This window comes from Vibrio sp. 1180_3 (assembly GCF_029478545.1).
GTDB classification, from domain to species: domain Bacteria; phylum Pseudomonadota; class Gammaproteobacteria; order Enterobacterales; family Vibrionaceae; genus Vibrio; species Vibrio aestuarianus.
In genome coordinates this window covers 173015-230685 of sequence record NZ_SJFM01000003.1, presented here as the reverse complement: position 1 = coordinate 230685, position 57671 = coordinate 173015, and the positions used below count along the sequence as shown (strand labels likewise).

Below are 57671 nucleotides of genomic sequence, written 5' to 3'. Positions count from 1 at the left end.
TCTTGCGCTCTAACTTATCCAGTGATTCTGGTTTTGAGTCAATCTGCATGCGTATACTTGATGCAGCCTCATCAATCAAGTCGATCGCTTTGTCCGGTAATTGTCGATCAGAAACATAACGGTGCGATAAACTCGCCGCGGCAACAATTGCAGGGTCAGTAATTTCAACATGATGATGAAGTTCATAACGTTCTTTTAGGCCACGTAAAATAGCGACGGTATCTTCTACGCTCGGCTCATCAACCAATACTTTTTGGAAGCGGCGCTCAAGGGCAGGGTCTTTCTCTATATATTGACGGTACTCATCTAAAGTTGTTGCGCCAACACAATGCAGTTCTCCACGGGCCAATGCAGGTTTGAGCATATTACCAGCATCCATTGAACCTTCGCCTTTCCCTGCACCAACCATCGTATGTAGTTCATCAATAAACAAAATGACGTTGCCTTCTTCCTTAGCTAACTCATTAAGTACTGATTTTAAGCGCTCTTCAAATTCACCACGATATTTAGCACCCGCTACCAAAGCGCCCATGTCTAACGACAAAACACGTCTACCACGTAGACCTTCAGGTACTTCGTTGTTGATGATGCGTTGTGCTAACCCTTCAACAATGGCGGTTTTACCCACCCCCGGTTCACCGATAATGACTGGGTTGTTTTTAGTTCTGCGTTGCAGTACCTGGATAGTACGACGAATTTCGTCATCACGGCCAATAACAGGATCAAGCTTACCCTGCTCCGCTCGCTCTGTAAGATCGATAGTAAACTTTTCTAAAGCTTGTCTTAGCTCTTCAGCATTTGGGTCATTAACTTTCTGCCCCCCGCGGATCTGCTCTATTGCATCCGATAATTTCTTTTCGGTTAAACCTAATTCTTTTAGCAGTTTCCCAAGCGCACCTTTATCTTCTAGCGCCGCTAACAAAAATACTTCAGATGAGATGTACGAATCTTGGCGTTTTTGGGCCAACTTGTCACACAAGTTAAACATAGTGCCCATAGCACTCGACAATTGCACATCACCACCAATACCACTGACTTTAGGTAAGCGATCTAAAATTTCACCTAACTTTGAGCGAAGATGCATCACATCAATACTTAGCATCGTCAGTAGTGGACGAATCGGGCTACCATTTTGGTCAAGCAGCGCCACCATCAAATGAACGGGCTCTATATATTGATGATCACGGCCTAATGCCAATGATTGCGCATCAGAAATTGCAATTTGAAATTTGCTTGTAAATCGATCTAAACGCATACCAATATTCCTCATTCTATTGTTGAGAGACCAATCTTATGTAGCTAAAGATGGATACGAGGCATGGTTTTTTCAAGGGGGGAGGTGTGGGAAGATTTTCTAATTTAAATAGCTATTCAATCCAAATAAAGGATGCTTGGCGTCCGGTAATACCATCTCGTCGATAAGAATAGAAACGTGCAGGATCTTGATAAGTGCAAAGACCACTGTCAAATACTTGCTCAACTCCGCATTGATTCAGCCTTAATATTGCCAGTTGAGACATATTCGCTAGCCACTTTCCATCTCCTTTTGCAGAAAATGCATGAAAAGCCTTAACGTCTACATCAACGAAAGCTTGATAGACATCATGACCCACTTCAAAAGCGAGTGGTCCAATTGCAGGCCCGAGCCAAGCTATCACATCACCAGAAAATTGCGCCACTGCATTTTCAATAATGCCGTTGGCGAGTCCGCGCCAACCCGCATGTACAGCAGACACTTGAGTTCCTGCAGTATTAGTCAATAAAACGGGTAAGCAATCAGCGGTCATTGCTGAACAGACAACATTGGGGTGTTGAGTGAAAAGACCATCGGCATCCAAAATATCATTCGTGGATGAGCTCACTTCAATGACGTGAGTGGAATGAGTTTGGTTTAACCAAATAGGCATCGCAGGTAATTGAGCTTGTTGTAGAAGCCAATTACGATTGCGCTCGACTAATGATGAGTCATCCCCAACATGAGTTCCTAAATTGAGCCCCTCGTAAGGAGCAAGTGAAAAACCACCGATTCTTGTCGAAGAGAAGGCCTTCACATTTTTAGGAGCATTCCAATTAGGGATGACCATTTCCATTAATATTCTTCTTTTTTATTCAGCTTGGTGTCCACTCGAAGTGCTTCAGCCATTTCGACCATATCGTCTGGAACAGGCGCATGAAACTCAAGCTCCTCGCCGGTAACTGGATGATTAAATCTAAGCATCACGGCATGCAATGCTTGACGATCAAAACCGCGAATCATTTCAGCCAGTTCTTCCGTTGCCCCTTTTGGAATACGAGCTCGGCCGCCGTAAGCTGTATCCCCTAAAAGTGGATGCTGTAAGTAAGACATATGCACGCGAATTTGGTGTGTACGACCAGTTTCAAGACGGAGACGAATACGCGTATGCTCGCGGAAATGTTCAGCGACACGGTAATGAGTTACCGCCGGCTTACCTAAAGGGCTAACGGCCATTAAGGTTCGTTTAGTTGAATGGCGACCAATTGGCTTATCAATCATGCCACCAGCCGTCATCGTTCCGATTGCAATCGCTTCATACTCACGAGTGATATTGCGCTTTTGTAGCGCTCGCACCAAATGAGTTTGAGCGGGTACCGTTTTAGCTACCACCATTAACCCGGTAGTATCTTTGTCCAAACGGTGCACAATACCTGCACGTGGAACTTCCGCAATAGCTGGATAATGGAACAATAGTGCGTTAAGCACTGTGCCATCGGGTGTTCCGGCACCAGGATGAACGACAAAATCTCGTGGTTTATTGATGACAATAATATCATCATCTTCATAAACAATGTCTAAAGGAATGTCTTGCGCTTCCCAACGCTCTTCATCTTCAAGTTCGGCTTGAACGGTAATGATTTCGCCACCCATGACTTTAGTTCGCGGTTTGGTAATCACTTCACCATTAACCTGAACCTTGCCATCTAAAAGCCACTCTTTTAGACGTGAGCGTGAGAAATCAGCGAATAATTCAGCGACAGCTTGGTCTAAACGTTGACCTAACTGGCTATCTTTTACTGTATTTGTTAATTCAATCTGCTGAGCCATATAGAACTTTTTTAAAAACCGTGAGACTAATAGCGTCTAGTATGGATAAAATATGGCTTTATTGTATCTGTTACTGGTAAGAAAGTAACGAAACGATTTATAAAGCGATTACGCACTCAATTAAGAAGCACTAATTCAAGGAACCGACTCCTGTCATGAAACACCACACTTTATCAGGCTTACTCGCACTATCACTGTTATTTGGCTGTTCAAGCAGCGAAGATATTGTCCCTGATGTGCCGCCTTCTGAATTGTATTCAGATGCACAAATTTCACTGCAAAGTGGCAATTGGCTTACTGCAATAGAAAAACTTGAAGCGTTAGATTCACGCTATCCATTCGGAGCTTACTCCGAACAAGTGCAACTTGATCTTATCTATGCCTATTATAAAAACGATGATCTTGCTTTAGGATTAGCTACGATTGAACGCTTTACACGTTTAAACCCAACCCACGAAAAAATGGACTGGGTACTTTATATGCGTGGCTTAACGCACATGGCTCAAGACCGTAACTTCATGCATGACCTTTTTAATGTTGATCGTTCAGATCGTGATCCTGAACCGGTAAAAGCAGCCTTTGTTGATTTCAAAAAATTACTGCAACGCTATCCAACGAGCCCATATGCAGAAGATGCACATAAACGTTTATTTGCTCTCAAAAATCGTTTAGCCGAATATGATCTTGCGACCGCTGATTTCTATCTACGTCGAGAAGCATGGATAGCGGCGATTAATCGTACTCAGGAGTTACAAAAAACTTACCCTGATACGGAAGCTGCGAGAAAATCCTTGCGTATTCAACTTGAAGCCTACAAACAGCTAAAACTTGATGACGCAATAGAAAGAACAGAAAAATTGATTGCACTCAACCCAGAGTAACCCTTTCGCAGCACTGATCAAATTCAACCATTAACAAACGATATTGACACATGGTTTGTTAATGGTTTTTTGCTATCAGCGGTTAAATATGAGAGAGCAAGAAAAACACAGAAGAAAATGAGTAGACGCCACCGTAGGTATGAATACAAAACCTGAGTGGCATTGGACGCAACTTACCCTACCTGCTTAGCAAATAAACAACACGTTTATTAAGCCGTAAAAAGGCCCTAAAAATGGAGAAGTTTTTAGCTTGCGATACCATTCAATCTATCGTAACCAATATGAATCTCAAGCTTTTCCTTGCCCTCTTGATACCACTTTTTGCGTGAGATCACGTTTAAACCCAACATTAGAAAACCCTCACCATAAGGTGATGTAGATCACATTTATTTCTTATCGAATAGGTAATCTGGAGTTAACCCATGAGGGATGACACAGAGGAAAAAATCTATGAAAGTAAATATCACTGGTAAAAATATCGACATCACCTCTGCAATCCGCGATCACATTGAGAGCAAATTTAAGAAGTTAGAAAAATGGCAAGTGGACATTATTGGCTGCCAAGCTAGCTTTAGTGAAGAACCAGGCAAACAGAAAAAATTTGAAGCGATAATTACGGTACCCAAAGGACAACTCGTCGCTTCCGCAGTACATGAAGATCTTTATACAGCTGTTAATGAGGTAGAACAAAAACTAGAACGTCAACTCAATAAACTGCGCCACAAACCAGAAGCTCGTCGTACAGAGAAACCGGAAGTGGAAGAAGAAATCGAATAAAGATTAAAAGGATTGAAAATAGCGCCCGTTAGGCGCTATTTTTTTGCTTGACGCCCTATAGCTGCTTGCTTATTGTGTTCTCACATTTAAAACGAAACCTGATTTTATGCACTTAACTTCGCTGTTCTTTTTTGACTTCTTTTTTCTCCAATAATATTTGGAGGCATGGTCGTTGACAGAAGATAAGTCAAAAACGAACAGAAAGCCTCCCACCGGGAGGCTTTTTTACAAGGATTATTCTATGACAGAAAAACAATATTCACTCGATGAGATCCGCATACGTCTCAACGAACTCGATGACCAACTACTGAGTTTGCTCTCTGAACGTCGTAAGTTCAGCATCGAAGTAGCAAAGAGCAAAATTGAAACCGCAAAGCCAGTACGAGATGCAGTACGTGAACAGCAACTTTTGGTCAAACTGATAAATAATGGCAAAGAAAAATATAATTTGGATGCACAATACATCACGAAATTATTCCACACTATTATTGAAGACTCAGTGCTTCTACAACAATCCTATTTACAGAATTTAGCAAACCCTCAACTCAGCCGTAAACCACTAGCCCGCGTCGCATTTCTAGGCGCAAAAGGCTCCTATTCACACCTTGCAACACGTGAGTATTTCAGCAGAAAAAACACTGAACTGATTGAACTCAATTGTGAGCATTTCAGAGAAGTAACCAAGACCGTAGAATCGGGGCATGCCGATTACGGTGTTCTTCCTATTGAAAATACCAGCTCGGGTTCAATCAATGAAGTCTATGATCTTCTACAACACACAACGCTATATATTGTCGGTGAATTAACATTACCAATTGAACATTGCCTAGTCGCTACTTCTGATCTGAAATTAGAAGATCTCAAAGTACTCTACTCTCACCCTCAACCTCACCAGCAGTGCAGTGAGTTTTTAAGCCGTCTAAAAGGCGTTAAACTGGAGTCTTGTGCTAGTACGGCTGATGCTATGCAAAAAGTCCAAGAACTGAATCGAAACGATGTAGCTGCAATTGGCAATGCTTCTAGTGGCAAACTTTATGGTCTGCAAGCAATCAAAGGCAATATCGCCAATCAAACAGAAAACCATACTCGTTTTATTATCGTTGCTAGAAAGCCGGTAGAAGTCTCGACTCAAATTCCAGCTAAAACTACCTTGATAATGTCTACCTCTCAACAAGCAGGTTCATTAGTTGAAACCTTACTGGTTCTGCAACGATATGGTATCAATATGACTAAGTTGGAATCGCGCCCAATCATGGGTAATCCTTGGGAAGAAATGTTTTATGTTGATCTCGAATCACACTTAGATTCAGTCGAAATGCAGCAATCAATCAATGAATTGATGAAAATAACCAAGCACTTAAAAGTACTTGGTTGCTACCCAAGTGAAAACGTTAAACCGACCCAAGTAAAACTACAATAATCGTCACTTAGTCAAAATTTTGTCATAAGTCTGCTGACAGCTAGCAACAAAGCTCATATAATGCGCGCGTTTTAGTATTATTTATCGCTATTGTATAGGGCTGTCAGCGCACTTTGAATTACGGATAGTTTCCGCAAGTCTTGTGACTCTCATTGTGATCGATGCTCTTCCTCAGACAAATAAGGTTCATCCACTTATATCATGACGAAAGCTCATCTAGGCGCTTTAATGCTTTGTGGTTTTAGCATTTCAATGCCAATACTAAGTTCAGAACTCAATATTTATCTGTGGGAGGATACTATCTCCCCTCAGATTATTTCTGAGTGGAGCGAAAATACTGAAACCAACATTCACCTATATCATTTTGATAATGATGATGAACGCAGCCTGTTAATGGTAAAAAGCCTCCAGCTTCCTTTTGATATTGTCGTACTCGATAATGTGTCTGCACTTATATATTCTCGCCTGAAAACGTTTGAAGATTTAAGTGACCTTGAAAATAGAAAATATAATGACAACAAATGGAACCAAGCTTGTGGCTCTCACGCTATTCCTTATTTTTGGGGAACAGTAGGAATAGCCTATAAGAAAAGTAAAGTCACAGAAGCCCCCACAAAATGGACTGATTTTCTCGATATGCCCGATACACTTAAAGGTCATGTCGGTATGTTGACCGATACGGTCGAAACTCTATTGCCTGCACTGTATAGCCAATCACAATCGCCAATCACTGATGACCAAACTGCACTTAAAAATGCGTATCAGGCAATGCTATCCGTTAATCCCAATATTTTGACCTATGAATATGTGTTGAGTTACGTACGAAGCCATCCTGATAGCGATAATTTACACATGGCACTCGCTTATAGTGGTGATCAATACTCACTAAATAAGTACTTTGGAGGAGACGATTGGGATTTCGTCACACCCAATGGTAAACCTTATATTTGGGTAGACTGCTTAGCCATAAATAGTAATTCCAAAAATAAGCAGCAAGCAAAAGCATTCTTAAATTACCTAATGCTTCCAGAAACTGCCGCAACGAATGCAAAAGATATTAAAGCTGCGACACCGAACTTAAGTGCATTAAAATTGATGCCTAATAGCTATCAAAATGATGCATCATTATTCCCAGATCCGACCTTGCTAGAACAAGGCATCATTGATAGTGAATTGATACCGACCAACATCAGTTTAAGAGCAAAAATCATTAACAGTATTTTGGAACAACATGAAGCTCAACAATAGAATCCTGTTACTGATCGCCCCAGTTATCCTTTTGAGTGCAGCGGCGTCGAGTTACATTATTTACTCTAGCCAAAAAGACGCCTTGCTAAAACGTGAGGAAAGCTATCTACAGCTAAGTATGGAAAAACTCGCAGGGTTGTTTCGCCAGACTCACTCTCTTGTAAATAGTTACGCCTACACACTAACAAAAAGTGACATTATTCGTCATTATGTAGCACATGAAAAAAACCCCTATAGAGAATTAGAATTAGTCGATAATTTTCAGCAAACGTTAGATATTCTTCAATCTCGAGAAGGACGTTTTGTTGCGTTATCTATTTTAGATGGCAGCAAAAATGTACTCTATTATGCTGAAAATAGTATTGACCCGTTCGCAACTATTGACAAAAAAGTACTTAACTATGTGCAAGATACTTTTAATCATACCCAAAAAATATCTGATATTAGCTATATCACTAACTCTAGCGGTGAAGGTATTCTAGTTCGCTATGATGTGCTCGATAAAAAAACGCTAGCTGCACCTCTAAGCTATAACCGAGATCAAATATTTTTTGTCGTTGTCTTCGCTGCACTAGAACAATTTGATCAACTCAGAAAACAAATTGAATTTGATAATCAAAGTACTATTTTCTTCTCTGAAAATTCCAATATAGATAAAATTGGACTGACACAAACCGTTGAATTGAAACCCGGATTGTATGCAACCTTAGATCCAGCCCAGTTTCTTATTAACAATAAACTCAATATTATTTTAAAACGTTTGGCCTTATCATTTGGCACATCAGCATTTGTCACTGTTTTTTTACTGCTATTTTTGCTGTATCGCCATGTCATCAAACCAATATCCCAATTAGATAAACAATTAAAAGAAGTAGAGAATAAGCAGCGTGACAACATTGAGACGCTCGACACCAAAGATGAAATAGGTCGCCTTTCTTCTCGCTTCTACGATATGTATCAAGAGCTTGATACCACTTATAAGAAAACCAAGGCGTTAGCTGAATATGATCACCTAACGAAACTTGCAAACCGCCACCACTTTAAACAATCCGTCGAGCGAGTGCTCTCTAATGCACGATATAACGACAATATTTGGGTGCTGTATATTGATCTTGATAATTTTAAATACGTAAATGATAAATATGGTCATCAGGTCGGTGACACCTTGCTCGTCAATTTTGCCCAGCATGTTCGTTCATTAAGTCACTTCTTCTACACTCAATACCAAGTCAAAAATTTGGCTGCTCGCCTTTCTGGTGATGAATTTTCGATATTTATTTCAGCTCCTAGCTCCTTTAGCCAAGGAGCCACAGAGTTTGCGACTCAGTTATTAGCTCCTATCCAAAATCAAAGTAATTCTCCGCTAGGCAATTTCCCTATCACAGCGAGTATTGGCATAGCCACTTATCCCTTTGATGGAAATACCCTTGAGAAACTACTGTTGAATGCTGACACAGCCATGTATCAAGCAAAAAATGCGGGCAAAAACCAAATTGCTTACTATTCACCCGATCTCGATAAAGGCGTTCAGCGTAGAGCAAATATTGAACAAGCATTACGGTTGGGCGATTTTGAACGAGAATTTAGCCTTGTTTATCAACCCTATTTAAATCGCAATGGCAACACGATTGCGGGGGTAGAAGTTTTACTTCGCTGGGAATCTAAGCAATTAGGGCTAGTGTCGCCAAAAGAGTTTATTCCTATCGCCGAACAAACAGGGCTATTTGGTAGCATTGACAGATGGGTTATTCGCAGCGCTTTCAAGGAGTTTCACGCATTACAAGCCATTAGTGAACATCCAGTGCAAGTGTCAATAAACCTTTCATCAGCAGAACTGAACACATTGCAATTAGCACATTACATTCACAAACATGCACAAGAAAATGCGATTCCCCCACATTTGATTGATTTTGAAATCACAGAAACTTTTGCCACCAACTCTAAAGGGTTTCCTCTACTCCATGAACTTTCTCATTTAGGATATGGGCTCGCGATAGATGATTTTGGTTCTGGTTACACCTCGATCACACAGCTTGTGCAATATCCGGTACAAAAAATTAAATTTGACCGACTATTTTTGGATACACTCATTGCAACCAATAATCAAAAGGTCATTAAGCCACTGATCGACTTATGCCACTCTCAATCGATGCTGGTGACTGCTGAAGGTATTGAAAATCAAGAGATGCATCACTGGCTTGCCGGCTATCATTGTGATTATATGCAAGGGTATTATTTTGCAAAACCTATGACCTTGAATGCCCTCGCTTCATGGTATAAACAACAAAAAGAACTAAGCCTAACTTATGAAAAACGTGACCATTGCCTCTCTTAACCCGGCAAAAATTAACGCGGTACGCAGTGCATTTGAAAGTGTATTTCCACAACAACAATTTGCCTTTACTGGTGTCAGCGTTCCAAGCGGTGTTGCTGATCAACCAATGAGTAATGATGAAACTCATCTAGGCGCGCTTAATCGTGTCCAACATGCTAAAGAAATTTACCCTGGCGCTGATTATTACGTCGGGTTAGAAGCGGGCATAGAAGGGAATGTGACCTTTGCTTGGATGATCATCGAATCGGACACTCATCGTGGGGAATCTCGCTCAGCAAGTTTGATGTTACCGCCTATCGTCTTAGAAAAATTGGCCACCGCCAATGAGCTGGGAGATGTGATGGATGAGGTATTTGCGACGGAAAATATCAAACAAAAAGGAGGAGCGATTAGCCTGTTGACACAAAATCAACTCACTCGCAGCTCTGTCTATCAGCAAGCGCTGATTTTGGCCTTAATCCCGTTTACTAACCCAAGCCATTTTCCTGCAAACTTATCAGTGTAACGCTAGCCAAGCTAGCGTTACACTGAGCTCAGCCGTTTTATTTCAACAATAAAGCGGCGAGTTGGGACTTTTCTTGATCTGATTTGGTTTTCAGCTCATTAGAACCTCGCGTGATCGTCGCAATCCCTACCCCTAACATTTGGCTAATTTGCCGCTGTGATAATTCACCCTTAAATAACTCACATAAAATATTGGCTCTCGCGACCAACGATTCTCGCTCATCCGGTGTCATCATCATCGTAAGTAGCATTTCATGCTGATCTTGCTCAGCGGCATGCTTGACCAATGTCATTAGCTGTTGCCAGTCTGTGTACTCTGGTTGTTGCGACATATTTGTACTCGCTAGGTGATACGTAAGGCTATTGTAGAACTTTCATCTACTATTGGAATCAATATTTTGCATCGATTTCGTTTGCGTTAAGAAATTGACCTTCAACCCCCATCAAATCTCGGTAATAGGTCTCAAACATTAAAATGTTTTGCACATAGCCCCGAGTTTCTTTAAACGGAATAGCTTCAATAAAGGCGTAGGCATCTAACTTGCCTTGGGTCTTCTCTCGCCATTGATTGACCCGACTAGGGCCTGCATTATAAGCAGCAAAAGCAAAAATTCGGTTGTTATCGTATTGCTCTAACAGCCCCTTCAAATAATGGCTTCCGATCTCAATATTCTTACCCACTTGATATAATTCATCTTCACCATTGTAGGTTAGCTGGTACTTTTTAGCGGTATAGCTTGCTGTCCTCGGCATTATTTGCATAATGCCGCGAGCACCTACTGGAGATTGAGCTTCAACATCCATGCCACTTTCTTGGCGAGCTAAAGACATCAACATGATCGGGTCTATGCCATGCTTTTGCCCATAAAAATTAAACCACCATTGATGAGCTAATGGAAAACGCAGTTGGGTGTTATCCCACATTTTTGCAGCAATTGAAGCAGTAACCGTTAAGTGGTGCCAATTTTGAGAGGCCGCATAAGCCGCTAACATCTCTTTTTCTGGCTCCGATACACGCTCAAGCAACCATCGCCATTCGCTTTTTGCTGCGGTAATCTTATCGCGATCAATCAATTCTTGAATTCGCGTTAAGGTGGTTTGATGTGGCTTTAATAGAGTAACGTTTAGCTCGATAGATGAAGTGGGATAGTTAATCGATTGTTTAACCACAGTGGCTGCAGCCACACTGTAAAAATTGCGCTGCCCAGTAATAGATTGCAAACGCTGCATCCCCTTGCTGGTATTTCCTAGCTCGATTTCAGCTCTTGCAAGCCAATACTGCCAACGAATGCTAGATTGCTTCTTCGCTGGTAATTGTTCAATCCAATACTGTAAACCACGCCAGTCTGCCGCTTGTAATGCCAGACGAATTCGCAGCTCTTTCAGAGTGTTATTTGAGCTTTGCTCAATAACGTTATCTCGCCATGTCATTAATAGCTCATCTTCGCTATCCAATAATCGTCTGGCGATGTAGTCAGCCAGTTTCTGACTCGGCTCTTCACTTAAAACTTTGCCTTCAAGTAAGCTTTGATAAACACTTTGCGCTAAAGCAGCATCTTTACGGGCCAGTTTTTCTAACGAAAATTGAACTAGACGCTGGTGAAAATCATCATTCACATTGTGTTTAGCAAAAGTTATCACTTGGTCAGGATTCGCGTACAGATCGAGCATGGATTGCGCGATTGCCTGTGACTTAGCGAGCTTCAGTTTTTTCTGGAGATATTTCATCAGCGTTAGATTTCGTTTATCAAACGCTAGTAGCATACGCTTGAGCACCCAATCATCCGTCAAGCCACCCTGTTGTTCCCAAGCACTAAATAAAGGTTCGCAAGCATCTGCAATACTGTTACCACTCAACCAAAGTTGCTCGGCTCCTTTAAAAGCAACATCTCGATGTCCAGTTTGGTAATGAGCATTGTAATAATGGCAACGATACAATTCGTCATTGGGTTCGTATTTTTGAAACGCTAATAAGGTAGACCATTTTTCTTTGGCTGCTAAAGCATCCAAATAAGGAGCACGAATACGATAAGAAAAAGGAAAAGTCGCATGCGAATCAATAAAGACCTGCACGGCCAGTGGCGGTTTATCGCCAAGATCAACCAGAAATGATCGATAATCTACATAGGGCGTTAATGGATAAGCTGCGATCTTTTTTCTGAGTTTTTTAAATTCATCAACCTTGTTTTCATCAAGCAACTGTTGGGCTTGATCATAGAGCTCTCGCTGGCTATTCAAATCCAGTGTTGAGCCAGAAAACGCTGTGCCGCTCATCAATGAAGTCAAAGCTATCATTGATGAAAAAAGACAATGCGGCTTAAAAAAATGCATAAGCGTCATGTGCTCTCATCCTATCTAAAGCGAGGGGGAATTCACTTCCATTACGCTTATTCTAGATAGAAAAGTAAAGCATCCATATGTAAATAATATTAAATTCATAAAACTGCGACATATGCATAAAGTAACTTAATGCTTATTGGTTAAAGCATATCCAAATCTAGATAACTTGAAGACGCAAGTACATCAGAGAGCCACTGACAACCACCACAAAAAAACAAAGCTATAGAAAGGTATTATTTCCACTTTAAAAACTGGCTAGCTAGTAACAAATAAGGTCACTTTGGTATAAAATAGCTACTTTATTCTGTTACTAAGATTAGGAACAATCGGCAATGGCTGAATACGTATATACCATGTCGCGGGTAAGTAAAATTGTCCCGCCTAAGCGTCAAATTCTCAAAGACATCTCTCTCAGCTTTTTTCCAGGTGCCAAAATTGGTGTTTTAGGTCTTAATGGTTCGGGTAAATCCACCCTACTGCGTATCATGGCCGGCATTGATACTGATATTGATGGTGAAGCTCGTCCACAACCGGGGCTAAAAGTTGGCTACCTTCCTCAAGAACCTGTACTGGATGAATCAAAAACTGTACGTGAAGTGGTTGAAGAAGCCGTTGCAGACGTCGCTGGTGCGCTAACTCGTCTTGATGCAGTTTATGCCGCTTATGCTGAACCTGATGCTGACTTTGATGCGCTAGCAAAAGAGCAAGGCGAGTTAGAAGCCTTGATTCAAGCCAAAGATGGCCACAACCTTGAAAACGCCCTGGAGCGTGCTGCTAATGCATTGCGTTTGCCTGAATGGGATGCAAAAGTTGCAGTTCTATCGGGTGGTGAACGTCGCCGGGTGGCAATTTGTCGTTTGTTGCTTGAAAAACCAGACATGCTGCTACTTGACGAACCAACCAACCACTTGGATGCAGAGTCAGTAGCATGGCTTGAACATTTCCTAGTTGATTATTCAGGAACCGTTGTGGCTATCACCCACGACCGTTACTTCCTTGATAATGCGGCAGGTTGGATTCTAGAACTTGACCGTGGTGAAGGTATTCCATGGCAAGGAAACTACACGTCTTGGCTAGAGCAGAAAGATGAGCGTTTGAAGCAAGAGTCATCGCAAGAAAGTGCTCGTCAAAAAACGATTGAGAAAGAACTTGAGTGGGTACGTAAAAACCCGAAAGGTCGTCAAGCAAAATCCAAAGCACGTATGGCTCGATTTGAAGAGCTAAACACGACAGATCACCAAAAACGTAATGAAACCAACGAACTTTTCATTCCGCCGGGTGAGCGCTTGGGTGATAAAGTGCTGGAAGTTACGAACCTGACTAAATCTTTTGGTGATCGCGTTCTGATTGATAACTTATCATTCAGCATGCCTAAAGGTGCCATCGTCGGCATCATTGGTGCCAACGGCGCTGGTAAATCGACTTTATTTAAGATGCTAAGCGGTGTCGAGCAACCTGACTCGGGGACGATTGAGCTAGGTGACACGGTTAAATTGGCTTCAGTTGATCAGTTCCGCGATAGCATGAACGACAAAAACACCGTCTTCCAAGAGATTTCTGAAGGCGCTGACATCATTAAGATCAACAACTTTGAGATCCCAGCTCGTGCCTACTGCTCACGCTTTAACTTCAAAGGTGTCGATCAACAAAAAGTGATTGGTGAACTCTCAGGTGGTGAGCGTAACCGTGTACACTTAGCAAAACTGCTTAAAGCAGGTGGTAACGTACTGTTACTCGATGAACCAACCAATGACCTTGATGTTGAAACACTACGAGCACTAGAAGAAGCCTTGCTAGAGTTCCCAGGTTGCGCAATGGTTATCTCGCACGACCGTTGGTTCTTGGACCGTATCGCTACGCACATTCTTGATTACCGTGATGAAGGCCAAGTTAATTTCTACGAAGGCAACTACAGTGAGTATACCGATTGGTTAAAACAAACCTTAGGTGCTCAAGCGGCAGAACCACACCGTATTAAATATAAGCGTATTGCTAAGTAATCTATTTACTCTTTTGAGGCCGCTGTTGAGCGGCCTTATTTTTATGGGTAGTAAATACTCTCTCACTTTCTTAAAAAGTCGCGCAAATTCATCTTTAAGAAGGTTCATGACTCAAACGTTATTGATGAAAAATGATGCGAGGTTTGCAAAGGTGAGGAGTTGATTCGCGACACCATCGCTAATTCGGTCTAAACTCACTAGATAATGATTGATCACTAATATAGAGCCGATACTGTAATAGTAAAGGCTCAACAAAGAGAGTGTAACATGATTGAAAGACGCCGCTTTTCACGCATTATCTACCAGATGCCAGCCAGTGTGGTACAAGGTTCCCATCACATCGCCACCACCATTCAAGATTTGTCTCTTCATGGGTTATTACTCTCAAGTCCAAAGAGCGATATACTCAACATCAACGAAACCGCTCAAGTCGAATTTACCCTACCTGAAAGTGATATAACCATTAGCTTAGTCGCTAATTTAATCAGCATTAATAACAACGTTATTCGCGCGATCATTGATCATATTGATATCGACAGCATTGCTCACTTAAGACGCTTGGTTGAGTTGAATGTAGGGGATGATGCCTTGCTCCACCGCGAGCTCGAATACTTATCAGATTTAGGGGATATTGATGCGGAGTAAAAGCGTCGTTTCCATTTTTATCAATGGAAACGACTTTGCTCAATAATGGGGGGGTTTTTAGCTTTCAAGCAATTGATAAACTGAGTTCAGCCTATCCACTTAAGCTCGGTGAATCGCATCATTGGCTTGCTTGAGTAAGTTTTGGCTTTCTAGCATAAATTGTTGTGAGTAATCGCCAAACCATTCACTAACTTTAGAAAAGTTTTCAACAAATGCCTGTTTATCATGGCCATCCAACACCTTCATTGCTTCTCCAAAGCACTGATGGAAACGTTTAATCATCTCGACATTCTCTTCTGACGACAAAATAATGTCCCCATACAGATTCGGATCTTGACCAAACAAACGCCCGACCATCGCTAATTCCAATCGATAAATTGGCGAGCTCAATTGGAGCAGTTTTTGGATGTTGGGATTTTCCTTTGAAAGATGTAACCCATAAACAAATGAAGTGAAGTGACGTAGCGCTTGGATTAATGTCATACCGTGATCATGCTCAGCCGCATCGATCTGGCATAGGCTTGCCCCCCAAATAGAGAACTGCTTCAGAAGCCATTGGTAGTTCACTTCTCCACGACCATCACAATAAACAATCACTTGTTTCGCTAGGCTAGGAACATCAGGTCCAAACATAGGATGTAAGCCAACAACAGGGCCTTGGTGAACCGACATCATGGCTTGCAACGGTTTGGATTTGATCGAAGTAAGATCACACAAGATGCAGTCTGGCGGTAAGTTGCCCAGTTTTTCGATCACACCAACAGTCAAGTGAATAGGAACAGTAACTACGACCAAACCAGCATTGTGCAACATGTCATCAGCTTTATGCCAATCTTGACTGCCGAGTACTTTAACTTGGTAACCGGATAGTTTGAACATACGACCAAATAAACCACCTAGCTGTCCATTACCACCAATGATCACCACCGAACGCAGTTCAGGATTTAAACACTTAAAGCCTGAATCTTTTTCACTGGCATAGGACTCACGCATGGTGCGACGCAAAATATCTTCGATTAACTGAGGGGGGACGCCTTTTTTCTCGGCTTCGGCGCGGCGAGAAGCAAGCATTGCTGCTTCTCTATCTGGCGCATAGATAGGCAAACCGTGCAGGCTTTTCACTTCCCCCACTTTCTCGACTAAAGCTAAACGACGAGCCAATAACTCCACCATTTGTTTATCAACAGCATCAATTTGATCACGTAATTCGTTAAGTTCAACAGCCATGGTACTTCCTTCTACTGACCTTTTAGTCGATTTTCTAAGAACGGAACGAGCTCTAGATGAGCATGGCGTAATAGTGCCTCAGTTGATTGCCAATTGATACACGCATCCGTAATCGAAACACCATAAGCCATTTCACTGAGAGGTAAATCAGATGATTGGCTGCCTTCATTGATATGGCTCTCAATCATCAAACCAATAATAGATTGATTACCCTCACGAATTTGATGAATAACATCTTCCGCAACTAAAGGTTGACGACGGTAATCTTTACGGGAATTAGCATGGCTGCAATCAACCATTAGGGAAGCGTCGAGCTTATGTTTCGCCATCTCTTGTTCACATTCCGCAACAGAGACCGAGTCGTAGTTCGTCTGTTTACCACCACGTAAAATAACGTGTCCATTGGGATTACCCTGAGTAGTAAGCAAAGCCACTTGCCCTTCAGTGCTGATCCCCATAAAACGGTGACTAGAGGAAGCCGCTTGCATCGCATTTATTGCGGTCGCTAAATTACCATCAGTGCCATTTTTAAAGCCAATCGGCATCGATAGACCGCTGGCCATTTCACGGTGAGTTTGTGATTCAGTGGTACGAGCACCAATTGCAGCCCAGCTAAAAGTGTCAGCTAGGTATTGAGGGCTGATCGGGTCAAGTGCTTCAGTCGCAAGCGGGATCTCCATTTCGGCTAGTTCCACTAACAACTGACGCCCGACATGCAAACCATGTTCAATATCAAAACTGCCATCGAGATGTGGATCGTTAATTAACCCTTTCCAACCAACTGTAGTACGTGGTTTTTCGAAATAAACACGCATCACAATGTAAAGCTGATCACTCAACTGTTCAGAAAGGGCTTTTAAGCGCTTGGCGTAATCTTTCGCAGCATCTATATCGTGGATAGAACAAGGGCCACATACCACTAACAATCGATGATCTTTTTTATGAATGATATTGGCGATGGTTTGACGAGAATGCTGAATAAACTGACGAGCTTTATCACTCAGCGGTAACTTTGCTTTTAGTTCATCGGGCGTGATCAACACTTGCTCATCACTGATATTAATATTACTTAGTTCACTTTTCTGCATCTCATCACCTGTATTCTTTTATTTACACAAAAATAAATTTGCGCTTAAAAACCGATAAAGGACAAATTATCAGGCTTAAAAAACATTGCAAGTGTAAATTATAAAAAACATTTAATGTAAATTTAATTTTACACTTATTTTTATCGTGCTTTAAGACAAAAAGTATAAGATGACGCGTGTTTTATTCCGTCTATCTCCCCTAAAATGTCCATTATTACCACTTACTGAGTCAGACTTACTAGGATTTACCATGGATTTAATCCTTTCACTGCTGCAACAGATGTGCGTTTACCTAGTGCTGGCTTACATGCTGAGTAAAACGCCGATTTTTCTACCGCTGCTGAGCATTTCAAACCGGATTAGCCATAAAATCAGCATCTATGTGCTATTTTCGCTGTTTTGCATCATGGGAACCTACTTTGGTTTACAAATCAATGACGCTATAGCCAATACACGCGCGATTGGCGCAGTGATGGGCGGTTTATTTGGTGGTCCTGTGGTTGGCTTTGCTGTCGGTTTTACAGGAGGTATGCATCGTTATACTTTAGGTGGTTTCACCGATGTCGCCTGCGCGATTTCAACAACAGCAGAAGGGCTGATTGGTGGCTTGCTGCACACTTACTTGCTACGTAAAGGCAAAGGACGCTTACTGTTTAGTCCTAGCATTGTGTTCGCTGTTACCCTATTTGCCGAAATTGTGCAGATGCTACTCATTTTGTTAGTCGCCAAACCTTTTAATGAAGCTTATGCATTAGTCTCGACTATTGCAGCCCCCATGATCATCGCCAATTCAGTTGGCGCTGCGCTGTTTATGAGCATTCTGCAAGATAGGAAAACCATTTTTGAAGAGTACTCAGCCACATTTTCTCGGCGTGCTCTCAACATTGCCGAACGCTCTGTCGGAGTGTTAGCCAACGGCTTTAACCCACAAAATGCAGGCAAAGTGGCACGCATTGTTTACGAACTCACCAACGTCGGTGCAGTATCCATTACTGACCGAGAAAAGATTCTCGCTTTCGTTGGTATTGGGGATGATCACCATAAACCAAATACGCCTATCTCCTCCCAGAGCACACTCGATGCGATCACTAGAAATAGTATTATTTACCTTGATGGTAAAGATTCACCTTATCAATGTTCTTTGTCGAAGAGCTGCAAACTTGGGTCAGCACTCATTATTCCATTACGAGCAGGAGATCGAGTAATTGGAACCATAAAGCTGTACGAACCGAAGCGGAAGTTGTTTTCAACCATTAACATGTCAATGGCTGAGGGAATCGCTCAGTTGCTATCAAGCCAGATCTTATATGGTGAATATCAACAAAAACAAATACTACTTTCGCGGGCTGAAATAAAACTATTACATGCTCAAGTGAACCCTCACTTCCTATTTAATGCTCTAAATACCATCAGTGCAGTCATTCGCCGAGATCCCAATAAAGCACGAGATTTGATTCAGCATTTATCACATTTCTTTCGCAGCAATCTCAAACAAAATATTGAAACAGTCACACTCAAAGAAGAAATTGCTCACGTCAAAGCTTACTTAACCATAGAGCAAGCTCGCTTTGCTGATCGTTTAGAAGTTGAAATTGAAATTGAAGATTCATTACTTGAACGCAATGTTCCTAGCTTTACGCTACAGCCGTTGGTAGAAAATGCCATTAAACACGGCACATCAAATTTATTAGCTGGAGGGAAAGTCCGTATTTTTAGCCAACAACAAGCTGAAGGGTATCGAATCGTGGTTGAGGATAATGCAGGCAGTTACCAGGCACCACGCGAAGACTACGATGGACTGGGCATGCAAATCGTCGATAAACGATTAACCAATAAATTTGGACCGCAATCTACACTTAAAACAGAAGTATTAGCAAATCAATACACACGAATGAGCTTTCTCATTCCTTATAAAGGATCTTATTAAGGTAATCACATGCTTACGGTACTGGTCATTGATGATGAGTTATTCGCTCGGGAAGAGCTAATTGAACTACTAGAAGAAACAGGACAAATTGACGTTATTGGTCAGGCAAGCAATGCCATTGAAGGGCTAAAGAAAATTAATCAATTAAAACCCGATGTGGTTTTTCTTGATATTCAAATGCCACAAATAACAGGTATTGAATTACTGGGTATGCTTGACCCAGAAACCATGCCAAATGTTGTATTTGTGACCGCTTATGATCAATATGCGATCCAAGCTTTTGAAGATAACGCTTTTGATTACCTACTCAAACCTGTAGATACCGAACGTTTGAAAAAGACTATCCAACGTTTAGTGCGCAGTGATAAGAAAAAAAACGATGCTTCCATCTTAGCACCAACCAGCCTAGACCAAGTACCATGCATCGGCCTAAATCGGATTGTGATCCTTGCTACCAAAGATGTTGAGTTTGCTTACAGCGATATCAGTGGTGTACATGTGCAAACGGCTCAACAGCGAGCCACCAGCCAATTAACGCTCAAAGTTTTAGAAGAAAAAACGCCCTTGGTGCGCTGTCATCGCCAATATTTAATTAACACCAAAGCCATTAAAGAGATCAAGTTGTTAGAAAATGGGTTGGCAACCATCGTCACTCGGAGCGAACATCAGGTGCCCGTTAGCCGCCGTTATCTCAAAAGTTTGAAAGAAGTGTTGGGCTTTCATTAAACCACTGGCCAAAACGCCACAACGATAGAGAGTGTGGCGTTTTATGAATTTCTAACCCAGCATGCGCTTGATCGCTTCCGAGGCTTGTTTCCACTGAGTCGAGCTGTGTAACTGCGATAACGTAAATGACTCGCGCTTAAGCAAACCCTCTGCGGCGGGGACGTTTAATATCGGTAAATTGTCCAAGACTTCAACCTGAGCATCGCGTTGGTTACACACTAAAAGCATGTCGCACCCCGCCACCAATGATTGATGAGCCCGCTCTGCTGGTCCGCCCATGACAGACGCCCCTTCCATAGTAAGATCATCAGAGAAAACCAGCCCTTTAAACCCTAATTGCTGACGTAAAATCTGTTTTAACCAGTACTGTGATCCACTTGCTGGCTGCGCATCATACTGAGGGTAAATAACATGTGCGGGCATCATCGCATCTAATAATCCCGCTTCAATTTGAGCTTTAAAAATCGCCATATCGACATCAAAAATAGTGTCTCGCTGGTCATAAGGCGTTTCTAAATGTGAATCGGCAATAACACCACCGTGTCCTGGGAAATGCTTTCCAGTCGTTGCCATACCAATCTCTTTCATTCCCTGCATATAAGCGGAGCTATAACGAATGATGGTATTGACATCATGGCCAAATGCGCGACTCCCAATAGCTTTACACTCATGGCCTTTATCCAGTACTGGCGCAAAACTGAGATCGATATCATGGGCGATCAATTCCGCAGCCATCAGCCAACCACCTTGTCGAGCAAGCGCTTCACCATTGCTGTGCTGCGCATAATCTTGTGCGGCAGGGATCAGCGAAAAGCCCTCTCGAAAACGCTGAACACGACCACCTTCTTGATCAACACCAATCAAAATGGGACGTTTTGCCGCTTGGCGAATGGCTTTATTAAGAGCCAAAAGTTGCTGGTTATCATGGTAATTACGAGCAAATAAGATCACGCCACCTACCGTTGGGTGCTCAAGAATATCTTTGTCTTCAGCGCTCAGTTCACAACCAGCCACATCTAGCCATAACGGTCCCATGCTTACTCCAATAATTTGGTTAAATAGTTAATTTGACGAGATTATTCGCTTTGAATTTCTATTACAATGCTTTTGTTTGAGCCAACAGCAATGGAAATAGGAGCAGCCAATGACAACTTGTGAACGTTACATCGGTGTCATGTCAGGTACTAGCATGGATGGGGTCGATACCGCCTTAGTCGAAATTAATGATCAGCACATCCGCTTACTAGCTCATGATGATTTCCCGATGCCTGATGCGTTAAAACAGCGGTTACTTGAAATCTGCATCGGCCAGCCAACCAATTTAAAAATGATCGGGGAACTTGACCACCAGCTCGGCCATCTCTTTGCCGAAGCAGTCCATGCGCTATTGGATAAATCCGGCTATCAAGCAAGTGATATTCGAGCGATTGGTTGTCATGGCCAAACCGTGTTCCATCAACCGACTGGTGATTACCCATTTACCATGCAAATCGGTGATGCCAACATCATTAGTACTCAAACGGGTATTGATACCGTTGCCGATTTTCGCCGCAAAGACATGGCGCTCGGTGGACAAGGTGCCCCACTAGTTCCGGCTTTCCACGATACTATTTTCAAATCGACAGACTCAACGGTTGTGGTACTCAACATCGGTGGTATTGCTAATATTTCAGTACTTCGACCGCAGCAAAAAGTACTCGGTTATGATACAGGCCCTGGCAATATGTTGATGGATGCGTGGTGTTTCGAACACACAGGACGTTCGTTTGATCTTGATGGTGCTTGGGCAAGAACAGGACAACTAAATCAACCACTGCTAACCCTTTTATGCCAAGAGCCTTATCTTGCCTTGAGCGCGCCTAAAAGTACCGGAAGAGAGCTATTTAATCGGCCATGGTTACAACAAAAAATCGCGGGGTTATCTGTAGCGGCGCAGGACGTTCAACGTACCTTATGCGAATACACGGCACTAACCATTGCCACTGAAGTGAATCAATACCAATTCGGTCCACATCCAGAACTCTTATTGTGTGGTGGCGGAGCTCGCAACCCCTTGCTTGTTGAATGCTTACAAACCCATCTACCTAGCTGGCGTATTGCACCAACCAGCAGCAAAGGCGTGGATAGTGACTACATGGAAGCGATGGCGTTTGCTTGGCTCGCTCAACGAAGAATGCACAACCTGCCAAGTAATTTACCTGAAGTTACCGGCGCACACGGCCTCGCTTCGCTTGGGGTAATTTATTCTGCTCATTAATCAGTAAGGAATGTTATGACCAACGATGCGCTTATTGCTGCACTTTCTCATCTGGTGTCTGATGCTGGCAACCCAGAAACAAGGGATATCGACCAGCTACCTACTTCAAAAATTGCTGAAAGTAGTAATCAGAAGTTACTCGCCCGAGCAGTACGAATTGTAATGCAAGCAACAGATTGCGAAAGAGCAGAAGCAGAGGCGCTTTTAGAACAAACTCACAACAATACAAAAGTCGCCATTTTGATGAGCCTAACTGAGCTGAACTATCAGCAGGCAATGGAAAAGTTGGCTGAATCCGACGCTTTTTTACGTCGTTCGATGGAAAAAGGTGAGAGCCACTAGTGGCTCTCGTTGATTTTAATCAAAGAGACAATAGTTTCACCCTCTACAGGTTCAAATACCTGTGTATCGTGGTACATCTGAATTCGACCTTTTAGATTCACAACAAACAAAGGCAGCACAAAACTTTCTTTATGTCGCTGTAGATAATCTTGATAAGTAAAGTTTCCGCTCAGTTTGGTATGTTTAACTTCCGCACCTTGGTTGATCAAACTGGCCAGTTTTTTGTAGCTCACGTCACCATTAAACAATGACAAACCATGATATTCCTGAGCCACTTTATGCTTATCGCTACTGCTGCTATTAAGGTGATCGTTCAGACAAAAAACCCGCTTTTCACCAAAATCACTGAGAAAATGCATGCACGCCATAATATTGAAATGCTTATCTGGTGTGAGTGCGACCACATGTCCAATACCGATCAAATCCAAATATTCATCGGCATGGCTGGAGATGGGGTTACCATAATAATTAGCAAGCCCAGCCATTCGAGCTTGACTAATATAGTCCCAGTTTGAATCCGTCAATACGACTCGACAATCGTACTTCGCAAACGCTTTTCCAAGCTCTCTTGCTACATCATTCGCACCAATAACCAAAAAGCCTCGCGGGGCAGGTTCTGCAACTTGCAAAGCTATGGCGATAGGACGTGCTGTCGCACTTTGCAAGATAACGGTACCAATAATGACCATAAACGTTAATGGCACCAGTAGCGTCGCACCCTCTACACCTGCCGACGTCAGTTTTATTGCAAACAGTGACGAAATTGAGGCAGCGACAATTCCTCGCGGAGCAACCCAAGCTAAAAATGTCTTCTCTTTCAGCGATAACGAGCTGCGAGCCGTGGCTATAAAAATGGACAAAGGGCGAGAAACTAACTGCATCAACACAAACAATAATAGAGCGCTCCAACCCAATGCTTGGAAATCTGCAATCTCTATACGTGCCGCCAAAAGAATAAAGAGGCCAGTGATCAGCAAAATAGTCAGGTTCTCTTTAAAGTGCAAGATGTGCTGAATATTGACATTTTTAGCATTAGCGAGCCACATCCCCATAACCGTCACTGTCAGCAAACCAGATTCTGATTCAATAGCGTTAGATGCTGAGAAGACCCCAAGCACCACAGCTAATACAGCGAAAGGTTGTAAATATTCAGGCAACATGCCTCGCCTTAATACCACCGCGACGGCTTGTCCCGCGGCTGCGCCTATTGCTAAACCCACGGCGAGAATTAAAGCAAAGACATACAAGCTATGCACTTCACTGCTAGAAACAATAAATTCATACACCATCACCACAAACAACGCGCCCAGAGGATCGATCAGTATCCCTTCCCAACGTAATATATTGGAAAGCCGAACATTTGGCCTAACAGTACGCAATAGCGGGACAATAACGGTAGGTCCAGTAACAACCGTTAAGCTACCAAACAGTAATGCCAACGACCAATCAAAGCCCAGCAGGTAATGTGTAACCGCGCTGGTTACTCCCCATGAAACAAGCGCACCGAGCGAGACGATGCTCCACACAGTATGATTCACACCGCGAATTTCTTTAAAGTTAAGCGTTAAACTACCTTCAAACAAAATAACAGCAACAGCAAGAGAGATAAGAGGAAATAGCAATTCACCGAGTAAAGCTTGAGGCTGCAACCACCCCGTTAAGGGACCAACAACTAGCCCTGCGATCAATAGAAATAAAATAGCTGGCAGTCGCAAGCGCCATGCCAGCCATTGACACGCTAAACCAAGAACGCCAATAGCCGCAATGGCCAAAGCGATAAACTCTTCATGCATATACTTTCTCTAAAAAAGAGTGTTGTAGTGGTGATACTTTAAATGGGCAAACTAGTTTGTGAATTCATTCCAACCGCGTTGCCATTCCATACGAAATTTCTGCGCATCATCAGTGCCTTCACACACCCCTTCATAAAATTGGCCAGACAACCCCATTTGATAGGCAAAATTAGGATTGCAATACTCTTTAACACCTTGCGTATAACCTAACTCGTAATCCGCTTGTTTGACCGAGCCTAGTTCTGATAACAATTTATAACTGCGTTGGCTGTGACCTGCCACACCGTCTTGATAACCAATTTGCTGCCAGTTGCCTTGCTGAGCAAGCTCAGCCTCAGAGGCAACACAACCCGTTAAAGCCATTACAACCAACACTACATTTAACTTTTTCATTATTTTCCTTAATTTATGCTTTTTATTCAGCCTAGCAGTTAACGTAAAAAATGACGACTCATTGCCACATCGTCGCACAAAATGCCACTAATTGAAGGACAACACCAATCTATTATCAAGTGAGGGGATGATAAATACTGAAAACCACTTATTGAGTAAAATAACCATTAAAGTGGCTATATTGCCACTGACCTGAAAAGGGAAGGTTTATTGTTAATGGAGCCTTTATTATCGACAGTGAGCTTAATTCATTAATAAAGGACAATTGCTATGATGTGGTTTCTAACCTGTGTCGCAGCGCTACTTGCTGGATATTTCATCTACGGTGCTTTCGTAGAAAAAGTATTTGGAATTAACGAAAACCGTAAAACCCCTGCCCATACAAAATCAGATGGCGTCGACTATGTTCCGATGTCGACCAAAAAAGTTTACTTAGTACAACTGTTGAACATCGCTGGTGTCGGCCCTATTTTTGGCCCGATCATGGGCGCATTATACGGCCCTGCGGCTATGCTGTGGATTGTTGTTGGCTGTATCTTTGCGGGTGCGGTACATGACTACTTCTCTGGAATGTTATCCATCCGCAACGGTGGTGCTTCTGTACCAACCATTACAGGTCGTTACCTAGGCAATGGCGCAAAACACTTTATGAACATCTTTGCCATTGTTCTACTTTTACTGGTCGGTGTTGTTTTCGTATCTGCTCCTGCCGGCATGATCACTAATCTTATCAATGAACAAACTAGCCTAACAGTTAGCATGACTTCTATGGTTGTGATCATTTTCGCTTACTACATTCTGGCGACGATTGTACCAGTTGATAAAATCATTGGTCGCTTCTACCCACTGTTCGGTGCACTACTGATCTTTATGTCAGTTGGATTAATGACCGCAATTGCACTATCTAGCGAACATACGGTAATGGGTGGCTTTGAGATGAGCGACATGTTCACCAACATGAACCCGAATGATCTTCCACTTTGGCCTGCACTGTTTATCACTATTGCTTGTGGTGCTATTTCAGGTTTCCACGCAACGCAATCACCCTTGATGGCTCGCTGTATGGAAAACGAGAAGAATGGGCGCTTTGTGTTCTACGGTGCCATGATTGGCGAAGGCATTATCGCGCTTATTTGGTGTGCTATTGCCCTATCCTTCTTTGGTTCTTTAGACGCATTATCTGAAGCGGTGAAAAATGGCGGCCCAGGCAACGTAGTCTACAGTGCATCATTTGGCTTACTTGGCGTATTCGGTGGCATCATTGCTTTCCTAGGAGTGGTCATTCTGCCAATCACCTCTGGCGATACCGCTTTCCGTTCAAGTCGCTTAATTCTTGCTGAATACTTTAACATGGAGCAAAAAACGCTGCGTAACCGCCTGATGATGGCATTGCCTCTGTTTGTTCTTGGTGGGGTATTGACTCAAGTAGATTTCGGCATTATTTGGCGCTATTTCGGTTTTGCCAACCAAACCACTGCCGTGATGATGCTTTGGACAGCTTCAGCCTATCTATTACGCCATAATAAACTGCACTGGATTGCAACTGTTCCAGCCATGTTTATGACAACCGTCTGTGCAACTTTCATTTTAAGTAACAGCACATTAGGTTTTGGTTTACCAATGCAAATCTCAACCATTGCAGGGATTCTATTCACTCTAGCCGTTACCGGATATGTGATTAAAATTTCAAAAGGTAAAGGTGATAGCGACTTAGCCGATGATGAAGAACAAGCTAAAGCCGTAACAAAAACCGCGTAATACATACTGTATTACACAAATAGAAAAGGGGTTCCGTTGCTGGAACCCCTTTTCTCAATCAAGACAAAAATTAATCGCTGGTTTTATTCAATTTGTTTAATTTGCAGCTCTTTCGGTACTTCAAAAAACATATTTTCTTCACGTCCTAAAACCTCTTCAACACTCTTTGCACCAAGATCTTTAATTCTTTGCAGAATTTGGTCGACTAACTCTTCAGGTGCAGAGGCTCCGGCTGTTACGCCAACTTTTTGCTTTCCATCAAACCATTTAGGGTCAATGTCTTCAGGGCAATCGGTCAAATAACCTGGTGTCCCAAGTTTTTCCGCCAGCTCTTTCAAACGAGTGGAGTTAGATGAATTTTTCGATCCAACCACAACCACTATATCCACCTCTTGAGCAAGCTGACGTACTGCATCTTGACGATTTTGCGTTGCGTAACAAATGTCATCTTTACGAGGACCTTGGATATCAGGAAAGACTTCACGCAGCTTATCAATGACATCGGCCGTTTCATCAACAGACAAGGTTGTTTGGCTAACATAGTGCAAATGGCTTGGGTCTTTTACTAGCGCCTTAAGTGCATCGACATCTTGTGGGGTTTCCACCAAATACATGCCACCTTCTTGGCTAGCGTATTGCCCCATGGTGCCTTCAACTTCAGGGTGTCCAGCGTGACCAATCAGTACCACTTCCATACTTCTGCGACTTGCACGAGCCACTTCCATATGCACTTTAGTAACCAAAGGGCAAGTTGCATCAAAAACAGTTAAAGCGCGCTCTTGAGCTTCCTTTCTCACCGCTTGTGACACACCATGAGCCGAAAAAATGACGATATTGTCATCGGGTACTTCGTGTAAATCTTCAACAAAAATCGCACCACGTTGCTTTAGCCCCTCAACAACAAAACGGTTGTGAACCACTTCATGTCTAACATAAATAGGTGGTTGATATAACTCAAGTGCTCTCTCAACAATGCTGATTGCACGATCAACACCGGCACAAAAACCACGAGGGTTTGCTAACAATATTTTCATTTCATTGCTCATTGAATGGGTTATCACTGGTAACGAATACTAATCACAGTAAATAAGTGTTCAGAAATAGCGTAGGAAAAATGCTTGATAACAAGGCGGAATTTTTCGATAAGTAGCAATTCTACAATCAAAAACTCTAACGCCGTTATCGAGTGTTTCAACAAGCTAGAATGACCCGTTGTTTACTACGATTGGTATAATTATTCTACAGACAAGATTTCAACATCAAAAATGACATCTTGCCCAGCCAGTGGGTGGTTAAAATCAACCGTCACAGAGTCACCCGCAATCGCCGTAATAATACCGGGAATTTCCATCCCATCGCGGCCGCTGAATGCCATGATGGTGCCTACTTCAACTTCGGCATCACCAACAAATTTAGCGCGATCCATGTAGTGAATATTGTCTGGATTTGGCAGACCAAATGCGTCTTCCGCACTAAGCTCAATTGACTTTGATTCGCCAGCACTAAGGTTAAATAAGCACTGTTCAAAGTTTTCACTCAAACTGCCATCACCAATCACTAATTTAGCTGGTTTCCCCATGTTATGAGTACTATCAGCGACAGAGCCATCTTTTAATTTAATGGTGAAATGTAGGGTCACCGCACTATCTTGCTTTATCGTCGTCACGTTACGTCTCTTATTATTGATGGAAGAAATCAGCGTCATACTCAAGTATCGAATACACTAAGATACGCTCATTCCATACCGATATTATTTTAGATACGAAGAGTAAACAAAAAGCGCCACCTGAATCAACAGACAGCGCTTAGGGTTATTCAATTTTCTGTCGATACTTACTTTGCATCGTCTTTTTTACGAAAACCATCCAAGATGATCATCGCTGCACCAATACAAATAGTACTGTCTGCTATGTTAAATGCCGGCCAATGATAATTACCCCAGAAAAAATCAAGATAATCAACAACAAAACCGTGCACCACGCGGTCAAAGACGTTACCGATTGCACCACCAATAATCATCGCATATGCAATGTTGTTCCACTTTTCTCGCGCTGGCAGTTTACTCATCCAGAACGTCAGTAAAGCGGTAACTACAAAGGCAATACCTGTAAACAGCCAACGTTGCCAACCAGCTTGATCACTTAAAAAACTAAATGCAGCGCCGTAATTATGCACATACAACAGGTTAAAAAACGGTAGAACCTCAATGCGATTCTCCCAGCCATAACCCATGTTTTCCATCACCAGCAATTTAACGCCAACGTCAACGGTAAACACCAGCAGCGCTAGCCATAGCCAGCGCACACCCGATTGTTTTAATGTAAGCGTCTGCTCTGTCATATTGAATCCCAATATTATTAAGCGAACTTACGCACTTCGCCTTCACCATCAAGGTTTGACACGCAGCGACCACAAATAGTTTCGTGACCAACAATAGTGCCAACATCCGGAGTGTGATGCCAACAACGATCACACTTTTCAGCTTCTGTTGCGTTAACTTGAACAAACAAACCTTCGATATCAGCCGCATGAGCCGCTGCTGTTTTTTCACTAACAGGCTTAACTTCAGCTTTTGAAGTCAGCAGCACAAAGCGCAGCTCATCTTCCAATTTGTTGATTTTTGCCGCCAGTGCATCGTCAGCATAAAGTGTCACTTCAGCTTGCAATGCACCACCGATGATTTTCTCTTTACGAGCATCTTCAAGTAATTTGTTTACTGCACCACGAATACTTTGGATTTCAGCCCAAAATTCGTTGTTCAACTCTTCGCCTTCAGCAAGGTCAAACAGACCTTGATACCATTCACCCGTGAAAACAAACTTATCACGTGCACCAGGCATTTCATTCCAGATTTCATCTGCGGTGAATGACATGATTGGCGCCATCCAACGAACCAAAGCTTCTACAATGTAGTAAAGCGCTGTTTGGCAGCTACGTTGAGCATGACCACCCAATTTCGCTGTGTATTGACGGTCTTTAATGACATCAAGGTAGAATGAACCCATTTCGATAGAGCAGAAGTGCATTAAGCGCTGAGTCACACCATGCGTATTATACTCTTCGTAAGCTTTTACGATTTCTTGTTGAGCTGCAAATGCACGACCAACAGCCCAGCGATCGAGCGCTACCATTTCTTCTGCTGGAACCAAATCTGTTTCTGGGTTGAAACCGTTCAAGTTCGCTAGGAAGAAACGTGCTGTGTTACGGATACGACGATAGGCATCCGCAGAGCGTTTTAGGATTTCATCAGAAACCGCAACTTCACCAGTGTAATCAGTAGAAGCAACCCATAGACGCAAAATATCAGCGCCCAACTTATTAGTCACATCTTTTGGTGAAACCACGTTACCAATAGATTTTGACATCTTACGGCCGTTGCCATCAACCACGAAACCATGAGTTAACACTTGCTTGTATGGCGCTTCATCTTTCATCGCAATCGATGAAATTAACGACGATTGGAACCAACCACGGTGTTGGTCAGAGCCTTCGAGGTACAAATCAGCAGAATGACCGTTGAACTCTTCGCGAGAATCGACCACCGAGTAGTGAGTCACACCAGAGTCAAACCATACGTCTAAGGTATCTAGCACTTTTTCATATTTAGCTGCATCTTCTGCGCCCATAAGATCAGCGGCATCGAGATCCCACCATGCTTGAATACCTTTCTCTTCTACCAACTTCGCTACTTTTTCGATAAGCGCTGGGCTATCTGGATGTAGTTCTGCGGTTTCTTTATGTACAAACAGAGCGATAGGTACGCCCCAAGTACGTTGGCGAGAAATACACCATTCAGGGCGACCTTCAATCATACCTTCAATGCGGCTTTGACCCCATTCTGGCATCCATTGAACACCTTTGATTGACTCAAGTGCTTTTGCACGCAAGCCAGCTTGATCCATTGAGATGAACCATTGCGGTGTTGCACGGAAGATGATTGGCGTTTTGTGTCTCCAACAATGTGGGTAGCTGTGCTCATAAGCGTGATGATGCAACAACGCCCCTTTCTCTTTTAAAACCTCTAAAACAGACTCGTTGGCTTTAAATACATGTTGACCTGCAAATAGCTCAGTGTCTGGCAAATAAACACCATTAGAACCAACAGGGTTTGCTACTTCAAGGTTATACTGTTTACCAACAATAAAGTCTTCTTGACCGTGGCCTGGTGCCGTGTGAACCACACCTGTACCTGAATCGGTAGTAACGTGATCACCAAGGATCGCAGGAACTGTAAAGTTATAAAATGGGTGATTGAACTGAATAAGTTCAAGATCTGCACCTTTGGCAAATCCAAGGTTATGGAAATGCTCAATACCAGCACGGTCCATTACACTTTTCGCGAGTTCAGAAGCAACGATAAGACGCTGTTGCTGCTGTTCACCTTTCGCTTCAACTTGGATCAATACGTATTCGAGATCATCACGCAGACACACAGCGCGGTTCGCTGGCAGTGTCCAAGGTGTTGTCGTCCAAATAACAATAGAAATATCACCCTGACCAGCATGATCATTTGCTAACGTGAATTTTTCTAGCAAAGCGGATTCATCAGCGGCAGTAAATTTTACATCGATAGAAGGCGATACTTTATCTTTGTATTCAACTTCCGCTTCAGCCAATGCCGAACCACAGTCCGTACACCAGTGAACAGGTTTGAAACCTTTAAATAAGTGCCCGTTGTCAGCAATTTTACCTAATGCGCGGATGATATTCGCTTCTGTGTCGAAATCCATGGTGCGGTACGGTTTGTCCCACTCACCCATGATTCCTAGTCGCTTGAAGCTTTCTTTCTGACCTTCAACTTGACCGGCCGCATACTTACGACATTCGTCCCGAAATTCAGAAGCAGAAATTTTCTGACCAGGTTTCCCCTTCTTCTTTTCGACCATTAATTCAATCGGCAGACCATGACAGTCCCAGCCAGGAACATATGGCGCATCAAAACCAGAAAGGGTTTTTGATTTAATAATAATGTCTTTAAGAATCTTATTTAGTGCGTGACCAATGTGAATATCGCCATTCGCATAAGGAGGGCCGTCGTGCAGTACGAAAGATTTTTTACCTTTCTTAGCTTTACGGATTTCACCGTAAAGATCTTCTTTGTACCAACGCTCAAGCATTTCTGGCTCACGATTTGCCAGATTGCCACGCATTGGAAACCCTGTTTCAGGTAAGTTCAGGGTATCTTTATAATCACTCATCGATTCTTAATTCCGTTATATTGGGCGAAGTTAGACATTATTTAATCGGTGGAATAATCCGATTAATTCTTTAGCTGATGCAACCACACCCTTGCAGCATCAGCATCCAATTCAATTTGTTGCTTTAACGCTTCGAACGATTCAAATTTCTTTTCATCTCGAAGCTTATGTAAAAGTGCCACTTCTAACTGTTTACCATATAAATTGGCATGAAAGTCAAATAAGTGCACTTCAAGTTGCTGACGAACCCCATTGACTGTCGGCCTTTGACCAATATTGGCGACACCGCCAATTGGCTGCTCACCAAGACCAAAAGCCTTAACGACATAAACACCAGAGACTGGTGAAACGCAACGTTTTAATGGAATATTCGCTGTGGGAAAACCAATGGTTCTTCCCAACTTTCGGCCATGAGAAACACGGCCGCTGATACTATAATCTCGACCCAGCATTTGAGCGGCCGATTTAAGATCATCACCTGCTAGAGCATCTCGGATAGCAGTACTGCTCACACGAAATTGCTGTAAACAAAAACTTTGGGTACTGACAACTTCAAAGCCAAATTTAAGTCCGGCTTGTTGCAGCATCGCAAAATTTCCCTGACGGTTTTTACCAAAGCAAAAATCGTCACCAACCACCAGAAACTTAACACCCAACTGAGCAACCAACAAGTCACGAATAAAGACTTCCGCATCCAAGTTAGCAAAATGATGGTTAAAATTCACACACAATAAGCGATCAATAGACAATTTACCCAATTGTACAAACTTGTCACGTAGTCGTGTTAACCGAGCGGGGGCATTTTGCTTAGCAAATAATTCCAACGGTTGAGGTTCAAACGTCATTACCACCGAGGGAAAACCTAATAGCTGAGCTTTTTCAGATACTTGGTTCAACACTTGCTGATGCCCTAAATGAACACCATCAAAGTTGCCGATGGTTAATACACAACCATTATGCTGTGATTTAATATTATGAATGCCGCGGATCAATTCCATTGGAAAATGCTTAAAACCTATAATTCTCGATTAACAAGGTGCGAAACCGACGGATTATATACTAATCATCGTTAATCTGTCGCCGCTTTTAAATCTTTTGGCCTTATGCCAAGTACGAATAGACTGACCAAGTAACTCATGGCGCCCATGATAATTAACATCATTAATGTCATAGCTCGTTGGGTTAAATCCCACTCTAACCATTGGCTCATTTCATCAAGTTGCCAAATAATTACCGCCACCATTGCCGCACCAGCTATCACTAAACGGATAATAAAACTGATCGTTTTCATCGTCACTTGGTAAACACCCTGCTGGTGCAATCCTCGGTATAGCAGTGCCATATTGATAAAAGCAGAGAGCGAAGTCGCTAACGCTAAGCCAACATAGCTTAAATGCCATGCTAACATCGCATTAAATACCATGTTCGACACCATAGCGATAATGCCATACCGCACTGGTGTTTTCGTATCTTGACGCGAGTAATAGCCCGGCGCGAGTACTTTGATCAACATAAAACTAATCAAGCCCAAACCAAATGCATATAGCGATAGCGCCGTTTGATTGACATCATTTGGCGAGAATTCACCCCGCATAAACAGCACCATCAGCATTGGCTTAGCCAGTACGATCAACCCAAGCATGGCAGGGATACCAAGTAAACAGACCATGCGCACCCCCCAATCCATCGTTTGAGAAAAGCCTTCACGGTGTGAATCAACATGCTTACGCGACAACGCAGGTAAAATCACCGTTGCAATAGCAATACCGAAAAGACCTAACGGGAACTCAAGTAAGCGGTCAGAATAGTAAAGCCAACTAATTGAGCCTGTCTGTAAAAAGCTGGCAATGAAAGTATCAAGCAATAAGTTGATTTGGCTGACCGACACACCAAACAGCGCAGGTAGCATTAAGGTGCGAATTTTTACGACACCGGGTTCATTCCATCCCCATTTTGGTCGTACAAATAAACCCGCTTTAACCAAAAATGGAATTTGGAATAGAAACTGAACCAGGCCACCAAGAAAAACACCGATCGCCAATCCGATTTCAGGCTGCTGCAATTGCGGTGAAATAAACCAAGCAGAACCGATGATCATTACGTTCAAAAAAACAGGTGTAAAAGACGAAACTGCAAATTTACCTAGCGTATTAAGGATCGCCCCAGACAAGGCAACAAAGGTAATAAACCACAAATATGGGAAAGTAATTTTGAGCAGCAGGCTAGCTAACTCAAATTTATGAGCATCAGGTCCATCATTTAGCCAATCTAGAAACCACCCTGCGCCAAACAATGCCGTCACTGCGCCAGAACATAGGATGCCCACTAAGGTCACTAGAGTGACGATAACTCCTAGCGTTCCTGATGCTTTGGCAATCAATTCGCGGGTCTTATTGATATCACCAGAGGCATGATACTCCGTTAATACCGGAACAAAAGCTTGCGAGAATGCGCCCTCGGCAAACAATCGACGTAAAAAATTAGGAATTTTATTAGCAAAGAAAAATACATCGGCACTCGCACCAGCCCCCATTAAATTCGCAACAACCACATCACGAACTAGGCCCAACACACGAGAAATCAACGTCATAGCACTGACAATCATGCCAGATTTAAGTAGGCGTTTGCTCACTGTTACCTCGGAAAACACACCAAAACATCATTATCCTTCACCAGACATAAGGAATGTCAGCGAGAGAGCAGATAAGTATTAGCATTGGAAAAAAAATACTGTTAGAATCCACGCATCTTAACCGCGATGACCTTCCTATACCAAAATTTGTTTGGCCTAGAACGGTTTTTGCACAAATCATTTGACAATTGAGAGCAAATGCGGGATATTCCCGGCCCTTAAATTGTCACCGAACTAAGTTTTTGGGAGTTAGACCCTTGGCAAATAGTAAATCTGCTAAGAAGCGCGCTATCCAAGCTGAGAAACGTCGTCAGCACAATGCTAGCCGTCGTTCTATGATGCGCACTTACATGAAGAAAACCATCGCAGCTATCGCAGCTGGCGATAAAGAAGCTGCAACTGCTGCATTTGCTGCAGTTACACCAATCCTAGACCGTATGGCGACTAAAGGCCTTGTTCACAAGAACAAAGCTGCACGTCATAAGTCTCGTTTCGCAGCAGCAATCAAAGCTCTATAATTTAGACTTGATTCCAAGCGAATAAAAACCGGCTAACGCCGGTTTTTTTATATCTGTACAAAATACACCGCCCAAAAATAAAGCATTTACTCTAAAATAAACATAAAAAAATCCGAACAATGCCAATGCATCGTATCGGATTCGGCCATTATTTATTTAATAGTTACTTACAATATAAACCGTGTAATAGTTCAATCATTGCTTTAACCTCGTCACTACTCAATGTGTAGTAGACTGTCTGTGCTTCTTTTCTCGTGTCAACAAGACCATCTCTTCGGAGCCAAGCTAAATGTTGAGAAAGAGCAGATTGACTCAGCTCTAATTTGCCACACAGTTCACCAACAGATAATTCTTGATTATGTAGTAGGCACAAAATCTGTAAACGTCTTTCATTAGCCATGGCTTTTAACAACACAACGGCTTTGGCGGAATTTTTTTCCATTTCTTGTAGGTTCATGAGTAAGCCCCCTTGGAACAACTTCTTACATCAAACACATCACAAGTTTGCATATCTCCAAACCTAACAGGCTATTGGTTACATAGGTGAGGCAAGCGCTCACTATATAGTATTAGTTTTTATTCCGCTTACGACTGCGATCATTCAATTAAAATTTTCATAAAAGCAATAGAGGCGTCTAACCCGTTTAGTTTGGTATTGCTTGGCAAGCGATAACTAATAGTTTTGGTGGATGGTGTGATAGTAATCTATTTATCATCAGTAATAAAATGGTCATGCAAACAATTTACTAAAATCTGCGTCACAAACATTTTTCACCGCTGGATGTTGTATCATCCTTTCGGCAAAAATAACGTAGTACTCTTCTTTCAAATCATCAATTTGGCCAATTAATTGCAGCGGAAGATCATCACCAACTTCATTCATATACAGTGAAGGCGCGAGGAAAATAGCATCATGGTGATAACGAGCAAAAGCTTTCATTAGTGCGACATCATCAAATTCACCAAGAATATTCGGCTGCAAGCCTTGACGATCAAACCACTGTAGAACATTGCGCCCCATCGCGGTTCGGCTACCGGGGATCAATAGCTTTCTTTGCTCTAAAATCGCAGGAAAAGAGGCATCACCTAAATGACCAGAGCAGAAAAAACTCATGGGGCTTTCTCCCAGCTTCTTACTAAACAGCCCAGGGCTTTGACTTGAATTAACCGGACAATCCGAGAGGATCATATCCAGCTTATGTTGTGAAAGTTGCTCTAGTAACATTTCATGAGTCGACTCAAAACAGCGTAAGTGGATACTATTATCCTCCGGCACTGTCGTTAGTAATATCTTACTCACTAAACGTTTAGATAACGCATCTGCAACGCCAACATCAAATAATAAATTAGAACGTTGGCTATAATTTACAATATCGAGCATTTCATAGCTCAAGCCAAACATCCGATCGGCATACTTAAACACCAACTGGCCTAACTCGGTTGGTTCAATGCTTCTTCCATTACGCTTAGTAAGCTTGCCATCCATACGCTCTTCAAATGCTTTTATTTGCCCGGTTACCGTTTGAGGTGTAAGGAACAAAGCCTCTGCTGCTTTAGTTACTGAGCCTTGTTTGCATACCATCCAAAAATAGTAAAGATGATTGTAATTGAGGTGAGACATGACTAGGTACTCGATACGATTAATGCAGCGTTTATATCAAACTCAGCATTGATGTTCAATAAACTCGAAAAAACCGAAATGTAAATACAATTAGTTATAGTATAACCGATTAATTTCAATTTTAAGATGACAATAACGCAATCAACATACTGAAAAAAATTACTATTTATGATACTAATCACACACGTTTACAACTCTAAATAAAGCAATATTTTCAATTGGTTAGATCAATAAAACATCATCAAAACACAAGCTACTGCCGATATAAGTATTAAAATAATCAATATCAATATTTCTGTCATATTAATGAAATATTTCCACTCTACTATCGCTTTCAGATTCAACAACAGACCGCATGATGTAATAAATAGGTCAATGGAGAAAATGATGATTAACCAAGCGACTACTACTGCCGCACCGATTTCGAGTACCACTCGTTGGTTGCGTTGGGCGAACTTGGCATTCATGCTTTACTTACTGTTACTTGCCGTAGCAATGGTGGGTAGTGGCTTCAAATGGGCAACAGGAGATCAAGCAAAGGTTCTTTTTGAATTTGCTTCGCATCCAATCGCGGGGTTGATGATAGGCTTAGTTGCAACAGCGCTGATTCAATCTTCAAGCACAGTAACCTCTATAATTGTCGGTCTTGTGGCTGGTGGCTTGCCTGTCGAGACAGCCATTCCAATGGTCATGGGTGCAAACATTGGTACGACAGTGACTAACACACTTGTTAGCCTTGGCCATGTTCGCTGCCAACAAGAATTCAAACGTGCTTTTGCTAGCGCAACCATTCATGACTTCTTTAACCTATTAGCCGTACTCATTTTCCTACCGTTAGAAATGATGTTTGGTATTTTAGAGAAAATTTCACACTGGTTAGTTTCACCGTTACTGGCAACTGGTGATATGAGCATGAAAGGCCTTGACTTCATAAAGCCAATAACAAAACCAGTCGTCAGCGGCTTACAATCTCAGCTATCTGTGTTTGGTGACACCATTGGTGGTATCGCACTTATTGTACTTGGTATCGCAACGATCTTTGTTGCTATCACTGCCATGGGCAAACTAATGAAAAGCTTAATGGTCGGTCGAGCTAAAGAATTGCTAAAGAATGCGATCGGCCGTGGGCCACTACACGGTATTCTTTCAGGTTCAATTGTAACCGTATTAGTGCAATCTTCATCCACAACAACAAGCCTAATGGTACCTTTAGTCGGAACTGGTGTACTAAAAGTTCGTGATGTATACCCATTCACGTTAGGTGCAAATATTGGTACTTGTATTACAGCGCTACTCGCGGCTACTGCGGTATCTGGTGAGTTCGCCGTGTTTGCCTTACAAATTGCACTGGTACACTTAACCTTTAATATTCTGGCCACCGTAGTAATTTACGGTATTCCATTCTTACGTGAGCTGCCGATTAAAGGCGCTGAAAAAATCGCGGAGATGGCAACTAAGAATAAAGCAGTTGTGGCGGGTTACTTAATTTCGGTCTTCATCGTTATGCCTGGATCAATACTGGCACTGACCGCTTAAACGAAAAATTGGTGAAGTAAAAAATCCCCGCAACGCTATCCGCTGCGGGGATTTTTTTATTTATTAGCTGAAATGATTACACAGAGAACGGATATTGTATCGCTTCATGGCATTGGTACCCTTCCACCCAGAAATCATCCAATGTCACCCACGTTTCTAAGTCTCGCAATGAAGTGATTTTTGGGTTGATATGAAACTGGGCAGGAGTAAGTGGTTCACGCTTCAACTGAACATCACGCATTAACTCTAGTTGATCTTCGTAAATGTGAGCATTCACTATTTTGTGATATGCCACCCCCGCCTTTTTCCCCGTAATTTGCGCCATAATCGCAAGAAAAACGTAGACCTGTACCATATTGAAGTTCAAACCTAAAGGAACATCACAAGAGCGTTGAGTACTGTTGAGATACAGAGTATCGCCTAGAAGTGAAAAATGGTGGCTATACATGCAAGGACGCAAACACCCCATATGAAACTCACCAGGGTTGTAAAAATTGAGAATTTCGCCCCGGTCATCAACACCACGAGTTAAGTCATCAACAATTTTACGCAGTTGATCCACATGCCCGCCATCAGGTTTTGCCCATGCTCGACCTTGAACTCCATACACTCGACCCATATCGTCTTGCCCTTTGCGGTATGGGTTGTTCAACCAGGCTTCGTTAAGGTTTGCATTTGCATCCCAAGTTTTGGTACCCAATTTACGGAAATCCTCAGCGTTATCATAGCCACGAATATAACCAAGCAGCTCTGCAACCGCCGCTTTCCAAAAACTTTTGCGGGTTGTCACCAAAGGAAAGTGATTATTGCCAACATCATAAGTAAGATCTGCATTAACCACCGTTAAACACCGCTTTCCGGTACGCTCATTTTCAATCCAAATTCCGTCGTCTACGATTCGACGACAAAGATCTAAATACTGTTTCACTCTAATTCCTTACTTAGCGATTGCATCTTTGTAGTGGCCACGCTTGTAAGCCCAAACCATCATCAACACTCCCAGAATCACCATAGGCAGAGATAGAATTTGCCCCATGGATATAAACCCACCAAATAAACCTAATTGCGCGTCCGGCTCACGTACATATTCAACAAGAAAGCGAAATGTACCATATCCAGCTAAAAATAGTCCGGAAACCGACCCTAGTGGCCGTGGCCTCTTGATAAACCAGTTAAGGATAAAGAATAAGACAATCCCTTCTAGGGCCATTTCATACAACTGAGATGGGTGACGTGGCACTGGCCCACCATTTGGGAAGACTATCGCCCAAGGCACATCCGTAACTCTGCCCCACAATTCACTGTTCATAAAATTACCTAATCGCCCCATACCAAGCCCAAATGGCACTAATGGTGCAATAAAATCAGCAACCCCAAAGAAAGTGCGACCATTTTTCTTCGCATACCAGAACATCGCACTAATCACACCTAATAGACCACCGTGAAAAGACATACCTCCTGTCCAAACTTTAAAAAGATAAAGTGGATCATCGAGGAACAATTCAAAGTTATAGAAAAGTACGTAGCCAATACGACCACCGACAACTACTCCTAGAAAACCAGCAAAAAGAAGATCAGAGACTTGTTCTCGAGTCCAGCCGCTGTTTGGTTTGTCCGCGCGACGATTCGCTAACCACATAGCAAACACAAAACCGACTAAATACATCAAGCCATACCAACGAATGGAGATTGGCCCAATGGCAATTAAAACGGGGTCAATATTAGGAAATTGAATAAAACCCTGAGACATAAATGCGCTCTCTTATTAAGCAAGTAATAGATAAATGATGACTGATTACAGCAGCATGGTTACCGCTATGCACATAAGGAAAATGGAGAATATTTTTTTCAAGACCACTGTAGGCAATTGACTCGCATAACGGGCACCTATTCTGGTCGTAAAAATAGAGGTTGAGGCAATAGCGACCAATGCTGGCAAATAAACATACCCCAGACTGTACTGAGGAAGATTTTCAACTTGGTAACCATGTAAGATAAAACCTATCATCCCAGAGATAGCAATAACACAGCCACACACCGAAGACGAACCAACCGCTTTACGCATTTCAACACCATGGCGGTTTAAAAATGGCACAGATAAAGACCCCCCACCAATACCAGCCAAGCTAGATACAACACCAATACCACCACCGCATAACATTGTCACCCACGCATTAGGCATGCTACGTGAGGTGGTCGCTTTGATCGATAGAAACATTTGTATCGCGAGGAAAAAAACAATCACACCAAACACTTTAGGAAGATATTGAGTCGGAATAAGTTCAGCGACAATTGAGCCCAGAAAACCACCAACAATGACACCAGGCATCAACCATTTCACGACAAACATATCTACGTTGCCCAGTTTAAGATGGTTTAGGGCGGATGATCCTGAAGTAACAATGATGGTCGCGAGTGATGTAGCCAAAGCAAGGTGCATGCTCAATTCAGGAGCAATGCCCGCTATAGGAAGCAAAAACAACAGCGCAGGAACAACAATTAACCCACCACCGATGCCGAGTAACCCAGCCATAAAACCAACAACAGAGCCCAACAACAAGAGCAAAGACAACAACTCAAAATTCACATCGGTTCCTATTTTTTACCAGCACGGATAAAGCCAGCAAAACCTTTATTTTCAAAATATGAATGCATCATATTATAGATATCATTACCATAAGGTTGCATCAGCGCTTTGTCAGCAAGTGCTTTTAAATGTTTAGATTGAGAATGACGTACCAGATACTTCACTTTAGCCACATTAGACGTATTCATACTTAGCGTCTCATACCCCAAACCAATCAGCAGTAGCGATCCAATAGGATCCCCAGCCAACTCACCACACACACAAACAGGAATATTATGTAGCTTACAGGTATCATGAATTTGCTTCAGTGCTAGCACAACTGCGGGATGCATCGATTCATAGACATCAGCAACATGGGCATTGTTCCGATCCACAGCTAATAAATATTGTGTTAAATCATTGGTTCCAACCGAGACAAAATCGATCTTCTTCGCGATTAGTGGGAGTAGATAGATCATCGATGGCACTTCAATCATAATGCCAATTTGTGGCATTACAATTCGCTCATCAACAGCAGAGACTTCTCGGTACGCCTGATGGATAAGGTGCAGTGCATCATCTAGCTCTTTTGCTCCCGAGACCATGGGTAACAAAATACTTAAGTTTTGATGATCAATACTGGCGCGCATCATCGCGCGCAGTTGAATTAAGAAAATATCGGGATGATCTAAAGTAAAACGAATACCGCGCCACCCTAAAAATGGGTTGTCTTCTTCGATCGGCAAGTATGGTAATGGTTTATCGCCACCGATATCTAAGGTTCGCATCACGACTCGTTTATCAGGGTACGCATTAAGAACACTACGATACTGTTGCAACTGTTCATCTTCAGAAGGAAAACGATGCTGCAATAAAAAGGAGATTTCGGTTCGATATAAGCCGACACCATCAACACCTTGATTAATAGCAATATTGGTGTCGGCGCTCAACCCTGAATTAAGCAATAATTCAATGCGCTGGCCATCTAAGGTCACAGGTGCTTCGGCAATGGTTTCATTCACCATTTTGGAAAGCTCTGTTTCTTCATCCGCTAAAGCACGATATTCAGCTAACAGTTGTCGATTAGGCGCAATGAATATTTTGCCACTATAGCCATCAACGATCCCTTGCTTACCATTAATCTCTTTAAGATTAAGCGATACTCCCATCACGGCAGGAATACCCAGTGCACGTGACAGAATCGCCGCATGCGAGTTAGCCGCCCCTTCGATAGAAACCACTGCGAGAAGTTTATCTTTGGGAATGGAAGCTAAAATTGAGGCGGTTAGTTCTCGTACCACCAAAATAATTGGCTTATCCAACTGCTGTTGATCATGTTCACTATTATGCAAAAAGAATAACAGACGCTGCCCAAGCTCACGAATATCTTGCGCCCTTTCGCGCAAGTACACGTCCGACATTCTGGCAAATCGGTTTGAATAGGTCTCGACCACTTGTCTTAACGCCCAATCGGCGCGATCACCTTTTTGGATCTGACCTTTAAGGTCACTGCGTAACATCGGATCGTTTAATAAGTGGGTAAAAAGATCAAAGATAGCTAAAGCATCTTTATTGATTTCGCTATCTAATTTTTTTCTCAGCCGACGAAAATCACTAAGCGCATTTTCAATCGCTAGTAAAAGCCATTCTTGTTCACGGTCAATATCTAACGTAGAAGCCGGATAAACCTCAGATAACTGAGGTTGAGTGTTATCCCACCAAAACTCGCCAATCGCGACACCAGAAGACGCAGCAACACCCGTCGTTGCTAATTGATTCTTTGAAAGTAACCACTGCCCTTGTGTTTGGGCATGAGCAATAATAACCGCCACTTGGGCGGCCAGAGTCACAATAAAGGACTCTTCCATTTCACTAAATAAACGGGGAGATTTTTGCTGGACCACCAGCACGCCAAGTACTCGCTTACGGTGGATAATCGGCGTGCCAAGAAAGCTGTGATAAACCTCTTCACCCAACTCTTTGACATATTTGAAATTAGGATGCTTCGACGCTTCAGCAAGGTTGATTAGCTCAGCTGAGCGCTTAACTAAACCAACCAACCCCTCATCAAAACCGAGATGAATTTTATCGCCTTTGAATTTTAAGCCTTGTGTGGCCATCAATTCTAAGCGCTGCTTTTCTTCATTAGCAAGATAGACAGTGCAACACTCTGTACTCATTGCATTGCACGTTTGCTTAACCAAAATATCCAACGCTTGATAAACGTTTTCTAGCTTAGATACTTGTTCAACTATTTCCCTTAGCTGAGAGAGCATGTCTATCCTCTTCGGTTTTTGCGTTTACCTTTACGTTCTTTAAATGGCATCGCAACTGATGCAAACTCTTTCATCGCCCGGCGATAAACATCGCGCTTAAAAGAAACCACTTGTCTAACTGGATACCAAAAACTTACCCAGCGCCAACCATCAAATTCAGGGGTATTTCCACGTTGCATGTTGATTCTTGATTCATCACATTCCATACGCAGAAGGAACCATTTCTGTTTTTGTCCGATACAAACCGGTTGTGAATCCCAGCGAACTAAGCGTTTGGGTAATTTGTATCTTAACCAATGACGACTTGTTGCTATGATTTTCACATCTTTCTTGGTGAGACCAACCTCTTCATAAAGCTCTCGAAACATGGCTTGTTCAGCAGTTTCGTCTTCATCAATTCCACCTTGTGGAAATTGCCAAGAATGTTGTCCGTATCGTTTCGCCCAGAATACCTGACCATGGTTGTTACAAATCACAATACCAACATTGAGTCGGTAACCATCGCCATCGATCACTGGCCAACCTCTAATAAAATCTTAATTGCTTTGATTTTTCCACATATCCCCAATCGGAGCAAACTTACTAGTGTGATTAACACGAGATTTATGTGCTCCCAACAGACGATTGGATAACTTTTAATCTAAAATAAACTTATCAACAAAATAATGAGAGCACTGCCACATTTATTCACGTTTTCTGTGAGTAACTATGTGAAGAATATCGTTCCAAAGCATAAAAACCGCATAATTCACGATCCAGACCATTAAAAATCAACATACGAAACAAAAGCAATAACAAACAAAAACAACAGGTTAAAATCAAAAAAAACGATACAAGCCTGCTTATGAAACGTATAAATTTTGATCTTCTAGCAAGGTGCTCAAAGATCCACCACTTTATTCGTTATCCACACAACAAAACGGAAATTATAGAGATGAGCGTAATTAATGGTCATATCCCCCTTCTAAAACCCCTGTAAATACATACATATCTACCAACTGTATAATATTTTTGAGGTCAACATGTGGATAACTCACTTTTCGATGATCTTTTAGACAAAAGATCCAAACACGACACAACACTACATTACCTGTTAGATTTGCTACAATCCGACTTTTACAAGCCCAACTATCATGAAACCAGCACCTAAAACCGAACATGAACTGCTGCTTAGGGCGCAAGATATCGCTGGGCTAAGCTTTCGTGAGCTGGCCGAAGAAGCTCAGATGCCGATTCCTCCTAACCTTAAGAAAGACAAGGGCTGGGTTGGACAACTGTTAGAGTGGCATTTAGGGGCTACTGCAGGCAGTAAACCTCAGCAAGACTTCGAACAACTTGGCATTGAACTAAAAAGTATTCCAATAGGTTACTCAGGCAAACCGCTTGAAACAACGTTTGTTTGCGTCGCTCCCTTAACCGGTGTTCAAGGATTAACATGGGAACAAAGTCATGTACGCAACAAGCTATCACGAGTTTTGTGGGTTCCTATCGAAGGAGAAAGAGAAATTCCACTTGCCGAACGCCACGTTGGATCGCCACTACTTTGGAGCCCTTCAGTAGAAGAAGAGCAACAGCTCAAAAATGACTGGGAAGAGTTAATGGAATTTATTGTGCTAGGCAATGTAGAACAGATCACTGCAAGGCATGGTGAAGTGTTACAGCTACGCCCTAAAGCGGCTAATAGCCGAGCATTAACCGAAGCCTATGGCGCTAATGGCAAACCCATTAGAACCTTGCCTCGTGGCTTTTATTTAAGAACTCAATTTACTGCTACAATTCTTGAGCGATATTTTGTTTAAGCAAGTAAAGTCAGTGGTTGTAAAATAGTTAACAGTTTGATCTCTAGTCACAAATTTCATTTCCGTTTATCAATATTCTTCGCTTATAGTGAAAAAACATCACGCACTCATCCGCGATATTCAGCAAGGAAGGATTATGCAATATACCAAACTGCCGCATTCAACACTGGAAGTGAGTAAAATCTGTTTAGGCACAATGACTTTTGGTGAGCAAAACAGTCAACAAGAAGCCTTTCAACAACTCGATTACGCATTTGAACGAGGGGTTAATTTCATTGATACCGCAGAGATGTACCCCGTTCCTCCAACCGGAAAAACTCAAGGATTAACCGAGAGTTACATTGGTAATTGGCTTGAAAAATCAGGTAAACGAGAAAAAATCGTATTAGCGACAAAAGTAGCAGGACCTCGTAATGTTCCTTACATTCGCGACAACATGTCACTCGACCGACGTAATGTCCACCTTGCTATTGATGACAGTCTTAGTCGTCTAAAAACGGACTATGTCGACCTATACCAACTGCATTGGCCACAGCGTCAAACTAATATGTTTGGCCAGCTCAACTATCCTTATCCAGATGAGCAAGAAGAAGTGACGCTTATCGAGACACTTGAAGCACTAAATGACTTGGTTAAAGTGGGTAAAGTACGGTATGTAGGAGTGTCTAATGATACCCCTTGGGGAGTAATGACTCTGTTAAAATTGGCTGAAAAGCACGATTTGACACGAATAGTCTCAATCCAAAACCCCTACAACCTCCTAAACAGAAGCTTTGAAGTGGGGCTATCAGAAATCAGTCACTTTGAAGGGGTTAAGCTGTTAGCCTATTCACCATTAGCTTTTGGTTGTTTGAGTGGCAAGTATCTCAACGGTGCTCGCCCGCAAGGAGCTCGTTGTAGTTTGCATGAACGTTTCTCTCGTTACTTTACTGCACAGGGAATGAAAGCCACCCAAGCCTATGTCGAACTTGCCAATCAATATGGCATAGACCCGGCCCAAATGGCTCTCGCATTTGTCAACCAACGTCCATTTGTCGCTGCCAATATTATTGGAGCGACAAACTTGGAGCAATTGAAAAGTAACATAGATAGTTTAGATGTCGTGTTAGATGAAGAACTGCTTCTTAAGATTCAAGAAATTGGGACGACTTACTCCAATCCTTGTCCATAAATAACGTCGGGGCTGGTGAAGCAACCAGCCCCTATTGATTACGTCGGTATTCGCGCACTTAAAACTCGACGTAGATGACGCACACGACGCTCGGCTTTAACGGCATCTGGCTCTGATTGACCAATTGGACGGCCATCACTCTCTAGACCAATATCTTTCAACAGATGGACGTTATGCACAGGTAAGTCAAACGCACTACGACGAAATTTTCGTTTCCATTCGCGTTCTTCACGACGCAAATCAGCACGAACAAGTAGAGTAGCAAGTTGTAGATAAATTGAATGACGCATGGGTATTCTCCAGTTTTAAAATGTTTACTGGGGAAAAATGAAAGCCAAAGGAAAGGTAGATAGAACACTCTCATAAGCTGCCATTTTTCCGCAGCCTATTAGAAGTTACGGATTAACTAAAAATCAGTGCCTTTGATATGATCACAGATACGAATAGCGTCGGAACGCTTAATCGCTTTGGGCATAGTGATATCATCAGAAACGCGAACAGTGTGAACAAATACGTAATGTGTCATGTTGCGCCTCCAAGCAAATAAGTTAATCCAATAAGAAATGTACGTGAGTTAATCTCACGGTTAAATTCTAAGCAACTGAGCTTATTATTCAACCATTAATATTCAACTGATTTAAAAACAACGTATTAACCTATAATCACACCCAATCAATAGAAAAAGATAAGATATTCACCTAAAGAATATCTTATTCACAAAAGATATGATTACAAAAAAATGGCCACTTCTTACGAAGTGGCCATTTTTATTATTAACATCATGGTGTTAAAACGTATTTTCAGTAATTAAATTATGTTTATTGAGCAATCGATACATGGTTGCTCTAGAAATACCAAGTTCTTTTGCGGCCATTGAGACTTGACCGGCGTTAGATTCCAGTACCAGCAACAGTGCGTCTCGTTCAGAGCGCTCACGTATACTTTTAAGACTTCGTTTACCATCACTTCGCTTCGGCAAATCTAAGTGGACTTCATCCAACATTACCGAGTCTGACATCAAAACAACCCGCTTGATCTGATTCATTAACTCACGAACATTACCCGGCCAGTGATAACGAGTCAGTGAACGTGTTGCTTCTTCAGTGAAACTACGAGCTTGTGCGTTAAATTCTTTAGAATACTCTTGTAAGAAATGACGAGCCAACAGCGCAATATCACCGGCCCGTTCCTTTAAGCTAGGCACATTAATACGCAACACATTGATGTAATGGTAAAGTTCTTCATTAAAATTTCCATCAATCAACGCTTTTTCAATATCCGAAGAGTTTGCCGCCAGTATCCTGACATCAACTTCTTTTACCCCTTCTGGAGTCTCAATAGTTCCTTCCTGCATGAAACGTAACAGGTTAACTTGCTGGCTCTTTGGTAAAGTCAGGATGTCATTGAGTAAAAGAGTACCACCATCAGCTTTCTCTAACAGTGGAGTTTGCGCGGGATCGTCACAACCAATACCAAATAGCTCACATTCAAAACGGCTCTCAGACATTGCTCGACAATTTACTGAAATAAAAGGTTTTTGCGAACGAGCGGAGGTTTTATGGATCGCTTTAGCTACCGTCTCCTTACCAGTACCGCTTTCACCATAAATAAGAATACTGACATCAGTTGGACCAATACGTTTGATTTGATCACGAAGACGTTTGACTGGTGTTGAATCACCAATCAGTCCGATGTCACCAGTCGAGCCATAATGTGGCCACACTTTCTTCTCGAGTTTCAACATCCCCAACTGATGGCCTATCGTACTCAGAAGCTGCGCATCAGGAATTGGAGCGGTAAAAAAGTCGATACAAAAGTTCACGATAAACTGGCAAATCGTATCGGAACTCAATTGCGATTCTCGAATAAATGCAAGCCAGCGAACTTGCTTATGATTACTTACTAAATTCGCAATACCATTGAGGCTAAATTCATCGTGGCTTAAATCAACAATACCGATACACGGACCTGTTTCAGAAAACAGAACATCCGCTTTACGTAAATCTGCACACTGTGTGCAGCGCCAGCCTACCTGTTCAAGGACAGATAACCAAGGCTCGTATGTTCCACCAACCACGACAAGCGAACCAGGGACAGAATCCATTCGGAATTGAGTTCCCATCAGCTATTCCTTATCTTTTGATTTATATTTCTATGCAGTGCTACTTTAGGCACATCAGACGAACGATACATTAACGAGACTTATCGATGTGGTCTGTCTCATCTTTAAGACTAGGTGCTATATAAGCCATCTACCAATCGATATAGAGAAGTATTTCATAGTTATGATGAAAGTTTTGCTTCCTCTTTCATATAAATGACGGAATTATTCAATAGAAGTGATACAAAAAAGCCGCCAATTAAGGCGGCTAATATCAACTAAAGTAGCAATTACTGCTGTGGACGCATCGCAGGGAATAAGATTACGTCACGTATAGTATGTGTATTGGTGAATAGCATAGCTAAACGGTCAATACCAATCCCTTGACCTGCTGTTGGTGGTAAACCGTGCTCTAGTGCAACAACGTAATCTGCATCATAGAACATCGCTTCATCATCACCTGCATCTTTCGCGTTAACTTGTGCGAGGAAACGTTCATCTTGATCTTGAGCATCGTTTAGCTCAGAGAAACCATTGGCTACTTCACGACCACCAATGAAAAACTCAAAGCGGTCAGTAAAGAATGGGTTGTCATCACTACGACGCGCCAATGGCGAAATATCGGCTGGATAACCGGTAATGAACGTTGGTTGGATAAGCTTAGGTTCAGCCGTTTCACCAAAGATTTCTTCTAACAGTTGGCCACAAGTCCAAAATGGTTCTACTTCTACATGCACTGACTTGGCGATCTTCACCATCAATTCACGATTTTGTACGCCTTCATTATCAAGCGCTTGGATCTCTTCATGCTCAGGGTTGTAATGTTTAATGGCTTCCAACATGCTCATACGTGCATATTTACCACCAAATTCAACCACTTGATCACCATATGGCATTGAAGTTGAACCTAGAACAGACAATGCTACCGTGCTGAGCATCTCTTCTGTTAGATCCATCAAATCTTTGTAGTCGGCATAAGCTTGGTAGAATTCCATCATAGTGAATTCTGGGTTATGACGTGGTGAAAGACCTTCGTTACGGAAGTTACGGTTGATTTCGAATACGCGATCAAAGCCACCAACAACCAAACGTTTTAGGTATAACTCAGGAGCAATACGCAGATACATATCAATATCTAACGCATTATGGTGAGTAACAAATGGACGAGCTGAAGCCCCACCAGGGATAACGTGCATCATTGGTGTTTCAACTTCTAGGTAACCTTTAGAAGTCATGAAACTGCGAATGGCAGCAACAAGCTTGGAACGAATAATAAATGCATTGCGTGAATCTTCGTTAACGATTAAATCAACGTAACGTTGACGATAACGCATCTCTTGGTCAGTCAAACCGTGGAACTTTTCAGGAAGAGGACGCAGCGCTTTAGTCAGCAACTCGAATTCTTCCATATTCACGTATAAATCGCCTTTGCCAGATTTATGCAAAGCACCTTTTACACCGATGATGTCACCAATGTCTAAACCTTGGTATTGCTCTTTCAATACTTTTTGTACTGCTTTATCAGCGTATGCTTGAATGCGACCAGACGTCTCTTGAATCACAAGAAAAGGACCACGTTTAGCCATAACACGACCAGCAATAGCAACGACATGATTTAGCTGTTCTAGCTCTTCTTTGCTTTTTTCAGCGAATTGTTTTTGAAGGTCGCCCGCTAGGCTATCACGACGAAAATCGTTAGGGTGGCCATTTGCTTTACAGCTCTTACGGATGTGATCCAACTTGCTGCGACGTTCTGCAATCAGTTTGTTCTCTTCTTGCGCTATTTGCTCTTGATTCATTTCGTTTTGAACAGCATCAGTCATTTTACATGTACCTTATATGTCGGAAAAAGCTTAAAGACCTGATTTCAGGCTAGCTTCAATAAATTTGTCTAAATCGCCATCTAATACTGCTTGAGTATTACGGTTCTCAACACCTGTACGTAGATCTTTAATGCGAGAGTCATCTAATACGTAAGAGCGGATCTGGCTACCCCAACCAATGTCCGACTTCGCGTCTTCGTTGGCTTGTTTTTCTGCATTTTGCTTTTGTAACTCAAGTTCAAACAATTTTGCACGCAATTGTTTCATCGCCTGATCTTTATTCTTATGTTGCGAACGATCATTTTGGCATTGAACAACGGTGTTGGTTGGTAAGTGAGTAATACGAACCGCTGATTCTGTGGTGTTTACGTGCTGACCACCCGCACCTGACGCGCGGTATACATCAATACGCAGATCCGATGGATTAATATCAATAGCGATGTTTTCATCAATCTCAGGATATATGAATGCAGAAGCAAACGAAGTATGACGACGGCCACTAGAATCAAATGGAGATTTACGAACCAAGCGATGAACCCCAGTTTCCGTGCGCAGCCACCCGTAAGCGTAATCGCCAGAAATACGCACTGTCGCACCTTTCAAACCCGCAACATCACCTTCTGAGACTTCAATAACTTCAGTTTTGAAACCTTTGGCTTCAGCCCAACGAAGGTACATACGCAGTAACATCGAAGTCCAATCTTGCGCTTCAGTACCGCCAGAGCCAGACTGCAAGTCGATATAGCAATCAGAGCCATCGTGATCACCAGAAAACATACGACGAAATTCAAGTTGGCCTAATTTTACTTCTAATTCTTCAAGTTCAGGGCCAATTTCGTCAAACGTTTCTTGATCTTCAGCTTCAATAGCAAGCTCAAGCAACCCTTCAACGTCATCAACACCTTGATCAAGCTGATCAATAGTATCAACCACGGCTTCAAGTGATGCGCGCTCTTTACCTAACGCTTGGGCGCGCTCAGGTTCGTTCCACACATCGGGTTGTTCTAGTTCGGCATTAACTTCTTCTAAACGCTCTTTCTTAGCGTCGTAGTCAAAGATACCCCCTCAGGATATTTGTGCGCTCTGACACATCCTGAAGACGGTTTTTAATAGGATTGATTTCAAACATGTTTGCTCAGCATTTATGAGTAGAAAATAACCGAAGAATTCTACTTAAAAATGTGACGAAGATACAGGAAAAATTAGTTTGATGAGATAGAAGGGAAACGAGTATTTACTTTCATTTTTAGACAAAAAAAGAGACTGATCATAAATGACCAGTCTCTCACTTTATTTTTGAACTAAGCGGTTTCTTTAACCAGTGTTTCTTGTACAGAACCTGCCACAAAAAACATACAGACGATCGCAACAGTAGTTGGTAACAACCATCCCATACCAATTTCAAACAGTGGTAGCATGTTGAATGCAGAAACATCAACTCCAGCAACCTTGGCGGCATCAATCAAAGCAAATAGCAATGAAATTAATAATACTACGCGGTATGCCACTCGAGGATTAGGCAGTTTACTACGAACAAACGTAAGGGCTACTAAAGCAATCGCCACTGGGTAAAGTGCAAACAGTGCAGGTACTGATAGCGAAATAAGCTGCGATAAGCCAACATTAGCGACAATAGCGCAAATAGTACCAATGATTAATACCCACTTTTTATAAGTAATAGAAGTCAATGAACTAAAGTAATCAGAACATGCAGAAATCAAACCAATCGCCGTTGTTAAACAAGCCAATAGAACGATAACTGACAGCACAATTTGACCATAAGGACCAAATAATGCCTGAACGTATTGGCTAAGCACCACACCACCGTTTTCAGCGCCAGCTGCAACCACAGAGCTCGTAGCTCCCAAGTAGAACAGCGAAACATAAACAAATGCTAAACCGGCCGCTGCAATACATGCTGCACTGATTAAATATTTAGTGGTTGCAGAACGCTCAGTGATACCTTTGCTACGTAGAGCATCAACCATCAACATACCAAACATTAGTGAACCAAACGTATCCATTGTGTTGTAGCCTTCAAGGAAGCCTTTCGTAAATGGTTGGGTTAAATATTCACCGTGTGCACTCAGCATTTCACCTTGAGGGTCGATAAAAACGGCCACAGCAAGAACGATCAGCGCAATAAATAATGCAGGTGTTAGCACCTTACCAATCACATCAATTAACTTGCCTTGAGACCAGGCAAAAAACATCGCTACAGCAAAAAATAGAATGGAAAAAAGTGTCAAATGTGATTGCTGAGCATCAATGAAAAATGGCTTAATCGCCATCTCGTAGGCAACAAGACCAGTTCGTGGCGCCGCAAATGCAGGACCAATAATGATAAAGATCATTACTGCCATAAGCGTTGCCGCTTGTTTTGGTAGATCTTTAGTGAGGTGATCCCATGTGCCACCAGCGATCGCAATTGCGATAATGGTAATCAACGGTAAACCAACCGCTGTAAACAAGAAACCTGTCATTGCTGGAAAGAGGTGATCCCCGGCAAGTTGGCCTGCAATTGGCGGAAAGATGATGTTACCAGCACCCAAGAAAAACGCGAAAAGCATAAAGCCGATCGCGATAATATCTGTTAATTTTAACGTCTGCTTCACAGATAGCCCTTAATTATTATTTGATAAATGTTGTGTATGCATTGATGGGTATATAACCACATCTAATTTTTAAAATTAGGGGCGAATAATGACGAAACACTTAATATTTCGCAAGGGCAAAGCCAAAAACGCTACATTAATTTATATATACAGCAAAAAAGCAGTGAAAAACCCTAAATGTTAAAAAATAGATAGAATGATATGCCGATCATCTTATTATACAAAACAACAACAGTTAGAACAAAAAACCAAACAAACCAGTAACAATGGTGGTATTCACTTAAAATGAATCAAGTTTTGAAATAATCATGAAAAGTAGCACATTAAAGACTAAAGACTTCAAATTTAAACAGTTTTCCGTTGAAGGCGGTCATTCTGGCATGCCAGTTAGTACCGATGGTGTACTGCTCGGTGCATGGGCCTTCACTCATTCCCCCAATTCCATCTTAGATATTGGGACAGGAACGGGCCTGCTTGCGCTAATGTCTGCTCAACGCTTTCCCGATGCGTATATTACTGCTGTCGAAATTGATGACTTTGCTTTTGCAACAGCCAGTCACAACAGCGCAGCTTCACCATGGTCAAGTCGTATTCAAGTCATACATAGTGATATTCTACATACGCCATTCGTAAAACAATTTGATGCTATTATCTGTAACCCGCCTTATTTCAATGATGGCGAGCGGTCTCAGTATCAACAGCGCGCTACCGCAAGGCACACTACAAGCCTTAGTCACCAAGACTTATTGCTAAAAGCAAAAAAACTGCTTCATCCCAACGGAAAAGCCTGTTTTGTCTTACCCAAATATGAAGGGGAGCTATTTATTAGTTTAGCGAAAGCATTGGGATGGCATATCAGCCGACTGTGTACTGTGCAACCAACCGTCAATAAACCCGTACACCGCCTTCTGATTGAGCTCAATTTCACAGCGGCGGATATCGTGCAATCACATCTAGTTATTCATTCTCAAGATGGTTACAGCGAAGAGTTTATCGCCTTAACAAAAGATTTTTATCTCAAGATGTAGAAATAACATGTGATCCTAATCACCAATCCCACTATAATGTTCGACCTTAATTTTTTTGCCAAATAAGCCCCTCGGCTTGTGGAGTACTCACTGTGATCAAAACCTTTGCTGACCTCGATCTTGACCCTAGCATTATTGCGGCCATTGAAGATATGGGCTTTGAACGTCCCACCCAAGTTCAAGCAGAAGCGATCCCACAAGCCCTAGATGGACGAGATATTCTTGCCTCAGCGCCAACGGGAACCGGTAAAACCGCCGCATTCGTTTTACCAGCGCTTCAGTATCTTTTAGATTTTCCTCGTAAAAAATCAGGTCCTGCACGCGTACTGATTTTGACACCAACTCGTGAATTAGCGATGCAAGTCGCTGATCAAGCTCGCGCACTGGCTAAAAATACTCGCTTGAATATCTTTACGATTACCGGTGGTGTTCAATACCAAGAACACGCAGATATTCTTGCAACCACTCAAGATATTGTGGTTGCAACGCCTGGCCGTTTGATGGAATACATCGAAGGTGAGCGTTTTGATTGCCGTGCTATTGAATGGCTCATTTTGGATGAAGCTGACCGCATGTTGGATATGGGCTTTGGCCCAGTCGTTGACCGTCTTTCAGCAGAATGTCGCTGGCGTAAACAAACGCACCTTTTCTCGGCAACCTTAGAAGGCCGCGGCGTCGAAGGATTTACAGCAGATCTATTAAAAGAACCAGCTGAAATCAATGCCGATCCTTCTCGTCGTGAGCGCAAGAAAATCACTCAGTGGTATCACCGTGCTGACACCATGGAACATAAAGTCGAGCTACTGAAGAAGATCCTCACCGAGCAAGCGGAGCGCTCTATCGTCTTTCTTAAAACACGTGAGCGCCTTGCCGACTTACGTACCGAATTGGAAAAAGCGCAAATTCCATGTGCGTGGATCCAAGGTGAAATGCCACAAGATCGCCGCAACAATGCCATTACTCGTTTCCGTGAAGGTGACGTAAATGTGTTGCTAGCGACGGATGTTGCGGCTCGTGGTATCGACCTTCCTGACGTGAGCCACGTAATCAACTTCGATTTACCTCGCTCTGCGGATGTTTATCTGCACCGTATTGGCCGCACAGCTCGTGCAGGCAAAAAAGGCAACGCAATATCTCTAGTTGAAGCACATGATCAACAAATGATGGATCGTGTAGCTCGCTATGTTGATGAAGAAATCAAAGAGCGCTTTATTAAAGATCTGCGCCCTCAGCACAAAAAATCGGTGTTTAAGAAGAAAAAGAAAAAGACCGATGACAAAAAAACAAAAACCGTTGCCAAGAAAAAGAAAGTGAAACCAAAGAAGAAATAATCTTCGTTTGTAAAACTGACTGATCAAAAATGCCGATGTTTTCACATCGGCATTTTTCTATTTCCACTTTTTAAATTCAATTTCCGGTGAAAATGGCCTCCACCGGAAAAGTACGAATTAGTGTTCGCGAGTCGCGCGGAAATCTATCTCAGGGAAACGCTCTTTCGCTAAGTTCAAGTTGACCATCGTTGGCGCAACATACGCAAGGTTATCACCACCATCGAGTGCAATATTACTTTGATTTTTACGCTTAAACTCTTCGAGTTTTTTCTCATCGGCGCATTCAATCCAACGTGCTGTCGCTACATTGACACCTTCGTAAATCGCTTCAACGTTGTATTCTGATTTCAAGCGAGAAACCACCACATCAAACTGCAGCACACCAACCGCACCAACAATTAAGTCGTTGTTTTGTAGCGGACGGAAAACTTGTACAGCCCCCTCTTCAGATAACTGTACTAACCCTTTAAGCAATTGCTTTTGTTTCAGAGGATCGCGCAGACGAATACGACGGAAAAGTTCAGGGGCAAAGTTGGGAATACCAGAGAACTTCAGTGATTCACCTTGAGTAAAAGTATCACCAATCTGAATCGTACCATGGTTGTGTAAACCGATAATATCACCAGCATACGCATGATCAGCACGAGAGCGATCACCCGCCATGAACGTAACAGCATCAGAAATGCTCACTTGCTTGCCACTGCGCACGTGGTTCATTTTCATGCCTTGGCTATAAGTGCCCGACACGATGCGCATAAAAGCAATACGGTCACGGTGTTTTGGATCCATGTTTGCTTGGATCTTAAATACGAAACCAGAAAATTTCTCTTCAGTTGCTTCCACAATACGTTCATTGGCTTGACGCGGCATGGGTGCCGGAGCCCAGTCAGTCAATCCATCAAGCACGTGATCGACACCAAAGTTACCTAAAGCAGTACCAAAGAAAACTGGCGTTAACTCCCCCTTCAAGAACAGCTCACGATCAAATTCGTGTGAAGCTCCAAGCACAAGTTCCAGCTCATCACGCAGTTGTGACGCTAGGTCTTCGCCAACAGCTGTATCTAGCTCAGGGTTATCTAACCCTTTAACAATACGCTCTTCTTGAATGGTATGGCCTTGGCCCGTTGCATATAAAATCGTTTCATCACGATGAATGTGATACACGCCTTTGAACTCTTTACCACAACCGATAGGCCATGAAACAGGTGCACAGGCGATATTGAGCTCGTTTTCAACTTCATCAAGCAATTCCATTGGGTCGCGAATATCACGGTCCAATTTGTTCATGAAGGTCACAATAGGCGTATCACGCAGACGCGTTACTTCCATCAGTTTACGTGTACGATCTTCGACACCTTTAGCGGCATCAATCACCATTAGACAAGAGTCGACAGCGGTGAGCGTACGGTAGGTATCTTCAGAGAAGTCTTCGTGCCCCGGAGTATCAAGTAGGTTAACCAAACACTGGTGATAAGGAAACTGCATCACCGATGTTGTCACCGAGATACCACGTTCTTTTTCCATCTCCATCCAGTCCGATTTGGCATGCTGGTTAGAGCCACGGCCTTTTACTGTTCCAGCTTTCTGAATGGCATTTCCGAATAAAAGTACTTTTTCGGTAATGGTGGTTTTACCCGCATCCGGGTGAGAAATAATAGCAAAGGTTCTGCGTTTAGAAACTTCACTTAAAAAAGGAGTATTTGACATGAAACAGGTCTTCTCAATGTGCTGTATTAAAGGAAGCAGAAGTGCTTTTGCTCATCAGCGATTCGATTCAATTTTGCGCGGTATTCTCCCCTATATTTGATCTAGGAGCAACTTCCGTCTCAGTACTTACCGCTTACAAGCTCAATTAAAGGTGAAAAGAAACTCACTACTTTGCTCATTCAAATTAAGTTATCAAGAAATATGAGCTATAACTTAACAAGGTAGAAGGGATAAGCGGGCATTATGCGAATAACCAAACAACGAAATTCACTAGCGTTTAAACAAGCCAAAACCGTGTTCCTAGTTTCTGTGATCCTTGGGATAGGGTTTAGTTTGTATCATATTTTGGTTGATCTGCACCAAGAACAGACCAGAATTGAAGACCATTATCGTTTTAAGCTATTACAAAACTACGCTAACGCAAGCCAAGCAGCTTACCATTTAAACAATATGCTCGCTGAGCAAGTCGCTTCAAGCTTAATGGTCGATAGCGCTATTTATCATGTCGAAATTATTGATGATTTTGGTGATACGCTTGCCAGTAAAACCAGAGAGGTAAACCCTCAGACCACCTTCATGCAACTGCTATCCAATTACTTGACGCCAGAGATTCCTGTTTTCAAAACAGACTTACATCAGCCGAGCTCTGATGTGGTGGTGGGAAGATTAAGCTTTTCGGTTAACGGTTCTTCAATCGCTGAAAGTTTTATTGCTAAAACTACTCGTGTATTGCTGTTTGACCTATTTAGAAACGTACTTCTAACCTCTATTTTACTGTTTTTCTTTTACTATAAATTATCAAGACCTTTAACGACACTCACCTCTTGGGTGCGCTCGCTACAAGATAATGAACGTGCCACTGTGCCACCGCTGCAAAAGCAGAATAATGAACTCAGTGAACTTGCCTCGACTTTTCATTCACTCTGGAAAGATAGAGAAATTGCTGACGCAAAACTCAATCAATTGGCCTATTACGACACCTTAACTGGGCTTGCTAACCGTAGCTTGTTATTACAAATGTTGA

The 57671-nt window shown here is 42.4% G+C and carries 48 protein-coding genes, 1 pseudogene and 1 other annotated feature (2 of these 50 running past the window's edge); of the genes and pseudogenes, 20 read left to right on the top strand and 29 right to left on the bottom strand.

The genetic code is table 11. The annotated features are described in order from the left end of the window. The 3 genes from clpB to rluD all read right to left on the bottom strand — a co-directional run. A protein-coding gene (gene clpB / locus EYW48_RS03765; RefSeq protein WP_176246926.1) for an ATP-dependent chaperone ClpB crosses the window boundary here: on the bottom strand, positions 1-1255 show its beginning. Its footprint begins 1322 nt before the window's first position; 1255 of the gene's 2577 nt are visible here — the first part of the coding sequence; it begins with the start codon at positions 1253-1255; the stop codon falls past the left edge of the window. Between the two features lie 112 nt (positions 1256-1367). Next, positions 1368-2090 carry a peptidoglycan editing factor PgeF gene (pgeF, locus tag EYW48_RS03760; protein ID WP_053311206.1) on the bottom strand — a complete coding sequence of 241 codons (723 nt, stop codon included), beginning with the start codon at positions 2088-2090 and terminating at the stop codon, positions 1368-1370. Then, positions 2090-3064, bottom strand: a complete 975-nt coding sequence (gene rluD, locus EYW48_RS03755) for a 23S rRNA pseudouridine(1911/1915/1917) synthase RluD (protein WP_053311207.1) — start codon at positions 3062-3064, stop codon at positions 2090-2092. Before rluD ends, pgeF begins: the two co-directional genes overlap by 1 nt. Before the next feature lie 155 nt (positions 3065-3219). On the opposite strand from rluD, the gene bamD reads away from it, so the two are divergent. From bamD to yjjX, 6 genes are all read left to right on the top strand, one after another. Then, the gene (gene bamD / locus EYW48_RS03750) at positions 3220-3945 is read left to right on the top strand and encodes an outer membrane protein assembly factor BamD (protein ID WP_171980869.1); all 726 of its coding nucleotides are present in this window, start codon (positions 3220-3222) and stop codon (positions 3943-3945) included. A 450-nt stretch (positions 3946-4395) separates the two neighbouring features. Further along, positions 4396-4722, top strand: coding sequence for a ribosome-associated translation inhibitor RaiA (gene raiA, locus EYW48_RS03745; RefSeq protein ID WP_053311209.1), 327 nt, complete (start codon positions 4396-4398; stop codon positions 4720-4722). A gap of 108 nt (positions 4723-4830) precedes the next feature. Further along, positions 4831-4952 (top strand) — a sequence feature (Phe leader region). Between the two features lie 11 nt (positions 4953-4963). Beyond that, positions 4964-6142 (top strand): prephenate dehydratase, encoded by a 1179-nt coding sequence (gene pheA / locus EYW48_RS03740; RefSeq protein ID WP_168523142.1) that lies wholly within the window; start codon positions 4964-4966, stop codon positions 6140-6142. Positions 6143-6370: 228 nt separating this feature from the next. Then, positions 6371-7390, top strand: coding sequence for a spermidine/putrescine ABC transporter substrate-binding protein (locus EYW48_RS03735; RefSeq protein ID WP_255091694.1), 1020 nt, complete (start codon positions 6371-6373; stop codon positions 7388-7390). Next, positions 7374-9725, top strand: a complete 2352-nt coding sequence (locus EYW48_RS03730) for an EAL domain-containing protein (RefSeq protein WP_168523144.1) — start codon at positions 7374-7376, stop codon at positions 9723-9725. Before EYW48_RS03735 ends, EYW48_RS03730 begins: the two co-directional genes overlap by 17 nt. Beyond that, complete coding sequence (yjjX, locus tag EYW48_RS03725; RefSeq protein ID WP_171980866.1) at positions 9697-10230, top strand: inosine/xanthosine triphosphatase; 534 nt, start codon at positions 9697-9699, stop codon at positions 10228-10230. The genes EYW48_RS03730 and yjjX overlap by 29 nt, the downstream gene beginning before the upstream one ends. A 37-nt stretch (positions 10231-10267) precedes the next feature. On the opposite strand, the gene trpR is transcribed toward yjjX, so the two are convergent. Next, on the bottom strand, positions 10268-10561 hold the full coding sequence (trpR, locus tag EYW48_RS03720; RefSeq protein WP_053311214.1) for a trp operon repressor: 294 nt from the start codon (positions 10559-10561) through the stop codon (positions 10268-10270). Positions 10562-10619: 58 nt separating this feature from the next. Then, positions 10620-12569, bottom strand: coding sequence for a murein transglycosylase (sltY, locus tag EYW48_RS03715; RefSeq protein WP_277431872.1), 1950 nt, complete (start codon positions 12567-12569; stop codon positions 10620-10622). A 332-nt stretch (positions 12570-12901) separates the two neighbouring features. Between sltY and ettA the strand changes: the two genes are divergently transcribed. Beyond that, positions 12902-14569 (top strand): energy-dependent translational throttle protein EttA, encoded by a 1668-nt coding sequence (gene ettA, locus EYW48_RS03710; RefSeq protein WP_053311216.1) that lies wholly within the window; start codon positions 12902-12904, stop codon positions 14567-14569. A 267-nt stretch (positions 14570-14836) separates the two neighbouring features. Further along, a complete protein-coding gene (locus EYW48_RS03705) occupies positions 14837-15214 on the top strand; it encodes a PilZ domain-containing protein (protein ID WP_053311217.1) in 378 nt (125 codons plus the stop codon). Between the two features lie 99 nt (positions 15215-15313). Here the strand turns inward: EYW48_RS03705 and tyrA are convergent, their stop codons facing one another. After that, a complete protein-coding gene (tyrA, locus tag EYW48_RS03700) occupies positions 15314-16441 on the bottom strand; it encodes a bifunctional chorismate mutase/prephenate dehydrogenase (protein WP_171980863.1) in 1128 nt (375 codons plus the stop codon). 11 nt (positions 16442-16452) lie between these two features. Then, positions 16453-17529 carry a 3-deoxy-7-phosphoheptulonate synthase gene (locus EYW48_RS03695; protein WP_053311219.1) on the bottom strand — a complete coding sequence of 359 codons (1077 nt, stop codon included), beginning with the start codon at positions 17527-17529 and terminating at the stop codon, positions 16453-16455. A gap of 250 nt (positions 17530-17779) precedes the next feature. Between EYW48_RS03695 and EYW48_RS03690 the strand changes: the two genes are divergently transcribed. Both EYW48_RS03690 and btsR read left to right on the top strand, forming a co-directional pair. Then, on the top strand, positions 17780-19456 hold the full coding sequence (locus EYW48_RS03690; RefSeq protein ID WP_277431871.1) for a sensor histidine kinase: 1677 nt from the start codon (positions 17780-17782) through the stop codon (positions 19454-19456). Between the two features lie 9 nt (positions 19457-19465). Further along, positions 19466-20182 carry a two-component system response regulator BtsR gene (gene btsR / locus EYW48_RS03685; RefSeq protein WP_277431870.1) on the top strand — a complete coding sequence of 239 codons (717 nt, stop codon included), beginning with the start codon at positions 19466-19468 and terminating at the stop codon, positions 20180-20182. Between the two features lie 51 nt (positions 20183-20233). Here btsR and nagZ read toward each other — a convergent pair whose 3' ends face one another. Continuing rightward, positions 20234-21217 (bottom strand): beta-N-acetylhexosaminidase, encoded by a 984-nt coding sequence (nagZ, locus tag EYW48_RS03680; protein WP_277431869.1) that lies wholly within the window; start codon positions 21215-21217, stop codon positions 20234-20236. 109 nt (positions 21218-21326) lie between these two features. Here nagZ and EYW48_RS03675 point away from each other — a divergent pair, with 109 nt between their 5' ends. Together EYW48_RS03675 and murQ are read left to right on the top strand one after the other, a co-directional pair. Next, on the top strand, positions 21327-22439 hold the full coding sequence (locus EYW48_RS03675) for an anhydro-N-acetylmuramic acid kinase (protein WP_171980861.1): 1113 nt from the start codon (positions 21327-21329) through the stop codon (positions 22437-22439). A gap of 120 nt (positions 22440-22559) precedes the next feature. After that, positions 22560-22781 (top strand): annotated as a pseudogene (gene murQ, locus EYW48_RS03670) (N-acetylmuramic acid 6-phosphate etherase); the annotation flags it as partial. Here murQ and EYW48_RS03665 read toward each other — a convergent pair. Then, positions 22778-24574, bottom strand: coding sequence for a sodium:proton antiporter (locus tag EYW48_RS03665; protein WP_277431868.1), 1797 nt, complete (start codon positions 24572-24574; stop codon positions 22778-22780). The pseudogene murQ and the gene EYW48_RS03665 sit on opposite strands and share 4 nt — an antisense overlap. A 51-nt stretch (positions 24575-24625) precedes the next feature. Further along, positions 24626-24967, bottom strand: coding sequence for a DUF2799 domain-containing protein (locus tag EYW48_RS03660; protein WP_168523160.1), 342 nt, complete (start codon positions 24965-24967; stop codon positions 24626-24628). 270 nt (positions 24968-25237) lie between these two features. On the opposite strand from EYW48_RS03660, the gene EYW48_RS03655 reads away from it, so the two are divergent. After that, the gene (locus tag EYW48_RS03655; protein WP_053311227.1) at positions 25238-26725 is read left to right on the top strand and encodes a carbon starvation protein A; all 1488 of its coding nucleotides are present in this window, start codon (positions 25238-25240) and stop codon (positions 26723-26725) included. A gap of 83 nt (positions 26726-26808) precedes the next feature. On the opposite strand, the gene ispH is transcribed toward EYW48_RS03655, so the two are convergent. The 6 genes from ispH to murJ form a co-directional block, all read right to left on the bottom strand. Next, positions 26809-27771, bottom strand: coding sequence for a 4-hydroxy-3-methylbut-2-enyl diphosphate reductase (ispH, locus tag EYW48_RS03650; protein ID WP_171980860.1), 963 nt, complete (start codon positions 27769-27771; stop codon positions 26809-26811). 188 nt (positions 27772-27959) lie between these two features. Next, entirely contained in the window at positions 27960-28391 is a 432-nt protein-coding gene (gene fkpB, locus EYW48_RS03645) for an FKBP-type peptidyl-prolyl cis-trans isomerase (protein ID WP_171980859.1), read from the bottom strand. 167 nt (positions 28392-28558) lie between these two features. Then, entirely contained in the window at positions 28559-29065 is a 507-nt protein-coding gene (lspA, locus tag EYW48_RS03640) for a signal peptidase II (RefSeq protein WP_277431867.1), read from the bottom strand. A 17-nt stretch (positions 29066-29082) separates the two neighbouring features. Beyond that, positions 29083-31923: an isoleucine--tRNA ligase gene (gene ileS, locus EYW48_RS03635; protein WP_277431866.1), complete on the bottom strand. Its 2841-nt coding sequence runs from the start codon at positions 31921-31923 to the stop codon at positions 29083-29085. Between the two features lie 62 nt (positions 31924-31985). Continuing rightward, the gene (gene ribF, locus EYW48_RS03630) at positions 31986-32921 is read right to left on the bottom strand and encodes a bifunctional riboflavin kinase/FAD synthetase (protein ID WP_176246533.1); all 936 of its coding nucleotides are present in this window, start codon (positions 32919-32921) and stop codon (positions 31986-31988) included. 71 nt (positions 32922-32992) lie between these two features. Further along, on the bottom strand, positions 32993-34555 hold the full coding sequence (murJ, locus tag EYW48_RS03625; protein WP_053311232.1) for a murein biosynthesis integral membrane protein MurJ: 1563 nt from the start codon (positions 34553-34555) through the stop codon (positions 32993-32995). A 257-nt stretch (positions 34556-34812) separates the two neighbouring features. Here murJ and rpsT point away from each other — a divergent pair, with 257 nt between their 5' ends. Then, the gene (gene rpsT, locus EYW48_RS03620) at positions 34813-35073 is read left to right on the top strand and encodes a 30S ribosomal protein S20 (protein WP_053311233.1); all 261 of its coding nucleotides are present in this window, start codon (positions 34813-34815) and stop codon (positions 35071-35073) included. Positions 35074-35236: 163 nt separating this feature from the next. Here the strand turns inward: rpsT and EYW48_RS03615 are convergent, their stop codons facing one another. Then, positions 35237-35530, bottom strand: a complete 294-nt coding sequence (locus EYW48_RS03615) for a metalloregulator ArsR/SmtB family transcription factor (protein WP_053311234.1) — start codon at positions 35528-35530, stop codon at positions 35237-35239. A gap of 273 nt (positions 35531-35803) precedes the next feature. Continuing rightward, on the bottom strand, positions 35804-36694 hold the full coding sequence (gene nhaR, locus EYW48_RS03610; protein ID WP_053311235.1) for a transcriptional activator NhaR: 891 nt from the start codon (positions 36692-36694) through the stop codon (positions 35804-35806). Between the two features lie 387 nt (positions 36695-37081). Between nhaR and EYW48_RS03605 the strand changes: the two genes are divergently transcribed. Next, positions 37082-38230 (top strand): Na/Pi symporter, encoded by a 1149-nt coding sequence (locus tag EYW48_RS03605; protein ID WP_053311236.1) that lies wholly within the window; start codon positions 37082-37084, stop codon positions 38228-38230. Positions 38231-38306: 76 nt separating this feature from the next. Here the strand turns inward: EYW48_RS03605 and EYW48_RS03600 are convergent, their stop codons facing one another. The 5 genes from EYW48_RS03600 to rppH are packed head-to-tail and all read right to left on the bottom strand — an operon-like array spanning position 38307 to position 43587. Then, on the bottom strand, positions 38307-39158 hold the full coding sequence (locus EYW48_RS03600; RefSeq protein ID WP_176312217.1) for a thymidylate synthase: 852 nt from the start codon (positions 39156-39158) through the stop codon (positions 38307-38309). Positions 39159-39167: 9 nt separating this feature from the next. Next, positions 39168-39980 (bottom strand): prolipoprotein diacylglyceryl transferase, encoded by an 813-nt coding sequence (lgt, locus tag EYW48_RS03595; protein ID WP_176246951.1) that lies wholly within the window; start codon positions 39978-39980, stop codon positions 39168-39170. A gap of 45 nt (positions 39981-40025) precedes the next feature. Next, positions 40026-40817: a sulfite exporter TauE/SafE family protein gene (locus tag EYW48_RS03590; protein ID WP_176312919.1), complete on the bottom strand. Its 792-nt coding sequence runs from the start codon at positions 40815-40817 to the stop codon at positions 40026-40028. An 8-nt stretch (positions 40818-40825) separates the two neighbouring features. Beyond that, positions 40826-43072, bottom strand: a complete 2247-nt coding sequence (gene ptsP / locus EYW48_RS03585) for a phosphoenolpyruvate--protein phosphotransferase (protein WP_171979534.1) — start codon at positions 43070-43072, stop codon at positions 40826-40828. Positions 43073-43074: 2 nt separating this feature from the next. After that, complete coding sequence (gene rppH / locus EYW48_RS03580; protein WP_168523179.1) at positions 43075-43587, bottom strand: RNA pyrophosphohydrolase; 513 nt, start codon at positions 43585-43587, stop codon at positions 43075-43077. 618 nt (positions 43588-44205) lie between these two features. On the opposite strand from rppH, the gene mutH reads away from it, so the two are divergent. Together mutH and EYW48_RS03570 are read left to right on the top strand one after the other, a co-directional pair. Beyond that, positions 44206-44871, top strand: coding sequence for a DNA mismatch repair endonuclease MutH (gene mutH, locus EYW48_RS03575; RefSeq protein WP_171979536.1), 666 nt, complete (start codon positions 44206-44208; stop codon positions 44869-44871). 136 nt (positions 44872-45007) lie between these two features. Further along, positions 45008-46042, top strand: coding sequence for an NADP(H)-dependent aldo-keto reductase (locus tag EYW48_RS03570; protein ID WP_171979537.1), 1035 nt, complete (start codon positions 45008-45010; stop codon positions 46040-46042). 38 nt (positions 46043-46080) lie between these two features. On the opposite strand, the gene EYW48_RS03565 is transcribed toward EYW48_RS03570, so the two are convergent. From EYW48_RS03565 to brnQ, 5 genes are all read right to left on the bottom strand, one after another. Beyond that, positions 46081-46332: a hypothetical protein gene (locus EYW48_RS03565; protein ID WP_053311244.1), complete on the bottom strand. Its 252-nt coding sequence runs from the start codon at positions 46330-46332 to the stop codon at positions 46081-46083. Positions 46333-46829: 497 nt separating this feature from the next. Next, on the bottom strand, positions 46830-48164 hold the full coding sequence (gene vpsR / locus EYW48_RS03560) for a cyclic-di-GMP-binding transcriptional regulator VpsR (RefSeq protein ID WP_053311245.1): 1335 nt from the start codon (positions 48162-48164) through the stop codon (positions 46830-46832). Between the two features lie 269 nt (positions 48165-48433). Further along, a complete protein-coding gene (gene lysS, locus EYW48_RS03555; RefSeq protein ID WP_053311246.1) occupies positions 48434-49966 on the bottom strand; it encodes a lysine--tRNA ligase in 1533 nt (510 codons plus the stop codon). A 30-nt stretch (positions 49967-49996) separates the two neighbouring features. Beyond that, a protein-coding gene (prfB, locus tag EYW48_RS03550) for a peptide chain release factor 2 (protein ID WP_141652882.1) occupies positions 49997-51095 on the bottom strand; the annotation gives its coding sequence in 2 pieces (ribosomal slippage) (positions 49997-51019 and positions 51021-51095; 1098 coding nt in all). A 172-nt stretch (positions 51096-51267) separates the two neighbouring features. Next, on the bottom strand, positions 51268-52581 hold the full coding sequence (brnQ, locus tag EYW48_RS03545; RefSeq protein ID WP_168523187.1) for a branched-chain amino acid transport system II carrier protein: 1314 nt from the start codon (positions 52579-52581) through the stop codon (positions 51268-51270). A 308-nt stretch (positions 52582-52889) separates the two neighbouring features. Between brnQ and EYW48_RS03540 the strand changes: the two genes are divergently transcribed. Together EYW48_RS03540 and srmB are read left to right on the top strand one after the other, a co-directional pair. Next, positions 52890-53609, top strand: coding sequence for a tRNA1(Val) (adenine(37)-N6)-methyltransferase (locus EYW48_RS03540; protein WP_274671926.1), 720 nt, complete (start codon positions 52890-52892; stop codon positions 53607-53609). Positions 53610-53701: 92 nt separating this feature from the next. Then, on the top strand, positions 53702-54940 hold the full coding sequence (gene srmB, locus EYW48_RS03535) for an ATP-dependent RNA helicase SrmB (RefSeq protein ID WP_277431865.1): 1239 nt from the start codon (positions 53702-53704) through the stop codon (positions 54938-54940). Between the two features lie 117 nt (positions 54941-55057). On the opposite strand, the gene prfC is transcribed toward srmB, so the two are convergent. After that, positions 55058-56647 carry a peptide chain release factor 3 gene (prfC, locus tag EYW48_RS03530; protein ID WP_053311250.1) on the bottom strand — a complete coding sequence of 530 codons (1590 nt, stop codon included), beginning with the start codon at positions 56645-56647 and terminating at the stop codon, positions 55058-55060. Between the two features lie 243 nt (positions 56648-56890). Between prfC and EYW48_RS03525 the strand changes: the two genes are divergently transcribed. Next, a protein-coding gene (locus EYW48_RS03525; RefSeq protein ID WP_274700630.1) for an EAL domain-containing protein crosses the window boundary here: on the top strand, positions 56891-57671 show its start. It continues 1271 nt past the right edge of the window; only the first 781 of its 2052 coding nucleotides appear in the window; it begins with the start codon at positions 56891-56893; the stop codon falls past the right edge of the window.

What these genes read in the sequence shown, in the direction of transcription:
- ileS (WP_277431866.1), bottom strand. Translation starts at nt 31,923, where the DNA reads ATGAGTGATTATAAAGATACCCTGAACTTACCTGAAACAGGGTTTCCA.
- pgeF (WP_053311206.1), bottom strand. Translation starts at nt 2,090, where the DNA reads ATGGAAATGGTCATCCCTAATTGGAATGCTCCTAAAAATGTGAAGGCC.
- EYW48_RS03735 (WP_255091694.1), top strand. Translation starts at nt 6,371, where the DNA reads ATGCTTTGTGGTTTTAGCATTTCAATGCCAATACTAAGTTCAGAACTC.
- lysS (WP_053311246.1), bottom strand. Translation starts at nt 49,966, where the DNA reads ATGACTGATGCTGTTCAAAACGAAATGAATCAAGAGCAAATAGCGCAA.
- EYW48_RS03570 (WP_171979537.1), top strand. Translation starts at nt 45,008, where the DNA reads ATGCAATATACCAAACTGCCGCATTCAACACTGGAAGTGAGTAAAATC.
- yjjX (WP_171980866.1), top strand. Translation starts at nt 9,697, where the DNA reads ATGAAAAACGTGACCATTGCCTCTCTTAACCCGGCAAAAATTAACGCG.
- raiA (WP_053311209.1), top strand. Translation starts at nt 4,396, where the DNA reads ATGAAAGTAAATATCACTGGTAAAAATATCGACATCACCTCTGCAATC.
- EYW48_RS03605 (WP_053311236.1), top strand. Translation starts at nt 37,082, where the DNA reads ATGATTAACCAAGCGACTACTACTGCCGCACCGATTTCGAGTACCACT.
- EYW48_RS03540 (WP_274671926.1), top strand. Translation starts at nt 52,890, where the DNA reads ATGAAAAGTAGCACATTAAAGACTAAAGACTTCAAATTTAAACAGTTT.
- ispH (WP_171980860.1), bottom strand. Translation starts at nt 27,771, where the DNA reads ATGAGCAATGAAATGAAAATATTGTTAGCAAACCCTCGTGGTTTTTGT.
- EYW48_RS03665 (WP_277431868.1), bottom strand. Translation starts at nt 24,574, where the DNA reads ATGCATGAAGAGTTTATCGCTTTGGCCATTGCGGCTATTGGCGTTCTT.
- mutH (WP_171979536.1), top strand. Translation starts at nt 44,206, where the DNA reads ATGAAACCAGCACCTAAAACCGAACATGAACTGCTGCTTAGGGCGCAA.
- tyrA (WP_171980863.1), bottom strand. Translation starts at nt 16,441, where the DNA reads ATGGCTGTTGAACTTAACGAATTACGTGATCAAATTGATGCTGTTGAT.
- lgt (WP_176246951.1), bottom strand. Translation starts at nt 39,980, where the DNA reads ATGTCTCAGGGTTTTATTCAATTTCCTAATATTGACCCCGTTTTAATT.
- lspA (WP_277431867.1), bottom strand. Translation starts at nt 29,065, where the DNA reads ATGACAGAGCAGACGCTTACATTAAAACAATCGGGTGTGCGCTGGCTA.
- EYW48_RS03695 (WP_053311219.1), bottom strand. Translation starts at nt 17,529, where the DNA reads ATGCAGAAAAGTGAACTAAGTAATATTAATATCAGTGATGAGCAAGTG.
- ptsP (WP_171979534.1), bottom strand. Translation starts at nt 43,072, where the DNA reads ATGCTCTCTCAGCTAAGGGAAATAGTTGAACAAGTATCTAAGCTAGAA.
- EYW48_RS03565 (WP_053311244.1), bottom strand. Translation starts at nt 46,332, where the DNA reads ATGCGTCATTCAATTTATCTACAACTTGCTACTCTACTTGTTCGTGCT.
- EYW48_RS03675 (WP_171980861.1), top strand. Translation starts at nt 21,327, where the DNA reads ATGACAACTTGTGAACGTTACATCGGTGTCATGTCAGGTACTAGCATG.
- EYW48_RS03690 (WP_277431871.1), top strand. Translation starts at nt 17,780, where the DNA reads ATGGATTTAATCCTTTCACTGCTGCAACAGATGTGCGTTTACCTAGTG.
- vpsR (WP_053311245.1), bottom strand. Translation starts at nt 48,164, where the DNA reads ATGGGAACTCAATTCCGAATGGATTCTGTCCCTGGTTCGCTTGTCGTG.
- pheA (WP_168523142.1), top strand. Translation starts at nt 4,964, where the DNA reads ATGACAGAAAAACAATATTCACTCGATGAGATCCGCATACGTCTCAAC.
- sltY (WP_277431872.1), bottom strand. Translation starts at nt 12,569, where the DNA reads ATGACGCTTATGCATTTTTTTAAGCCGCATTGTCTTTTTTCATCAATG.
- nagZ (WP_277431869.1), bottom strand. Translation starts at nt 21,217, where the DNA reads ATGGGACCGTTATGGCTAGATGTGGCTGGTTGTGAACTGAGCGCTGAA.
- nhaR (WP_053311235.1), bottom strand. Translation starts at nt 36,694, where the DNA reads ATGTCTCACCTCAATTACAATCATCTTTACTATTTTTGGATGGTATGC.
- EYW48_RS03730 (WP_168523144.1), top strand. Translation starts at nt 7,374, where the DNA reads ATGAAGCTCAACAATAGAATCCTGTTACTGATCGCCCCAGTTATCCTT.
- prfC (WP_053311250.1), bottom strand. Translation starts at nt 56,647, where the DNA reads ATGTCAAATACTCCTTTTTTAAGTGAAGTTTCTAAACGCAGAACCTTT.
- btsR (WP_277431870.1), top strand. Translation starts at nt 19,466, where the DNA reads ATGCTTACGGTACTGGTCATTGATGATGAGTTATTCGCTCGGGAAGAG.
- EYW48_RS03660 (WP_168523160.1), bottom strand. Translation starts at nt 24,967, where the DNA reads ATGAAAAAGTTAAATGTAGTGTTGGTTGTAATGGCTTTAACGGGTTGT.
- EYW48_RS03655 (WP_053311227.1), top strand. Translation starts at nt 25,238, where the DNA reads ATGATGTGGTTTCTAACCTGTGTCGCAGCGCTACTTGCTGGATATTTC.
- trpR (WP_053311214.1), bottom strand. Translation starts at nt 10,561, where the DNA reads ATGTCGCAACAACCAGAGTACACAGACTGGCAACAGCTAATGACATTG.
- ribF (WP_176246533.1), bottom strand. Translation starts at nt 32,921, where the DNA reads ATGGAATTGATCCGCGGCATTCATAATATTAAATCACAGCATAATGGT.
- rluD (WP_053311207.1), bottom strand. Translation starts at nt 3,064, where the DNA reads ATGGCTCAGCAGATTGAATTAACAAATACAGTAAAAGATAGCCAGTTA.
- EYW48_RS03615 (WP_053311234.1), bottom strand. Translation starts at nt 35,530, where the DNA reads ATGAACCTACAAGAAATGGAAAAAAATTCCGCCAAAGCCGTTGTGTTG.
- EYW48_RS03705 (WP_053311217.1), top strand. Translation starts at nt 14,837, where the DNA reads ATGATTGAAAGACGCCGCTTTTCACGCATTATCTACCAGATGCCAGCC.
- bamD (WP_171980869.1), top strand. Translation starts at nt 3,220, where the DNA reads ATGAAACACCACACTTTATCAGGCTTACTCGCACTATCACTGTTATTT.
- ettA (WP_053311216.1), top strand. Translation starts at nt 12,902, where the DNA reads ATGGCTGAATACGTATATACCATGTCGCGGGTAAGTAAAATTGTCCCG.